Origin of the sequence: Citrobacter youngae (assembly GCF_003818115.1) — a bacterium.
In the GTDB taxonomy this organism is placed as follows: domain Bacteria; phylum Pseudomonadota; class Gammaproteobacteria; order Enterobacterales; family Enterobacteriaceae; genus Citrobacter; species Citrobacter youngae.
Window position 1 is genome coordinate 57672 of the sequence record NZ_RPOI01000024.1, and the last position, 57671, is coordinate 115342.

Sequence of the window (57671 nt, forward strand, 5' to 3'; positions counted from 1 at the left end):
AGCGCCTACCCGGCTTAATTTCTTTACTTCTTCTTCGCCGCGGCTTTTCGCCGCTTATCCAAATCCTTAATCAGCTTGTTCACGCCCTCATCGGCAAACATCTGCTCCAGCGTGGCGGTGAGCTTACGCCGCCAGTTTTTGTACTGGTCGCTGGTCCCCGGAATGTTGACCGGTTCAGCCATATCCAGCCAGTCTTCCGGTTGCAGGCCCAGCAACGCGCTGTTGCTGTCAGCGATGTAGCGTTGCATGCCGCGATTAAGAATCGGCGTCATCGACATCAGTGACGCCTTGTGACCAGCACGTTTTGGCAGGCAGCCGTATTTGTGCAGCGCGTCCAACAGCCCCTGTTTCGCCAGCTCCCGATCCTGATACAACCCCCGCAGCACGACTTCATCCGGGTACAGGCCCAGCGCCTTACCCAACGTCAAATCGCCGCTATCCCAATAACCTTTAAGCGTAGGAAGGTCATGCGTCGCCGCGACTGCCATTGATTGTTCCGGGTACGCTTTCGGCGCACGGAAGTTTTTCTCATGGTCATTCTCGAAATAAAGCACTTTGTAGGAGTACACGCCGCTGTCGCGCAGCTTGCTGACGATCTCCACGGGAACGGTACCCAGATCCTCACCAATTACCATGCAGTGGTGACGTTTACTTTCCAGCGCCAGAATTGAAAGCAGATCGTCGACCGGATAGTGCACGTAAGCGCCGTGATCGGCAGTTTCACCGTAGGGGAACCACCACAGACGCAGCATCGACATAACATGGTCGATACGCAGCGCGCCGCAGTTCTGCATATTGGCGCGCAGCAGTTCGATAAACGGTTCGTAGGCGCGTGCCGTAATGATGTGCGGATCCATCGGCGGCAGCCCCCAGTTTTGCCCAAGCGGCCCAAGAATATCCGGCGGCGCGCCAACTGAGGCTTTCAGACAATACAGTTCACGGTCACACCAGGTCTCTGACCCACCTTCTGCCACACCAACCGCCAGGTCGCGATACAGTCCAATCGGCATCGCAAAACTCTGGCTGGTTTTCCAGCAGTCAGCAAACTGGGTATACGCCAGCCACTGTAACCACAGGTAGAAATCCACATCGTCACGATGTTCTTCGCAAAAGCGTTTTACCTCTGGCGAGTCCACTGACTGGAAAGCTTCCGGCCACACCGGCCATCCCCAGCGCAATGCGTCCTCTTTCACCTGATGCGCATGCAGCGCATCAAAGGCTGCCTGCCAGTAGAGGCTAACTCCTTCCTGAGCCACAAACTGGCGAAATGCCGCCATCTGCTCATCGTCACGTGCAGAGAAATTTTTCCACGCCATGCGCAGCGCCGTCATCTTCAGTGCGGTAACAGCAGAATAATCAACCCACTCACTATCGCGCGCACGTTGCAGGGTTTGCTGAGTTGTGGGCTTCAGCCACCAGCTTTGCGCCTCTTTGCTCAGATGAAAATCTTCCACTGCGTTGACGTCGATATATATGACGTTCAACCAGCGACGTGATGACGGGCTGTACGGGCTGGCGCTTTCCGGGTTCGCCGGATACAGCGCGTGAATAGGATTAAGCCCGATAAACGCGCCGCCGCGTTGCGCCACATCTACCAGCATGGCGCGGAGATCGCCAAAGTCGCCAATCCCCCAGTTTTTCTCTGAACGCAGGGTGTAGAGCTGAACGCATGCGCCCCACAGTTTTTGCCCCTCCAGCAGCGCCTGCGGTTCATAGCAGCGCTTTGGCGCCACAATGACACGACAGTGGGTGCGCAGCTCGCCCTGCGTCAATGTCAGCGTGTGATAGCCCTCCGACAGTTTCGTCGGAAGGTGAAAAGATTTGCCGCCGATGGCATGCCCTTTGTGCTGTACGCCATCTTCAGTGGTCAGCAGCCAGCTAAACTCTCCGCTTCCCTCAACCGCCAGCGACATTTTCTTACCGGCGGTATAAACCATGACATTCGGCACCGGAGTTACCGCCACCTGAGTGGCAGCGGTGGTGCGATGCATGGCGTCAAGCAAACGCCGCTTGGTTTCGGCGCCAATAGACTGCGGTTTGCCGTGAGCGTTAATGTAATTGGGGCTGATCCCCGCCGCCAGCGCGGCATTATCCAGACGTTTGCTTTCCATCGCGATTCCTTAGCGTTTCGCCTGCCAGATACGCGCCTGATAATCGCGGATGGAGCGGTCTGAACTGAACATGCCGCAACGGGCAGTATTCAGAATCGCTGCCCGGGTCCAGGCTTCCTGGTCACGATACAACACGTCAACCTGCTTCTGCGCTTCAACGTAAGCCGCAAAGTCCGCCATCACCAGATACGGGTCGCCGCCCTGCTTGCCGATACTGTGCAGCATCTGGTCAAAGGCATGCTTGTCTCCGTCGCTGTATTTCCCGCTTTCCAGCTCTTTTAGGACAGCATCCAGCACTTTGTCTTTTTTACGCCATTTCACCGGGTCGTAGCCTTTGGCTTTGAGCACCTTCACCTCTTCCACGGTATGACCAAAGATAAAGATATTCTCGTCGCCCACTTTTTCGGCGATTTCGACGTTTGCGCCATCCAGCGTACCGACGGTTAACGCACCGTTCAGCGCCAGCTTCATGTTACCGGTGCCGGAAGCCTCTTTCCCTGCGGTTGAAATCTGCTCAGAGATATCTGCCGCCGGGATCAGCATTTCCGCCGCCGAGACGCAGTAATCCGGCAGGAACACGACCTTCAGCTTGTCGCCAACTTTCGGGTCGTTATTGATAGTTTGTGCAACCTGGTTGATGGCGAAGATGATATTTTTCGCCAGGTAGTAACCTGGAGCCGCTTTCGCACCAAACAGGAATACGCGCGGCACACGATCTGCCTGCGGGTTCTCACGGATTTCTTTGTACAACGCCAGAATATGCAGCAGGTTGAGGTGCTGACGCTTGTACTCATGCAGACGTTTAATCTGAATATCAAAGATAGCGTTAGTCGTTATTTCAATACCGGTACGCGCTTTAATAAACTTCACCAGGCGCTCTTTGTTCGCCAGCTTGATGTCACGATACTGCTGACGGAACTTCGCGTCGTCAGCGTATTTTTCCAGATTAATCAGCTGGTCGAGATCGTTGGCCCACTCTTTTTTCAGCGATTTATCCAGCAGCGCAGCCAGCGCCGGGTTGCACTGCTTAATCCAGCGACGTGGGGTAATCCCATTGGTGACGTTGTGGAATTTGTTCGGCCACAGTTGGTGATATTCCGGGAACAGATCTTTCACCACCAGATCGGAGTGCAGCGCCGCCACACCATTAACCGCAAAGCCGCTGACCACGCACATGTTGGCCATGCGCACCTGTTTGTTGTGCACCACCGCCAGCTTCGCCCAGACTTCAGCATCACCCGGCCAGGTTTTATCGACCAGCGTCTTAAAGCGGTCGTTAATCTCTTTGATGATTTGCATATGGCGCGGTAATAGCGCTTTCACCAGCTTCTCATCCCAGCACTCCAGCGCCTCTGGCATCAAAGTGTGGTTGGTATACGCAAACGTCTTGCTGGTGATCGTCCACGCATCGTCCCAGCTCATCTGGTGCTTATCGATCAGCACGCGCAGCAGTTCAGGGATCGCAATAGTCGGGTGGGTGTCGTTCAGTTGAATAACTTCGTAGTCGGCCAGTTCGTGCAGTTTACGTCCCGCCAGATGATGGCGGCGCAGAATATCGGCTACGGAGCAGGCGCACTGGAAGTACTGCTGCATCAGGCGCAGCTTTTTACCCGCCGTGTGGTTGTCGTTCGGGTACAGCACTTTGGTCAGTTTTTCAGCGTCGATACCCTGCTGCTCGGCGCGCAGGAAATCACCGTCGTTAAATTTGGTCAGGTTAAACGGATGCGCATGGCTGGCCTGCCACAGACGCAGCGGCTGCGCCACGCCGTTGCGGTAGCCGAGAACCGGTAGATCCCAGGCCTGACCGGTGATGATGAATCCCGGCTCCCAGTGGCCTTGTTTGCTGACCTTGCCGCCAATCCCTACCTGCACATCCAGCGCTTCGTTGTGGCGGAACCACGGGTAGCTGCCGCGATGCCAGTCATCCGGAGCTTCCATCTGTTGCCCATCAGCAAATGACTGACGGAATAAGCCGTACTGATAGTTGAGGCCATAGCCCGTCGCCGACTGGTCAACCGTTGCCATCGAGTCGAGGAAACACGCAGCCAGACGGCCCAGCCCCCCGTTCCCCAACGCCGGATCGGTTTCTTCTTCCAGCAAGTCGGTCAGGTTAATGTCGTGTGCTTTCAGCTCGTCGCTCACCGCCTGATACCAGCCCAGGTTGAGCAAGTTGTTCCCCGTCAGACGGCCAATCAAAAACTCCATTGAGATATAGTTAACATGGCGCTGATTTTTTGCCGGTTTCACCGCAGGCTGGGCGCTGAGTAACTCAGCCAACGCCCCACTCACGGCCTGCCACCACTGGCGCGACGTCATTTCGTGAGCCGACGATAAACCGAAGCGCTGCCACTGACGCGTCAGGGCAGCCTGAAATTGATCTTTGTTGAAAGTAGGCTGTGACATAGGGATTCCAGGTCCTTAGGTAATAAACAACGTTATCGCTAGTTTGCCAGGCTCGTTGTTGACCTTCCTCATCCTGCCAGGGATTAGGTAGGGAGGAGGAGCGGGGATGAGCGTTAAAATGTGATCGCCGCCACTTTACGAGGGGTATTATGGCTGATAAATACGCAGGCTCTGCGCATACCCCTGAAATGCATCGCGGTTTTCGCATTAATCAAAAGGGATTATCCAGACAATATCAAACAGGAAGATGACATTTAGAAAAAATATGTAAACGGAGAAATAGTTTCTAACCTGAAATACACATTCTGCTTGAGATATTTCACATGAAAGTTTTAAGTCGAGCACAAAATTCATCGACTTTTATTCATCACCACAGTAACCATATAAAAGAAGAGGAGTTATTCCGCCCCGTAAAAATAACGCTGGATCCAGTCACCATGCCTGTTGCGACTCTTTAAAACAATTATTGCAATAGATGTATAGATTTGTGACATAGTGCAAAATCAGACACACAAAAAGTCCGCTTAGCTTGCAATAAATCCCGTTCTGGCCGACCTTATATCTATTAATTACGAAGCGCAAAAAAAATCGTTTTCCCCCATATTCACACAGTGAAGTGACTAACTTATGTTGATTCCGTCTAAATTAAGTCGTCCGGTTCGACTCGACCATACGGTGGTTCGTGAGCGCCTGTTGGCTAAACTTTCCGGCGCGAACAATTTCAGGCTTGCCCTGATAACAAGTCCTGCTGGTTATGGAAAAACAACGCTTGTTTCACAATGGGCGGCGGGGAAGAACGAATTAGGCTGGTATTCCCTGGATGAAGGCGATAACCAGCAAGAGCGCTTCGCCAGCTATTTGATTGCGGCAATCCAACAGGCGACCGGTGGGCACTGCACCACCAGCGAAGCCATGGTGCAAAAACGCCAGTATGCCAGCCTGACTTCACTGTTTGCCCAGTTGTTCATTGAACTGGCAGAGTGGCATCGTCCACTCTATCTGGTCGTGGATGATTATCATCTGATCTCCAATCCAGCCATCCACGAAGCGATGCGTTTTTTCCTGCGCCATCAGCCGGAGAATCTGACGTTAGTCGTGCTGTCGCGAAACCTACCGCAACTGGGCATTGCCAACCTGCGCGTACGCGATCAACTGCTGGAAATCGGCAGTCAGCAGTTGGCGTTTAACCACCAGGAAGCCAAACAATTCTTTGACCGTCGCCTGTCCTCCCCGATTGAGGCTGCGGAAAGTAGCCGCATGTGCGATGACGTTGCAGGCTGGGCCACGGCGTTACAGCTGATCGCCTTATCTGCCCGTCAGAACAACCATTCCGCCCACCAGTCGGCACGACGTCTGGCCGGTATCAACGCCAGCCATTTATCCGATTATCTGGTCGATGAAGTCCTGGACAGCGTCGATATCGGAACCCGCCATTTCCTGCTAAAAAGCGCCATCCTGCGCTCGATGAACGATGCGCTGATTGTTCGGGTCACGGGCGAAGAAAACGGCCAAATGCGGCTGGAGGAAATTGAGCGCCAGGGATTATTCCTGCAGCGGATGGATGATGTCGGCGAATGGTTTAGCTATCACCCGCTATTTGGCAGCTTTTTACGCCAGCGTTGCCAGTGGGAGTTAGCTACCGAACTTCCCGAAATACACCGCGCCGCCGCTGAAAGCTGGATGGCGCAAGGTTTTCCGACCGAAGCCATCCACCACGCGCTGGCGGCAGGCGACGCCCATATGCTGCGCGACATTCTGCTCAATCATGCGTGGGGGCTGTTTAACCACAGCGAACTGGCATTACTTGAAGAATCATTGAAAGCTCTGCCGTGGGAAAGCCTGCTGGAAAATCCGCGTCTGGTTCTGCTGCAAGCCTGGCTGATGCAAAGCCAGCACCGCTACGGCGAGGTGAATACCCTGCTGGCGCGCGCTGAGCAGGAAATGAAAGGCGATATGGAACAGACGCTACATGCTGAATTTAACGCCCTGCGAGCGCAGGTCGCGATTAACGACGGAAATCCTGATGAAGCCGAGCGTCTGGCGAAACTGGCGCTGGATGAATTACCCATCGCCTGGTTCTATAGCCGAATTGTCGCCACCTCGGTACACGGCGAAGTTCTGCACTGTAAGGGCGACCTCACGCGTTCTCTGGCGTTGATGCAGCAAACCGAACAAATGGCGCGCCATCATGACGTCTGGCATTACGCCCTGTGGAGTCTTATTCAGCAAAGTGAAATCTTGTTTGCCCAGGGCTTTTTGCAGGCCGCCTGGGAAATCCAGGAAAAAGCGTTCCAACTGATCAAAGAGCAGCACCTCGAACAGCTGCCGATGCACGAGTTCCTGGTGCGCATTCGTGCGCAGCTCCTGTGGGCATGGGCGCGCCTGGACGAAGCGGAAGCGTCTGCTCGCTCGGGTATTGAACTACTTTCCACCTTCCAGCCGCAGCAGCAGCTACAGTGTCTGGCGCTGCAGGTTCAGTGTTCGCTGGCGCGTGGCGATCTGGACAACGCGCGTAGCCTGCTCAACCGTCTGGAAAACCTGCTGGGTAATGGCCACTATCACAGCGACTGGATCTCGAACGCTGATAAAGTCCGGGTGATTTACTGGCAAATGGTCGGCGACAAAAATTCAGCCGCCAACTGGCTGCGCCACACGCCGAAACCGGAATTCGCCAATAACCACTTCCTGCAAGGACAGTGGCGCAACATCGCCCGTGCGCAGATCCTGCTGGGCGAGTTTGAACCGGCTGAGATTGTGCTGGAAGAGTTGAATGAAAATGCGCGCAATCTGCGCCTGATGAGCGATCTGAACCGTAACCTGCTGCTGCTTAATCAATTGTACTGGCAGGCGGGGCGCAAAAATGACGCACAGCGGGTGTTGCTCGACGCCCTGCAACTGGCGAACCGCACCGGGTTCATCAGCCACTTTGTGATCGAAGGCGAGGCCATGGCGCAGCAGTTACGCCAGCTGATTCAGCTCAACACATTACCGGAACTTGAACAGCATCGTGCGCAGCGTATTTTGCGCGAGATTAACCAGCATCACCGCCACAAATTCGCCCACTTTGATGAAGGATTCGTTGAACGCCTGCTCACCCACCCGGACGTCCCGGAGCTGATCCGTACCAGCCCGCTGACCCAGCGTGAATGGCAGGTTCTCGGTCTGATTTATTCTGGCTACAGCAACGAGCAGATTGCCGGTGAGCTGGCTGTTGCCGCGACGACCATTAAGACGCACATCCGCAATTTGTACCAAAAGCTCGGCGTGGCGCACCGCCAGGATGCGGTGCAACATGCGCAGAAACTGCTGAAGATGATGGGGTATGGCGTTTAGTTAACGCCTGATGCGCTATGCGTATCAGGCCTGGAACCCGCTTAGCACAACTCTAACTGGATATGATGGTCAGCAATGACCTGCATCACGCCAGCAGGCGGTAGCGTGTCGGTATATACTGCATCCACCATGCTGATACTGCCCATGTTCACCATCGCATTACGCCCAAACTTCGAATGATCCACCACCAGCATCACATGACGTGAATTCTCAATAATGGCGCGTTTGGTGCGAACTTCGTGATAATCAAATTCCAGCAGCGAACCATCGCTGTCGATACCGCTTATCCCTAAGATGCCAAAGTCCAGACGGAACTGTGAAATAAAGTCGAGGGTCGCTTCGCCCATAATACCGCCGTCACGGCTACGCAGTTCGCCACCGGCCAGAATAATGCGGAAATCCTCTTTTGCCATCAGCGTATTCGCCACATTGAGGTTGTTGGTCACAATGCGCAGGTTGCTGTGATTAAGCAGCGCATGAGCGACCGCTTCCGGCGTGGTGCCGATATCAATAAACAGCGTGGAGCCATTCGGGATCTGCGTGGCGACTTTGCGGGCAATGCGCTCTTTTTCCGCCGTCTGCGTCGCTTTACGGTCATGCCATGGCGTGTTGACCGAGCTGGAGGGCAGCGCCGCGCCGCCGTGATGGCGCAAAATCATGTTCTGATCGGCCAGATCGTTGAGATCGCGGCGAATCGTCTGTGGGCTGACGGAGAAATGCTCCACCAGCTCCTCGGTGCTGACGTATCCCTGTTTTTTTACCAGTTCGATGATCGCGTCATGTCGTTGTGTTTGCTTCATTATGGTTCCCTGAAATTACGTTCGTTTTCGCACATGAATAGTATCAGCAAATGCCATTGCCAGACCGACGGCCAGCCCGGCGATATGCGCGCCGTTCGCCATCGACATGCCGAACAAATCAAACCAGCCGGCAACAATCCACATCAACGCAAAGATAATCAAACCACGCTGCAGGAAAATACCGCTCTGCGGATCGCGCTCGCCGCGCAACCACACGTAGCCCATCAGCGCATATACCACGCCAGACAATCCACCAAACCACGGGCCGCTAAATTTCTGCTGAACATAACCGCTCAACAGGGCGCTGATCACGGTAATAACAATCAGTTTTCCACTGCCCAGACGCTTTTCAACCGCACCGCCGAGATACCACCACCACAGCAGGTTGAACAGAATGTGCATCAGTGAGAAGTGCATAAACGCGTGGGTGAAATAACGCCAGAATTCAAATTTCAGCGTAGGATCAAACGGCCATGCCAGCCAGAGCATAACCGCCTGGTCACCCATCACATTCATTGCGATAAACACCAGCACACACGCGGCCATCACCGCCCAGGTCACCGGACCCGCACGTTCGCGCAACGTGGCAAGAAACGGATAGCGTTGATAGCGCAAACCGCTGTCGGTCTGCCCTGACTGCCAGCTTGCCGCCAGATAGCGCGGATCGCCCGGGTTCTCCAGAAATCGCGCCAGTTCAGCATGCACGCGCTCAGCCTGGGACTCATCCGCCAACCAGACATCCGTTTGCTGATGTTGTTGAATCGTCAGGATAACGCCCTGTGTCGCCATATAATCAACAAATGCCTGCGCCACGCGGGGGTTAGCAAAAGAGGTAATCATCAACATGGTTGCTGTCGCTTCATCCACACAAAAGAGGACAGTATATATATCCTGCCCGTTTCAGGCTGCATCTTTGTTAGCTTACGAACCGTATGCCACTTCTGCCGGAAAATGTCGATGCCAGGCATCGAAGCCGCCGTCAACGCTGTAAACCGCGTCATAACCCTGCTGCAGAAGATATTGCGCCGCGCCTTTACTGCTGTTGCCGTGATAACACATCACCAACACGGTGGTGTCGAAATCATGCTCACGCATAAATGACCCCAGCGTGTCGTTCGTCAGATGAAACGCCTGCGGGGCGTGCCCCATGGCATAGCTTTGCGGATCGCGGATATCCACTAACACCGCAGCTCCCTGATGCAGCTTCTGATGCGCTTCTTCGACATTAATACATTCAAACTGATCCATTGCTCTCTCTTCTTTATTAGCAGGTGACGCTTTTCGAACATGTTACTTCTTAGTGTACGTCCCGACGGCAGTTAAACACCATAATGTTATATGTATCACTGTAAATTGTTTATCCGATGTTACCAATGGCGCGATTCTTTGCTATTATGCTCGATAACGAACATTAATGAGCTATAACGAAAGTGCGAGAGGCCAGCATGGAAACCAAAGATCTGATTGTGATAGGTGGAGGCATCAACGGTGCCGGTATCGCGGCAGATGCCGCTGGACGCGGATTATCCGTACTGATGCTGGAAGCACAGGATTTAGCCTGCGCGACCTCCTCCGCCAGCTCCAAACTCATCCACGGTGGCCTGCGCTACCTGGAACACTACGAATTTCGTCTGGTGAGCGAAGCGCTGGCCGAACGTGAAGTGCTGTTGAAAATGGCACCACATATCGCCTTCCCAATGCGCTTTCGTCTGCCCCATCGCCCGCACCTGCGTCCGGCGTGGATGATCCGTATTGGTCTGTTTATGTACGATCATCTGGGCAAACGCACCAGTTTGCCAGGTTCTACCGGTTTGCGTTTTGGCGCGGATTCCGTAATGAAACCCGAGATTGTGCGCGGTTTCGAATATTCTGACTGCTGGGTAGACGATGCACGACTGGTTTTGGCAAATGCCCAAATGGTCGTACGCAAAGGCGGAGAAGTGTTAACCCGCACGCGCGCCACCTCCGCTCGCCGTGAAAACGGTTTGTGGATTGTTGAAGCCGAAGATATCGATACCGGCAAAAAGCACACCTGGCAGGCGCGCGGTCTGGTCAACGCCACCGGCCCGTGGGTGAAAGAGTTCTTCGACGACGGCATGCACCTGCCATCGCCGTACGGTATTCGCCTGATTAAAGGCAGCCACATCGTGGTGCCGCGCGTCCATACCCAGAAACAGGCTTACATCCTGCAAAACGAAGATAAACGTATTGTGTTTGTCATCCCATGGATGGACGAATTCTCGATCATCGGGACGACCGACGTCGAATACAAAGGCGACCCAAAAGCGGTGAAAATTGATGAGAGTGAAATCAATTACCTGCTGAAGGTCTACAACGCGCACTTTAAGAAACAGCTGGGCCGTGATGATATCGTCTGGACTTACTCAGGCGTGCGCCCGCTGTGCGACGACGAGTCCGACTCGCCGCAGGCTATCACCCGTGATTACACGCTGGATATCCATGATGAAAACGGCAAAGCGCCGCTGCTGTCGGTCTTTGGCGGCAAGCTGACGACCTACCGTAAGCTGGCTGAACATGCGATGGAAAAACTGGCGTCGTACTATCAGGGCATTGGGCCTGCATGGACCAAAGAGTGCATTCTGCCAGGCGGTGACATTGGCGGCGATCGCGAAGACTACGCGGCCAAACTGCGCCGTCGCTACCCGTTCCTGACCGAGTCGCTGGCGCGCCATTATTCTCGCACCTACGGCAGCAACACCGAATGGGTCATCGGCGAAGCCACCTCGCTTGCCGAGTTAGGTGAAGACTTTGGCCATGAGTTTTATGAGGCCGAGCTGAAATATCTGGTCGATCACGAATGGGTTCGTCGTGCGGAAGATGCGTTGTGGCGTCGCACGAAAGAAGGTATGTGGCTGAACGCTGAGCAGCAGTCACGCATGACCCAGTGGCTGGCTGAATACATTGAGAAGCACCAGCTGTCGCTGGCGTCCTGATAAAAATGCCGGATGGCGGCGACGCCTTATCCGGCCTACAAAAGTGCATAAACGTAGGCCGGGCAAGCGAAGCGCCCCCGGCCTCGTGTTTTACAACCGCACCGAATCAATATGCCAGATGTTTTCGGCGTACTCTTTGATCGTCCTGTCCGACGAGAAGTAGCCCATGTTGGCGATATTAATCATCGACTTGGTGGTCCACTCTTCCGGATGACGATACAGTTCATCAACCTTATCCTGGCAATCAACATAGCTGCGATAATCCGCCAGCACCTGATAGTGGTCGCCAAAGTTGATCAATGAGTCCACCAGGTCGCGATAGCGTCCCGGCTCCTCAGGACTAAATACGCCGCTGCCAATCTGCGTCAGCACCTGGTGCAGCTCTTCGTCTTTCTCATAATACTCACGCGGCTTGTAGCCCTGACTACGTAAGGCTTCAACCTCTTCCGCCGTATTACCAAAGATAAAGATATTTTCTGCGCCCACATGTTCCAGCATCTCGACGTTGGCACCATCCAGCGTACCGATGGTCAACGCGCCATTCAGCGCAAATTTCATGTTACTGGTCCCGGAGGCTTCGGTCCCGGCCAGTGAAATCTGCTCAGACAGATCGGCAGCAGGAATAATCACCTGCGCCAGGCTAACGCTGTAATTAGGGATAAACACCACTTTCAGTTTATCGCCAATTTGCGGATCGTTGTTGATCACTTTCGCGACGTCGTTGATCAGATGAATGATGTGCTTCGCCATGTAATAGGCCGAAGCCGCTTTACCGGCGAAGATATTCACACGCGGCACCCACTCAGCGTCAGGATCGGCCTTAATGCGGTTGTAGCGAGTGATCACATGCAGCACGTTCATCAACTGACGTTTGTATTCGTGAATACGCTTGATCTGCACATCAAACAGCGATTTCGGATTCACTACCACGTTAAGCTGCTGGGCAATGAGCGTGGCCAGACGTTTTTTGTTCTCCAGCTTCGCTCGGCGTACCGCCTGGTTCACCAACGGGAAATCACAGTGCTGTTCAAGCTCGCTCAACTGGCTGAGATCGGTACGCCAGGTGCGGCCAATATTCTCATCCAGCACCTCAGAGAGCGGCGGGTTAGCCAGCGCCAGCCAGCGACGCGGCGTCACGCCGTTGGTAACGTTGCAGAAGCGGGTCGGGAAGATCTTCGCAAAGTCAGCAAACAGCGACTGTACCATCAGGTTGGAGTGCAGTTCCGACACGCCGTTAACCTTGTGGCTCACCACCACCGCCAGCCATGCCATACGCACCCGGCGGCCGTTGGATTCATCGATGATCGACGTCCGCCCCAACAGACCCGTATCGCTCGGATACTGCTCCTGCAGCGTTTTCAGGAAGTAATCGTTAATCTCAAAGATGATTTGCAGGTGGCGCGGCAGAATTTTACCCAGCATATCCACCGGCCAGGTTTCCAGCGCCTCGCTCATCAGCGTATGGTTGGTATACGAGAAGACCTGACAGCACACCTCAAAGGCATCGTCCCAGCTAAACTTGTGCTCATCAATCAGCAGACGCATCAGCTCAGGGATCGACAGCACCGGATGGGTGTCATTGAGGTGAATAGCAATTTTGTCCGCCAGGTTGTCGTAGGTTTTGTGCAGTTGGTAATGACGACTCAGGATATCCTGCACCGTGGCGGAGACCAGGAAATACTCCTGACGCAAGCGCAGCTCGCGTCCCGAATAGGTGGAGTCATCCGGATACAGCACGCGGGAAACGTTCTCGGAGTGGTTTTTATCTTCCACCGCCGCAAAGTAATCGCCCTGATTGAATTTACCAAGGTTGATTTCGCTACTGGCCTGTGCATTCCACAGGCGCAGCGTGTTGGTGGCATCAGTGTCGTAACCGGGGATAATCTGGTCGTAGGCAACCGCGAGGATCTCTTCAGTTTCTATCCAGCGCGTTTTCTTGCCTTCCTGCTGAATACGCCCGCCAAAACGCACTTTGTAGCGCGTATTGTGGCGTTTGAACTCCCATGGGTTACCGTATTCCAGCCAGTAGTCCGGCGACTCTTTCTGTCGGCCATCAACAATGTTTTGCTTGAACATGCCGTAGTCATAGCGAATACCGTAGCCACGTCCCGGCAGTCCCAGCGTTGCCAGCGAGTCCAGGAAGCAGGCCGCCAGGCGCCCGAGGCCACCGTTGCCAAGACCCGGGTCGTTTTCTTCGTCGATCAGATCTTCAAGATCCAGCCCCATGCCTTCCAGCGCATTTTTGACATCGTCATAAATCCCCAACGATAACAGTGCATTGGAAAGCGTGCGGCCAATCAGGAACTCCATAGACAGGTAATAGACCTGACGAGTTTCCTGGGATAATTGCGCACGATTAGAACGCAGCCAGCGCTCCACGAGACGATCGCGCACCGCGAACAATGTGGCGTTCAGCCACTCATGTTTATTGGCAATGACCGGGTCTTTACCAATCGTGAACATCAGCTTGTAGGCAATAGAATGCTTAAGTGCCTCTACGCTGAGTGTGGGCGATGCATAAGTAAATGGAGCATTCATATAGGTGATTCCTGGATAACTATTTCAAGCGATAGTAAAGCTCACGGTATGACTTCGCCGCGACTTGCCAGCTAAAATCCATGGTCATGGCCTGACGTTGTACAAACCGCCACAGCGAAGGCCGGGACCACAATACGAAAGCACGCCGGATCGCCCGTAGCAGCGACCAGGCATTACTATCTTCAAATACAAACCCACTGGCGATACCGTCCGCCAGGTTCTCCAGCGAACTATCAGACACCGTATCAGCCAGCCCACCGGTACGTCGCACCAGCGGCAACGTGCCGTATTTCAGTCCATACAACTGCGTTAAGCCACACGGTTCAAAACGGCTGGGAACCAAAATGACATCGGCCCCACCCATGATGCGGTGCGAGAAGGCTTCGTGATAGCCGATCTGCACACCCACCTGCCCCGGATGTTCCGCCGCCGCGGCGAGGAAACCTTCCTGTAAAACCGGATCGCCCGCGCCAAGCAATGCCAACTGTCCACCCTGCTCTAACAGTCCCGGCAGCGCTTCCAGCACCAGATCCAGCCCTTTCTGACTGGTCAGACGGCTGACGACGGCAAACAGCGGCACTTTATCGTTAACCTTAAGTCCCATCGCGATCTGTAACTGCCGTTTGTTCTCCGCCTTCTCTTCCAGCGTGTCGCGCGTATAGCGCGACGCCAGCAGCAGATCGGTTTCCGGGCTCCAGATTTTTTCATCCACGCCGTTCAGTACGCCGGAAAGACGCCCTTCGCGATGACGCTGCTGCAACAACCCTTCCATGCCGTAGGCGAACTGCGCCTCGGTAATTTCCCGCGCGTAGGTCGGACTGACCGCCGTAATGTGGTCGGCGTAGTACAACCCGGCCTTCAGGAACGAAATCTGGCCGTTAAACTCCAACCCGTGCACATTAAAGAACGACCATGGCAATTGGATGTCATCCATATGCTTTGCATAAAACATGCCTTGATACGCCAGGTTGTGTACGGTGAACACCGATTTCGCCGGATGGCCACGCGCCGCCAGATATGCCGGTGCCAGGCCAGCGTGCCAGTCGTGCGCATGCACCACATCCGGGCGCCAGAATGGATCAAGGCCGCAGGCCATTTCACAGCCGACCCAACCCAACAGCGCAAAACGCAGGACGTTATCGGTATAAGCGAACAGGTTGGTGTCGTGATACGGGCTACCGGGACGGTCATAGAGATGTGGCGCATCAATCAGATAAATGCCGACGCCGTTGTAATGTCCGAACAACAGCGTTATCCGTCCGGCGAAGGTATCCCGACGCGTCACGACCTGCGCATCGGGAATGCCGCGACGAATATCAGGAAACGCCGGAAGCAATACGCGGGCATCCACACCGTCCGCAATTTGTGCCGCAGGTAACGCCCCAATAACATCCGCCAGCCCCCCGGTTTTTAACAGGGGGAACATCTCTGAACAAACGTGTAAAACCTGCATTATCGCTCCTGTTTGATTTGCAGTTTGCGTAGCATTTCACGCGTGACCAGCACAATGCCTTCCTCTGAGCGGTAGAAGCGACGAGCATCTTCTTCCGCATTTTCGCCAATCACCATGCCCTCAGGAATGATGCAGGCGCGATCGATAATGCAACGACGTAAGCGGCACGAACGTCCAACCCACACTTCAGGTAACAACACTGCCGAATCAATGTTACAGAAAGAATTCACCCGCACGCGCGGAAACAGTACGGACTGCACCACCACCGAACCCGAAATAATACAGCCACCGGAAACCAGCGAGTTCAGCGTCATGCCGTGGCTGCCGGAACGGTCCTGAACAAATTTCGCCGGTGGCAGCGATTCCATGTGCGTTCGGATTGGCCAGTCCTGGTCGTACATATCCAGTTCAGGCGTCACCGAAGCCAAATCGAGGTTCGCCTTCCAGTAGGCCTCCAGCGTTCCCACATCGCGCCAGTACGGCTCGGATTCCGGGTCAGACTGCACGCAGGACAACGGGAATGGATGTGCATACGCCATGCCAGCTTCGGTGATTTTTGGGATGATGTCTTTGCCAAAATCGTGACTGGAGTTTTCATCGAGATCATCTTCCGCCAGCAGTTCATACAGATAATCGGCGTTGAAGATGTAGATCCCCATACTGGCAAGCGATTTGGTCGGATCGCCTGGCATAGCTGGCGGGTTGGCGGGTTTTTCAACGAATTCGATAATTTTGTCGTTTTCATCAACATCCATTACGCCAAACGCGCTGGCTTCTTCGATCGGCACAGGCATACAGGCCACGGTGCAGCGCGCGCCTTTCTCGACGTGGTCGATCAGCATGCGTGAGTAGTCCTGCTTATAAATATGATCGCCCGCGAGGATCACCACATATTCCGCTTTATAGCGTCGAATGATATCCAGGTTTTGGGTCACCGCGTCCGCCGTGCCGCGATACCAGTTTTCACCCTGCATTCTCTGCTGGGCAGGCAGCAGATCGACGAACTCGTTCATCTCTTCGCTAAAGAACGACCAGCCGCGCTGAATATGCTGCACCAGCGTGTGGGACTGGTACTGAGTGATTACGCCGATGCGGCGGATCCCGGAGTTAATACAGTTGGATAAAGCAAAATCGATAATGCGGAACTTACCGCCGAAGTGCACGGCAGGCTTGGCTCGTTTGTTGGTTAAATCTTTCAGACGGGTTCCGCGGCCACCGGCCAGGATCAGGGCAACAGATTTTAATGGCAGCTGGCGCGCCAACATTACACGATCGTTCTTCTCTAAACTCACCATGACTAACTCCTTTTTATCTTCTCTGGAACACACACAGTCCGTGCGCAGGTCCCTGCCAGACAGCCGTAAGCACCGGATTATCCTCTCCGGCAAATGGGGGAATGGCGTGCCATTCCCCTTCAGGTAAAACGATATCTGTCACCTCAAGCGTGGCGTTTATTGCAATCAGAAAACGGTCTGAAAGCTGGATTTGCATCTGCCTCGGGCCGTTTTGCCACTCATCCGCACTTAAGGGTTGTGCGTACTTATTCAGCCAACGAACATTGCCATCGCCCTCTTCCCACCAGCAATCCCCCGTTAATGCAGGTATTTGCCGGCGCAGATGAATCAGCGCGGCGGTAAATGTGGTTAGCCCACTGTTTGCCTGCTGCCAGTCCAGCCACGTTAAGGCGTTATCCTGACAGTAAGCGTTATTGTTGCCGTGCTGGCTATGACCATGCTCATCGCCCGCCAGCAACATCGGCGTCCCCTGGGAGAGCAACAGCGTGGTTAACAGCGCATGAATGCTGTCGCGCCGCCGTTCAATCAGGTCCAGCGTGCCGCCTAATCCTTCTTTACCATGATTGTCGCTGTAGTTATTGCTAGTGCCGTCGCGATTTTCCTCACCATTCGCTTCATTGTGCTTATTTGTGAAGCACACACAGTCGCGTAGCGTAAAACCGTCGTGCGCGGTCACCAGATTGACCGTGGCGCTGGGTTTGCGGCCATTGCGTTTAAACACATCGCTGGATGCAGCGAAACGTCCGGCAAACTCACCTAAAGACAGATTACGCTGAAGCCAGAAGCGTCGACTTGCGTCGCGAAAATGGTCATTCCACTCGGCAAACGGTGGTGGGAAATTCCCCACCTGATACCCGCCTTCACCAATATCCCACGGTTCCGCAATCAGTTTGACGCGAGAGAGCAGCGGACAGTTTTGGATCGCGGTAAACAGCGGCGCATCCTGACGAAACGCAGGCGTACGCCCCATGACGGATGCTAAATCAAAACGAAAGCCGTCCACGTGGCAGGTTTCCACCCAATAACGCAGGCATTCACATGCGTATTCCACAACGCCAGGATGGCTCAGGTTGAGGGTGTTCCCGCAGCCGGTCCAGTTGTAGTAATCACCATCGTCCCTGATCCAATAATAGCTACGGTTATCAATTCCGCGCAGGGAGAAGACCGGTCCTTCAAGATCCAGCTCGGCGCTATGGTTCAAAACGATATCGAGAATGACCTCAATCCCCGCTTTGTGCAGCGCTTTCACCGCATCACGAAACTCATCCAGCGCACTCTCTGGCGAGCAGGCATAGGCCGGATGCAGCGCGAACATCGCCACCGGGTTGTATCCCCAGTAGTTCGACAGGCCCAGCCGCTGAAGTCGCGGTTCGCTGGCAAAATGCGCCACCGGCAGCAGCTCCAGCGCGGTAATGCCGAGACGCTTGAAGTAATCGATCATCACTGGATGCCCCAGCGCTTTGTAGGTTCCGCGAATTTCTTCCGGCAGGTCAGGATGCAAATACGTCAGCCCTTTGACATGCGCTTCGTAAATCACGGTATTGCCCCACGGCGTGCGCGGCGGGGCATCATCCTCCCAGTCATAATGGTCGGACACCACCACGCCCTTCAGCGCGATGGCGGCGTTATCACGGTGATCCGGTTCATTTAGCCCGCCGTGCAGCAGCGGGTTATCTTTTAACTCGCCCTCGACCCGACGGGCGCAAGGGTCGAGCAGCAGCTTGGCTGGGTTAAACCGGTGGCCCTGCTGCGGTTGCCATGGGCCATGGACGCGATAGCCATAGCGCAGACCGGGCCGGGCGTTGGCCAGATAGCCGTGCCAGACATCACCGCTACGCCCCGGCAGGTCGTAGCGGAGTTCGCAACCGTCCTCGTCAAATACGCATAATTCAACGCGTTCAGCGTGGGCTGAGAAGAGTGTGAAATTGACACCATGGCCGTCATACGTTGCACCATGGGGGGTGGCGTTGCCGGTTGCCAGTTGCGTCATTCCCCCTCCCGAACCAGCCAGATCGTTGCCAACGGCGGCAATGTGAGGCTCAGTGAATGCTGACGACCATGACTGGCGATTTCATCACTGTGCACCGCACCGCCATTGCCGGTATTGCTGCCGTGGTAATGCATCGAGTCGGTGTTGAGGATCTCACGCCATTTCCCCGGCTGATTGATACCGAAGCGATAGCCGTGGCGGGGCACAGGCGTAAAGTTACTGACCACGATGATTTCATTGCCGACCTTGTCACGACGCACGAAAGCCAGCACCGAACGTTCGTTGTCATCCACCACCAGCCACTCAAAGCCATAGGCGTCAAAGTCGAGCTCGTGCAGCGCTTTGTGATGACGGTAGGTGTGGTTCAGATCGCGCACCAGACGCTGTACGCCGTGGTGCCAGTTGTCGCCGCCTTCCAGCAGGTGCCAGTCGAGGCTGGCGTCGTGGTTCCATTCACGTCCCTGCGCAAACTCGTTGCCCATAAACAGCAGTTTCTTGCCTGGGAAGGCCCACATCCAGCCGTAGTAGGCGCGCAGGTTGGCAAACTTCTGCCATGCGTCTCCCGGCATGCGATCGAGAATGGATTTTTTACCGTGTACCACTTCGTCATGCGACAGCGGCAGAACAAAGTTTTCGGTGTAGTTGTACAGCATACCGAAGGTCAGCTTGTCGTGATGGTACTGACGATGAACCGGGTCCAGTTTCATGTAGTCCAGCGTGTCGTGCATCCAGCCGAGGTTCCACTTATACCAGAACCCTAAACCGCCCATGTCCTGCGGTCTTGAAACGCCAGCAAAATCAGTGGACTCTTCCGCCATGCTCACCGCACCAGGCACCTGTTCGCCAAGAATACGGTTGGTATTGCGTAAAAACTCAATGGCTTCGAGGTTTTCACGACCGCCAAATTCATTTGGGATCCATTCCCCTTCTTTACGGCTGTAGTCGCGATAAATCATCGATGCCACGGCATCCACGCGCAGCGCGTCGATACCAAAGCGCTCAATCCAGTACAGGGCGTTGCCCACCAGATAGTTGCTGACTTCACGGCGACCGTAGTTGTAGATCAGCGTGTTCCAGTCCTGGTGATACCCTTCTCGCGGGTCGCTGTGCTCATACAGCCTGGTGCCATCAAACTCTGCCAGACCAAAGTCGTCCGACGGGAAATGGCCCGGCACCCAGTCAAGAATGACGTTCAGCCCCGCCTGATGCGCGGCATTCACAAAATAGCGGAAGTCATCGCGCGTACCAAATCGACGGGTCGGCGCATACATGCCGGTAGGTTGGTAACCCCAGCTACCGTCGAACGGATGCTCGTTAATCGGCAACAGTTCAAGGTGGGTAAAGCCCATCCACTTGGCGTAAGGCACCAGTTGATCCGCCAGCTCGCGGTAGCTCAGCCAGAAGTTGTTATCGGTATGACGACGCCATGACCCCAGGTGCACTTCATAGATAGAGATTGGCGCATCAAACTGGTTGGCTTTTTTACGCTCCTCGCTTTGCACCACTTTTTCCGGCAGACCACAGATAAGCGACGCGGTTTCCGGGCGCATTTGCGCTTCAAAGGCGTAAGGGTCCGCTTTGATTCGCAGCTTACCGTTGGCATCGATCATCTCATATTTATACAGCTGACCATGCTGCGCACCGGGGATAAACAGCTCCCAGATACCGCTTTCTTTGCGCAGGCGCATCGGGTGGCGACGGCCATCCCAGTAGTTGAACTGCCCAACCACTGACACGCGTTGAGCGTTAGGTGCCCAGACAGAGAAGCGCGTGCCGGTTACGCCATCCATGGTATCCGCATGCGCGCCCAGCGTTTCGTAAGGTCGCAGGTGCGTACCTTCAGATAACAGCCAGGCATCCATATCCTGGATCAGCGGGCCAAAACGATAAGGGTCATCAATCAGATTCTGCTGTCCATGCCAGACAACGGCCAACTGATAGCGAAAGAAATTTTTACGGCGGGGAAGTACTGCACAGAAAAAACCGCGAGAGTCGAGGCAGTCCAGCTTGCCGACTTTACGTCCGGTTTTGGGTTCGATCACCCACACTTCGGTGGCGTCAGGTAATAGGGCGCGGACTTCAAGTCCAGCGTCAGTTTGGTGCATACCGAGTACGGAAAAAGGATCCGCAAAATGGCCTGCAATTAGCGCATTAATCACGTCTCTATCGATACGAACGGACATGGTTGTCATCCTGTTTTATGGTGTCACCCCTTCCAACTGATTTTCGACATCAGGTAGCGACACTTTTTTTGACCTGAACGGCGCAGCACAATTGTGCATCCTCTCTGCGTCGTCCCACCTTCAGGCAACAACTTAATACCTCCGGTACTAAGTCACCCTTAAAGAATAGCCAATGCTTTATCTTACTCCTGGTAAAAAATGAAACATCTGCGCTTACTCCTGTATTACGCAAAAAAAAGGGTGACTCAGCACCCTTTGATCATTAACAAACCATTACGCCAGTTGACGTAACATGCGGCGCAATGGCTCCGCAGCACCCCAAAGCAGCTGGTCACCTACGGTAAAGGCTGACAGGAACTCCGGTCCCATATTCAGCTTACGCAGACGACCTACTGGCGTGGTCAACGTGCCGGTAACGGCCGCCGGGGTTAACTCACGCATGGTGATTTCACGATCGTTTGGTACTACTTTCGCCCACGGGTTGTGCGCCGCCAGCAGTTCTTCCACGGTCGGAATAGACACATCTTTTTTCAGTTTGATGGTGAACGCCTGGCTGTGGCAGCGCAGCGCGCCGACGCGCACGCACAGACCATCAACCGGGATCACGGAAGACGTGTTGAGAATTTTGTTGGTTTCCGCCTGTCCCTTCCACTCTTCACGGCTCTGACCGTTATCGAGCTGTTTGTCGATCCACGGAATCAGGCTACCGGCCAGCGGTACGCCAAAGTTATCAACCGGCAGTTCACCGCTACGGGACAGGGTCGTCACTTTACGTTCGATGTCGAGAATAGCAGAGGATGGGGTCGCCAGCTCCTCGGCCACATGGCCATACAGATGGCCCATCTGAGACAACAGCTCGCGCATATGACGCGCGCCGCCGCCGGAAGCCGCCTGATAGGTCGCCACGGAGACCCAGTCGACCAGGTCATTGGCAAACAGGCCACCAAGGGACATCAGCATCAGGCTAACGGTACAGTTACCGCCGACAAAGGTCTTAATACCTTTATTCAGGCCATCGGTGATGACATCCTGGTTAACCGGATCGAGAATAATGATGGCGTCGTCTTTCATACGCAGCGAAGAGGCCGCGTCAATCCAGTAACCCTGCCAACCGCTTTCACGAAGCTTTGGATAGATTTCGTTGGTATAATCGCCGCCCTGACAGGTCACGATGATATCGAGCGCCTTCAGCGCATCCAGACCAAAAGCGTCCTGAAGCGTGCCGGTCGCGGTTCCACCGAATGTCGGTGCCGCCTGCCCGAGCTGGGAAGTAGAAAAGAAAACAGGGCGAATGGCGTCGAAGTCACGCTCCTCAACCATGCGTTGCATGAGAACAGAGCCGACCATACCGCGCCAGCCGATAAAACCAACATTTTTCATAGCGTTTTTTTCCTGCAGAGATGTGTGCTGTGTTTATACGTAAAATCATTCAAAATGCATCGAGGCGGCAAGCGAAGAAATCCCCATGAGCATAGAAAACTATGCGATTGGGGTTTCTGAGTGAAGCCAACAAAGAGGCAGTTTGAAGGATGATGCGTATATGTATGCCAGTGTCCTGGTGGCATATCCTTCACCATACAAAATGCAGCCAAAGTCGCAAGTGAAATTAATCAATGATAGCGAAGCCATCAGTAATGCGACTTATCCCGCTGCGCAAGCAAGCAGAAAGTCCGTGGTAATTATCAGGGAATTTGAGTTATGAATGAAATCATTTCAGCGGCAGTTTTATTGATCCTGATTATGGATCCACTCGGAAATCTGCCCATTTTCATGTCCGTATTGAAACATACCGAACCAAAACGCCGCCGCGCGATTATGATTCGCGAGCTGTTCATTGCGCTGTTGGTGATGCTGATATTCCTGTTTGCGGGCGAGAAAATTCTGGCATTTCTTAACCTGCGCGCGGAAACCGTTTCTATCTCCGGGGGCATCATTTTGTTCCTGATCGCCATTAAGATGATTTTCCCCAGCGCCACCGGGAATAGCACCGGGCTTCCGGCGGGTGAAGAGCCGTTTATCGTTCCGCTGGCGATCCCGCTGGTAGCGGGTCCAACAATCCTGGCTTCACTAATGCTGTTGTCGCATCAGTATCCTAATCAGATGGGGCATCTGGTAATCGCCCTGCTGATCGCCTGGGGCGGTACGTTTGTGATTCTGTTGCAGTCGTCGCTGTTTTTGCGTCTGCTGGGGGAGAAAGGGGTGAACGCGCTGGAGCGCCTGATGGGGCTGATTCTGGTGATGATGGCCACCCAGATGTTCCTCGATGGTGTACGGATGTGGATGAAGGGGTGACCGTTTTGAAGCTGGAGAGCATGGCATTTCAGAGAACGATTCCGTTCACGTTATGTTCATTGCTTCTCTGAGATCTCGTCACCAGTGAACGTGTTAAGGGGGCTACGCAGCCCCCTTAACAATCCCGGCTCCCGGCAGGAAAATTGCCACTTCGTGGTTCCCTCCACTTATTCCTCCAGGCTACCGGGCCGGGCGCGAGGAAACGTCCCTGTAAAACGCGCCCTGAGCCAGCATCCATGCTGACTCCCCCGGCCTTACGGAAACACGTCGGCAATTTTCAGCCGGACCAGCCCACACCTGACCATCTGCGTTTTTATTTGAACAGGTTTGGACAGCAAAACAAATTTAACTGGAAGTCAGAGCGTTGAAGCGATGACACCGGTCCGGCTGAAAATCGATGAGGCGTTGACGGCTGACCGGGTCTGCCCGCAAGGATGCGGGCAAAGGGGACGGCCTGCAGGGACGCAGGCTCGGCCCCGACCCGACAGGCAGACGGAATAAGACGAATAACTCGCGCAGCGACGATTTTCCCGCCGGGAGCCTGGGTTGCAAGGGAGGCGGCGGTGAGCCTCCCTTGCACGTTCACGGGTATCAGCGCTTCAAAGAAATGACACCACTGAGGTGAACGGAAACCTGAGCAATAATCACATGTTCACCCTACATGCTTAACTGAACGGCATTGCGCTGTAATTTCAGGTATTCCTTATGCTTTTAAGTCGCTGATATAACGTATTTTCATTTCTGCGAAGCGCCTTCCGGAATGCCCTCTTGTCAGCATCGTGGATTAGCCTTATCTTCTCGCTGCACCTGCAAAATCAGGTGTCAGAATTAGCCTTCTGAAAATCATACTGGCGACATATACTTCTATGTCGTGCGACCGATTTCGTCTCAATGGCGGGTCGAGCGGGGGCGTCGCAAGACGCGCCGGTATCCAGTATGACCGGTAAGGCTAACTCCGCTCGATTCTGCCACCCGCGAGATTAGCCTCTCCGGTGGTGGTTTAAATAAAACATACTGGAGGCTGCCCTATGGCGACTACCCCTCTCTTTTCACACTCTTTATTTACCCTGCCCTTTAGCCATGCCACGGATTTCACCGAACTGGCGGATAACTGCGAGCGTTTTGTCGAAGGACTGGTTGAATGCCATGACCCGGTTGAAAAACTGGCGATTTGTGCACGTTTGTCGGCCTGTCTCGCATTATTGCAACCGACCTTAACGGAGCCTGTACCGCAGCATCTGCAGGCCAGTCTGACGGTAGATACATTCCCGACCCGTTTTCCCCTTTTCGAGCCTGAGCCAGACCAGATGGGGCGTTACTGCCAGCTTTTGACGCATTTGCTGATGAGCAAAACGCTTTCTGATGATATGGAGCGAGTAGCGGGTGATTTGCTGCAGGATTTGGTGGGCTATTTCGCCGACACGCTGAAAGCGCCGCGTTGGTTGAAAACCGAGGATGGCGTGATGGTGCTGTAAAAAAGCCGGGTGACGCTTGCGCTTACCCGGCCTACGATGTGGATGTGTGCTCATTTCCAGGCCCGGTAAGCGCAAGCGCCACCGGGCAACAAGACTCAGCTCAACAGCTGGAAGGCAATCATACCAACAATTGCGCCGACCGTACCGAGGATGGTTTCCATCATCGTCCAGGTCTTCAACGTTTGTGCTTCCGTTGCGCCGGTAAATTTACCGAACAACCAGAAACCGGCGTCGTTAACGTGGCTGACCACGATCGAGCCGCCTGCGATACAAATAGACAGTGCCGCCATCTGTGCGCCGGAGAAGTTTAGCTGTTCAATCACCGGCATCACCAGACCGACCGCCGTTAAGCACGCCACGGTCGCAGAACCCTGAATGATACGCACCGCTGCCGCCAGCACGAAGCAGGTAATGGCAATCGGCAGGCCCATTCCGGTTAACGCTTCGCCCAGCGCCGGACCGACGCCGGAATCAACCAGCACTTGTTTAAACACGCCACCTGCACCAATCACCAGCAGGATAATCCCCGCCGGTTGCAGCGCATGACCGCAGATCTCCATCACTTTGTCTTTTGGCATACCCTGGCGAATCGCCAGACCGTAAATCGCCACCAGACAAGCAACCAGAATCGCGGTAAACGGGTGACCGATAAACTCAAACCATTCGTAAGTTGAAGAACCAACCGGCACAAAGCGCGCGGCGATGGTTTTCAGACCAACCAATACCAGCGGCAGCAGGATCAGCGACAAGCTAAAGCCGAAGGACGGCATTTTACCTTCGCCCAGATGCGGCTCGGTAATGTCATCAGGAATGTTCAGCTCAACGTAACGGCTGATGAAATTACCCCACAGTGGTCCGGCGATAATCATGCCCGGAATCGCGGCACACAGGCCAATCAGGATCATCCAGCCAAAGTCAGCGTGCATCTGCGAAGCCAGCAACATCGGCGCTGGCCCCGGCAGTAAAAACGCCGCAGCCGCCGCTACGCCTGCAAACAACGGAATGACTAATTTAACCAGGTTGGTACCGGTGTGACGCGCCATCGAGAACGCCACGCTGATCAGCAGCACAATCGCCACCTCAAAGAACAGCGGTAGCGCACAGATAAGCCCGGCCAGGCCAATCGCGTAATGTGCGCGGCTGTGGCCGAAGGATTTCAGCATTTTGACGGCAATTTGATCGACTGCGCCGGTCTCATGCAAAATCTTGCCGAACATCGCCCCCAACGCCACAACAATCGCCAGGAAACCGAGCGTGCCTCCCATCCCTTTTTCCATAGTCGCGGCGATTTTATCGAGCGGCATACCGGAAAAGAGACCTGCACCAATAGACACCACCATCAAAGCAAGGAAGGCGTGCATACGCGCCTTCATCACTAAAAACAGCAGTAATAAAACGGACCCTACTGCTGTTAAAACAAGCGTTAATGTACTCACTACTTACTGCCCTGGTTAATAACCTCAATGGTGCTGGCGACCACACCGTCCAGTGGTTGATCGATATCGACCACCAGTACATCGTTTTCATTCGCACCTGGTTCTTCCAGCGCTTCAAACTGGGTCACCAGCATCTGCGTTTTGAAGAAGTGGCCTTTACGCGCTTTTAGACGGCTTTCGATAACGTCAAAATCCCCTTTCAGATAGATGAAAGAGAGGTTCGGGTTACCGTCGCGTAGCTGGTCGCGATAGACTTTTTTCAGAGCGGAACAGACGATCAGCGAAACCTTGTTGGTACGCTGCATCGCAAAAGCGGCGTCATTCAGCGCCTGTAACCACGGTTTACGGTCATCATCGTTGAGTGGCTCACCAGAAGCCATTTTCATGATGTTGCTGCGCGGATGGAGAAAATCGCCATCAAGAAACGCGGCCTGCAGTTGATGCGCCACTTCGCTGGCGACAGCAGATTTACCGCTGCCCGATACGCCCATCAGAACGTAAACGTGGTGATCATGATTAGTCGTGCTCAAAGCGTTGCCCCCACTGGTACAAGAATCTGGAAATTGTTACGGGTAACTGTTATCGGTAACATTGTCCAGCCGGATAAATAGAGAAGCAATATCCATTCGTGCTCGAAGTGTATAAGTGTGAGCTACTTCAAACTTGTTGGCTTAAATAGATCCGCCCGGTGACAAGGTGAAACCTAAATCTAACATTTTAGGTGTGACTGCTTCACCACGGATGCGCGCCAGCAGGCGTTCAGCACCAATGCTGCCCATGCGTTCACGCGGCGTGAGCACGCTCGCCAGACGCGGCTCCATCACCTGCCCGATGTCGTGACCGTGGAATCCGGCAATCGCCATGTCATCCGGGATTTTCAGCCCTAAACGCTGGCATTCGAAGGCCGCCCCTACCGCCAGGTCATCGTTGGTACAGAAAATGCCGTCGAGCTGCGGGTATTCGCGCCGCGCCTGACGGATGAGTTCAATACCGGAGGAGTAGGAAGAAGACTGTTCCATCATCACGCTGTACGGCACCAGGTTGGCATCGCGCATTGCCTGCTCGTAGCCCCTCTGTTTGATGATAGTACGTTCATCAAGACGTGCGCCAAGATAGGCAACATGACGGTGCCCTCGGGCGATGATAGCGGCAGTCATCTGGCGCGCGGCTTCGAAGTTGTCGAAACCGACGGCGATATCCAGACACGGGGACTGGCTGTCCATCAGCTCAACCACCGGGATACCGGCGACCTCAATCATTTTCAGCGTACGAGGCGTATGGCTACGTTCGGTGAGGATCAGGCCATCGATATTCCACGACAGCATCGATTCCAGGCGCTCTTGTTCCATCTCTGGCTTATAGCCGTAGTGCGCAAGCATAGTTTGATAACCATGGGCGTCGGTGACGGCCTCAATGCCGCGTAACACTTCAGCAAAAACCTGGTTAGTGAGAGACGGTAACAACACGCCGATAGCGCGGCTGGTAGCGTTAGAAAGGATATCAGGAGCGCGATTGGGAATATAACCCAGCTCATCAAGTGCAGCGGCAATTTTGCCCCGCAGCGCCACGGAGACCTGCTCCGGATTACGCAAAAAGCGACTGACCGTCATTTTAGTCACGCCCACGCGGTCGGCTACATCCTGAAGTACGGGTCTTTTCTTTTTCATCGTCCTGAAGCGTTAAAAGGGATAGATTCCCCCAGTTTACCACGGACGTGCATGAACCTTTGCAGAGAAAAAAAGGAGTTTTTATTGTGAGAAATACACAAAATCATTCGAGTTGCATCAAGGCGGCGACGTAGTGAATCCCCGGGAGCGTACATTAAGTACGCGACCGGGGTGAGCGAGGAAAGCCAACACAGATGCGGCTTGAAGGATGCCGTGTATTTTTATACAGGCGGCAGGTCAAACAACAACACTTCGCTGTCGCTGTCGGCATGAATAGAAATTGCCTGTTCATCCCAGATTGCCAGACCATCGCTGGTGGTCGCTTTGGTTCCGTTAATGGTGACGTTGCCTTTAACGACCTGGATCCAGACGCGACGTTCAGCGGCAATCTGATGTACCGACTGCTCATCTTTGACCAGCGCCCAACGGTACAGCTCCATATCCTGGTACACTTTCAGCGAGCCATCGCGGGCATCAGGCGACAGCACCAGTTGTTTACCCTGAGCGGCATCGAAACGGCGCTGTTCATAGCGCGGCGTAATACCGTTTTCCTGCGGCATGATCCAGATCTGATACAGATGCAGCTTCTCAGTATTGCTCGGGTTGTACTCCGAGTGACGGATCCCCGTCCCGGCGCTCATAATCTGGAACTCACCGGCAGGAACCTGCTCTTTGTTGCCCATGCTGTCCTGATGTTCTACTGCGCCTTCCAGCACGTAGGTCAGGATTTCCATGTCTTTATGGGGGTGAGTGCCAAAGCCCTGACCTGCGTCGATCACGTCATCATTAATCACGCGCAGTGCCGAGAACCCCATAAAGTTCGGGTCATAGTAGTTGGCAAAAGAGAAGGTATGCCAGGAATCGAGCCAGCCATGATTCGCATGACCGCGGTCGTTAGCTTTGCGTAAATAGATCATTGTGTTCACCCCCAGATGTTTTCGATGGAGTAAGTGTGGACTCAATCCGCCTGGGATCATAGAGGGTGAAAATTGACTCCTCTGTTCAAAAAATATGAATAAACCCAGAGGAGTCTGTGCAGGCTATTTGGCGAGGGTTATCGTCGCAGGCGTTGCCTGTTCGAAGGCGCGTTCGAGGATCTCCAGGTTGGTTAGAACTTCAGATTCCTTGACGTAATTAGGCGTACCGGCGGTCAGCGTCTGGTACAGCGCATCATAGACGCGACCGTAATCCCCCACCTCCGGCTTCACCTCTTCTTTTACTGTGATGCCGTCATCGTTGACATACTCCAGCATTCCGATGGAATCATCAGCAGCAAAACCGGGCTCACCCGGCATGATATTGGCCTTCAGGCTGGTTTCCTGCTGGTCGATGCCGTACTTCACAAACGAGCCTTTGGTGCCATGGACGATAAACTTCGGATAGTCGATTTTCACCAGATGACTGGTTTTAACAATGGCTTTCAGGTCGCCGTAAAACAACTGCGCTTCAAAGGTATCGTCCGGGTTCGCTTTATTACGCAGGCTGCGGATGTCATAGGTCACGTGTTCAGGGCGACCGAACAGCGAGATAATCTGATCCATGGTGTGTACGCCCAGGCCATAAAACGCGCCGTCCTGTGGCAGTCCCGGCTTAGTTTCCGCCTCGGGACGGTAGTAATCGAAATGGCTTTCAACCTCAACAATCTTGCCGAGTTTGCCGCTCTCAATCGCCTTTTTGGCGGTAAGGAAGCAGGAGTCAAAACGGCGATTCTGGTACGGCGTAACGGTCAGCCCTTTGCTTTGCGCCAGTTCGAACAGCACTTTTGCTTCTGCCAGCGTCGGCGTGAACGGTTTCTCAACCAGCACGTTTTTACCCGCCTCCAGCGCACGTTTGGCGTAGTCAAAATGGCTGTCAGCATGGGTACAGACGATCACTAACTTCACCTGCGGATCGTTTAAGATCTCGTCGAGGTCGCTGGTGAAGTGAATATGTGAATACTGCGGCGCCTGCTCTTCCGGCCTGGTGTTACGGCGGAAAATGTGCGCGACATGCCAGCTATTTTTGCGGTTGAGGACGTACGGCAAATGGTAGCGAGTGGTACTTTTACCAAAACCAATAAATGCGCAGTGTAAGGTCATGAGACAGTCCTTTTGAAGGTGATTGTCTACACCATAGCGCAAAGCGGCTGGAGACTGAATCTATCCTGTCATCGTGCCGGATGCGGCGTTGCCTTATCCGGGCTACAAAAGCAGATGCCACAAGCTCGGGCGTCAGTGGCACAGGCAGATTATTCACGGCAAGCGCGCAGGGCCCGGAGCGTACTAAATGTACGTGAGGAGCACGAGCACTTCCCGGGGACAAAATGGCAAGTAAGCCAGGCTGAAAAAAAACCAAAAAAAAAGCCAGCAAAAGCTGGCTAAAGTAATACTGGAAGCAATGTGAGCAATGTCGTGCTTTCAGGTTCTCCGTAGGGGTTCCCCTGAACGCAGAGCAATAATAATCATTCTCATTCGCACTTGTCTACTTCTTTTTGCAAAAAAATGCAGTTGACGGAATTTTCTTTCTCAGCGAGGGTAAAGACTCAATTAACCCTGAAGGAGATAAGGAATGAGTGAGATAGTGATACGCCACGCTGAACCGAAAGATTACGACGCAATTCGTCAGATCCACGCCCAGCCAGAGGTGTATCACAACACGCTACAAGTTCCTCATCCTTCCCTCGAAATGTGGCAAGCGCGGCTAACCGAGCAAGCCGGGGTTAAACAACTGGTTGCCTGCATTGACGATATCGTCGTGGGACATCTCTGCATCGACGTTGCTCAGCGCCCCCGCCGCAGCCACGTGGCCGATTTTGGTATCTGCGTGGATGCCCGGTGGCACAATCGCGGCGTTGCCAGCGCGCTGATCCGCACGATGATCGACATGTGCGACAACTGGCTGCGCGTCGAGCGTATCGAGTTAACAGTGTTTGTGGATAACGAACCTGCTGTTGCGGTCTATAAAAAGCATGGCTTTGAGATCGAAGGCACCGGTAAGAAATACGGCCTGCGCAACGGCGAGTACGTGGATGCGTACTTTATGGCGCGCGTGAAATAACGGGTAAGAAACCGTCAGGAAGCACTCGCCGGGCCTGCATCAACGGCAGACCCGGCAATACCATCAGTATCCCGCCGTTAAATCATCCACGGAACGCGGGTCGGACGCGCCATACAGTGCGCCATCCGGTCCTACCATAATGCTCTGCGTGCTGCCCATCGCCTCTTTCAGCGCGACTTTCTGCCCTTTCTGCTCCAGCAGCTTAATGGTGTCCGGGCTAAACCCTTTCTCAACGCGCAGTTCATCGGGCAACCACTGATGGTGGAAACGCGGCGCGTTGGTCGCTTCGGCGACGTTCATTCCAAAATCAATGCTGTTGACTACCATTTGCAGCACGGTAGTGATAATTCGGCTCCCACCAGGGCTGCCGGTAACCAGCCAGGTTTTCCCGTCTTTTACCACGATAGTCGGCGACATTGATGACAGCGGACGCTTCTTAGGCCCAACCGCGTTGGCATCACCGCCCACCAGTCCATAAACGTTTGGTACGCCCGGCTTAGCGGAGAAATCGTCCATTTCGTTATTAAGCAGAATGCCGGTGTTACCCGCCACAATCCCGGTGCCGAAGGTGGTGTTCAGCGTATACGTCACCGCCACGGCATTACCGTCTTTATCCACCACCGAGAAATGGGTGGTCTGATTGCTTTCATACGGCGCGAGCTTGCCAGGTTTGATCTGGCTGGAAGGCTTCGCCTTGTTGATATCAATCTGATCGGCAAGCGATTTGGCATAGGCTTTATTGGTCAGCGCCTGCCACGGCACCTTCACAAAATCCGGGTCGCCCAGATACTCCGAGCGGTCGGCGTAGGCATATTTCTCCGCTTCAGCCATTACCTGCATGGCATCAGCGCTGCCAAACCCGTACTTCTTCATATCGAAGTTTTCGAGAATATTGAGGATCTGCACGATGTGAATACCGCCAGAGGACGGCGGTGGCATGGAGAATACCTGATACCCGCGATAGTCGCCGCTAATCGGCGTACGCTCCACGGCTTTATAGCTGGCTAAATCCTCTTTGGTCATCAACCCGCCGTTTTTCTGCATTTCCTCCGCAATCTGATCGGCAATTGCCCCTTTATAAAACGCATCCGGACCGTTCTCGGCAATCATCTCCAGGCTTTTCGCCAGGTTCGTTTGCACCAGCTTGTCACCCTTTTTCAGCGGCTCGCCGTCTTTCCAGAAAATGGCTTTGCTGTTCTCGTGATTAGGGAGCACTTCGCTGCCATAGGTTTTCAGATCGTCAGCCAGCGCGTCGTTAACCACAAAGCCTTCTTCCGCCAGCTTCATTGCCGGGCGCACAACTTTGTTCAGCGGCATCGTGCCGTATTTCTCCAGCGCCAGCGAGAAACCCGCCACGGTACCCGGCGTACCGGATGCCAGATGCGACGTCAGCGACTTTTTCGCATCGGCGTTGCCCTGTTCATCAAGGAACATATCACGGGTCGCGCCAGCGGGAGCCATTTCACGAAAATCGATCGCCGTGGTGTTACCGTCTTTGGTACGCAGCAGCATAAACCCACCGCCGCCCAGATTGCCCGCCTGCGGATGCGTCACCGCCAGCGCGTAACCAACGGCAACGGCGGCATCAACGGCATTCCCGCCCTGTTTAAGAATATCCACCCCAACCTGGGTGGCTAAAGCATCCACGGAAGCCACCATCCCCTGCTGAGCACGAACGGGATGGAACACATCTTCCTCAACGCCGTAGGATACCGGCGGTGGCGCAGCCGGTGCGGCAGCCACGCTAAAACAACTTCCTGAGAGCAGAGCAGCAATGGCTACCCGGCGTAAAAACGTCGGTTTTATCATCGTTATTCTCCAGATGTACGGGGTCGGCCCCCAATAAGCCTGGTGCATAACTCTGAAATAATCATCGTAACGGCGAGAAAGGAGTAAACTTAAACGATCCCCGAGAGGAGAAAAGCGATGAAACGACTCTTACTTTTAGCCATGCTCTTGCCGTTTGCTGGCTTTGCACAGCCCATCAACACCATGAATAACCCGAATCAACCCGGTTATCAGATCCCGAGTCAGCAGCGTATGCAAACCCAAATGCAATCACAGCAGATTCAGCAGAAAGGGATGCTCAACCAGCAGTTGCAAACGCAGACGCGCATGCAGCAACAGCATATGGAAAACCAAATCAACACGAACACCCAGCGCGTGCTGCAGTCTCAGCCGGGCGAGTTGAATCCTGGACAGCAGCAAATGCTGCCTAACAGTAACGGTGGGATGTTGAGTGGAACCCGTAATCCGGACAGCTCGCTCAATAAGCAACATATGCTGTCGGAGAAAAAGAACGGCGACATGCTGAAGCCCTCCAGCACGCCGCAGCCTAACGTTCCGTTAAAAACGATTGGGCCTTAACAGGGCTGGAAATCCGGGCCAATCGTATCAATGGCATCGGTACAGATGCAGTCCACACCCCAGCGCAGCAGTTCCGCCGCGCGCTGGGGTCGGTTGACGGTATACACCAGAATACGTAGCCCCGCATCGCGCAGCGCATCCACGCGCGCCTCATCCAGCAGCTTATGATTAAGATGAATAGAGACGCAGCCAAGCCGCGTGGTCAGCTCGCGCCAGTCTTCGCGCCATTCATCCAGCAGCAAACCTCTCGGCAGTTCAGGCACCGCCTGCTGCGCCGCTTCTAGCGCATCAATTTCAAAGGATGACAACAGTGGTGGCGTCATTCCCGCCCACAGTTCCCGCGCGGCCAGCGCCACGACCTTCCCGGTGAGCGCCCCCGTCCCGGTGGTGGGTTTGATCTCAATATTTGCCATCATGCCGTGCTGGCGACAGCGCTCAGCAACTTGCGAGAGCAGCGGCAACGGTTCGCCTTTAAACTCACCGCTAAACCAGCCGCCGGCGTCCACGCGCAATAGATCCTGCCAGTTCAATTCGCCAGCCACGCCCCAGCCGTTGCTGGTGCGTTCCAGGTTGTCGTCATGCAGTAAGAAGATCTCACCGTCTTTCGACAATTTAGCGTCAAACTCAATCATGGTATGCCCGTATCGCGCCCCCACGTCGATCGCCGCCAGGGTATTTTCCGGTGCCAGCTTACCGCCGCCACGATGGGCGACAATATGGGGGTAAGGCCAGTTACTCATACACGTTGTCCTGTTTCGCCATCAAAAAGATGCAGATGATTTTCTGGCAGATGCAGCCACAGCGTGCTACCTGCCGTCGGGCGATGCTGATGCGCCAACCGCACCACCAGCTTTTGCTCACCCCAACGTCCATGTGCCAGATTATCCGCACCCAGCATTTCCAGCGTGTCGACAACCAGCGGCACGCCGCCTTCAGCCTGCGAGCTTAGCGCAATATGCTCCGGGCGGATACCCAGCGTCATGTTACGCCCAATACACTCCCTGGCGCTTCTTCCGATGGGCAACGTCATGCCGCCCTCCAGCTCAAAATGGGTACCCGCAGCGCTGATGCGCCCGTCGAGCAGATTCATCGCCGGGCTGCCGATAAAGCTCGCCACAAAGCGGCTGGCAGGCTTTTCATACACCTCAACCGGCGTCCCTACCTGCTCGGCAATGCCTTTGTTCATCACCATCACCCGTTGGGCGAGGGTCATCGCTTCAACCTGGTCGTGCGTCACGTACAGCGAGGTGGTTTTCAGTCGGCGATGCAGATGTTGTAACTCCAGACGCATCTGTACGCGCAGCTTGGCATCAAGGTTAGAAAGCGGCTCATCGAACAGGAATACCGCCGGGTCACGCACAATCGCTCGTCCCATCGCTACGCGCTGGCGCTGGCCGCCGGAAAGTTCGCGCGGACGACGTTTGAGCAGCTCACCCAGCTCGAGAATACGTGCCGCCTCTTTTACCCGCTCAGCAATATGCTCCTTGCCCATCCCGCGGATTTTCAGCCCCCAGGCCATGTTTTCTTCCACGCTCATATGCGGGTAGAGAGCATAGTTTTGAAAGACCATCGCAATGCCGCGATCCTTCGGCTCCATCTCGGTGACGCGTTTATTATCAATCCAGATATCGCCGCCGCTTACCCGTTCAAGCCCGGCCACCATCCGCAGCAGCGTAGACTTACCGCAGCCGGATGGCCCAACCATCACAATAAATTCCCCGTCCGCGACGTCCAGCGTCAACGGTTTAATCACCTGGGTTTTGCCGTCCCAGCTTTTGGTTACTGCCTGTAGTTTTAAACCAGCCATTTTTATTTCTCACTATCGACCAGGCCACGTACGAAGGCACGCTGCATGGCTAACACGATGATTACCGGAGGGATGAGCGTCAGCAGCATGGCTGCCATTACCTGGTTCCACTGCGTTGTGCCTTCACCGGTGGCAATCATGCCTTTGATACCCGCCACCGCAGTGCCCAAATTGACGTCGGTAATAATTAACAACGGCCACAGATACTGGTTCCAGCCGTAGATAAAGGTAATAACGAACAGCGCCGCCAGATTGGTTTTTGACAACGGTAGTACGATATCGCGGAAAAAACGCATTGGTGACGCGCCGTCAATACGCGCCGCCTCAACCAGTTCATCCGGCAGGGTCATAAAGAACTGACGGAACAGGAAAGTCGCTGTCGCAGATGCCATCAACGGCAGTGTCAGACCCGCATAGCTGTCGAGCATCTTCAGATTGGCGATCACTTCTACCGTCGGGAAAATACGCACCTCAACCGGTAGCATCAGGGTGATAAAAATCATCCAGAAGAACAGGTTGCGCAGCGGAAAGCGAAACCAGACGATGGCGAATGCGGAGAGCATAGAGACGGTAATTTTCCCTACCGTAATGCTGAACGCCATGATGAAACTGTTGAGCATCATCAGCCAGAACGGCGCGCTGTTGACGCCCACGCCGTTGACCCAGATGTATTTCATGTTTTCCAGCAGTTGCGAGCCGGGAACCAGTGTCATCGGCGTCTCAAACACCGCTTTGTTGTCCAGCGTCGCCGCGACAAACGCGACGTACAACGGAAACAGGATCACCATGATCCCCATAATCAACATGGCATGGCTGAATATTGTCAGCCCACGACGGTTCTCAATCATTGGTAACGCACCTTACTTTCCACATAGCGGAACTGCACCACCGTCAAAATAATGACCAGGAACATCAGCACCACCGATTGTGCAGCGGAAGAAGCCAGATCCAGCCCGACAAAACCTTCGCGATAGATCTTATAAATCAGCGTCGTGGTCGCCTGTACCGGCCCGCCTGCAGTGGCAGCATCAATCACCGGGAAGGTGTCAAAGAAGGCATACACCAGATTCACCACCAGCAGGAAGAAGCTCACCGGGGCAATGAGCGGCAGCGCCAGTTTAAAGAAGCGGCGAACCGGCCCCGCACCGTCAATCGCGGCGGCTTCGATCAGCGAGCGAGGAATAGACTGCAGTGCGGCAAAGAAGAACAGGAAGTTGTAACTAATCTGCTTCCAGACCGACGCAAACACCACCAGGAACATTGCCTGACCGCTGTTTTGCGCATGGTTCCAGTCATAGCCAAACTCACCGAGAAAATGGGTAATCAACCCGCGCCCGGGGTTAAACAGGAAGATCCACAATACGGCAGCAACGGCGGGCGCAACGGCGTAAGGCAACAGCATCAGCGTTTGGTAAAAACGGCTGCCGCGCACCACGTAATTCACCAACGCCGCAAAAAATAACGACACCAGCAGACCGCTTACCGTGACTAACGTACTGAACTTAATGGTGGTCCAGAATGAGTCGAGGTAGTACGGGTCATGAAACAGCGCGACAAAGTTTTCCAGTCCGACAAACTGGCTGGAAAGACCAAACGGATCAACGGATTGTAGCGAGTACCACAGCGCTTCACCGGCAGGCCAGATAAAGAAAATAACGGTGATAACCAGCTGCGGAGCCACCAGTAAATAGGGAAGCCAGCGCGAACGGAACACCGGACGGGATGAAGACATGGAAGTTTGATTCCTGAACAGCGCCGGATGGCGCTACGCTTATCCGGCCTACGCGCATTTGTAGGCCGGGTAAGGCGCAGCCGTCACCCGGCATTTCACATTACGATTTGGTCGATTGCTCAAAGCGACGCAGTAACTGATTGCCACGCTCAACGGCGGCATCCAGCGCCTGCTGCGGGGTTTTCTTCCCGGTCCAGACGCTTTCCAGCTCTTCATCCACGATGGTGCGGATCTGCGGCATGTTGCCCAGACGCAGCCCTTTGGTGTACGGCAACGGCGGCTTGTTGAGCATTTGACGCGTAGCGATATCCGCCCCCGGATTCTTCTCATAGAAGCCCTGCTCACGGGTCAAATCGTAGGCCGCGGTGGTGATCGGCAGATAGCCAGTCTTCTGGTGCCATTCGGCAGCAATTTCAGGCTTCGCCAGGAAGTTGAGGAACTTCGCCACGCCTTCGTAGGTGGGTTTGTCTTTACCCTGCATCACCCACAGGCTGGCTCCACCGATAATGGCGTTCTGCGGCGCGCCCTTCACATCGGCATCGTACGGCATCATCCCGACGCCATAGTTGAATTTCGCGTAATGGCGGATGTCAGCCAGAGAACCGGAAGACGCGGTGGTAATGGCGCAATCCCCGTTATAGAACTTCTCAGTGGATTCGTCCTTACGCCCGAAGTAGCTGAAATCGCCTTTTTTGTTCAGCTCTTCCAGCAGAGCGATATGTTTTACCTGTTCCGGTTTATTGAACTCCAGCACTGCGTCAGTACCGTCAAAACCGTTGTTTTTGGTTGCTACCGGCAGACCGTTCCAGGCGCTGAAGTTTTCAATCTGAATCCATCCCTGCCAGCCGCTGGCGTAACCGCACTTCATGCCTGCCGCTTTCAGCTTCGCGGTGTACTCCGCCAGGTCCTGCCAGGTTTTCGGCGGCTGCTCAGGGTCTAAACCAGCTTTTTTAAAGGCATCTTTGTTGTAGTACAGCACCGGAGTGGAGCTGTTAAACGGTTGAGAAAGCAAATGTCCGCTTTTAGAGTCGGTGTAATAACCGGATACCGTCGGTACGAACTGAGACTCATCGAAGTTAATACCAGCCTCTTTGAATACTTCATAGACCGGTTTAATGGCTTTCGAAGCCATCATCGTTGCTGTACCCACTTCATAAACCTGTAGCAGCGCGGGCGCGTTTCCGGTACGGAAAGCGGCAATTCCTGCACTCAGGCTCTGCTCGTAGTTGCCTTTGTACTGCGGAACAATTTTGTAGTCGGGATTGGCGGCATTAAAACGTTGCGCCAGAGAATCAACTTCTTTACCCAGTTCGCCTTCCATTGAGTGCCAGAATGGGATGGTGGTGACCGCCAGTGCCTGACCTGCAAACGCCAGGCTAAGTGCCAGTCCTAAAGCTGTATGTCGTAACGATATCATCGGTTATCTCTCTTGTTGTGCCGGATGCGCGATATCACGCGTTTTATGCTCGCGGGGGTAACATGACATGCTCGAATGACAGAAAAATAACTTTTTTATTACAAAAAAAAGATAGTAAGGCGACAAACAGATGGCAAGGCGGTGAAAGCGTAGTGACAGGAAAATGCGGAGTGGTGCACAACAAAGCCGGGTAGCGGTATGCTTTACCCGGTGAATAAAGAAGGTTTTGTCACCCTGGTAAGATCAGGCAGGCTGTGCAAACGTGAATTCCAGCGCCAGACCCAGGATCTGCATACCATGAATGTTATCTTCCGGAGATATCGCCACCAGGCTTTCCAGAAACTTGAGTCGCCGTGACTGGGCGTTGATGATGAGTTTTCCCCGTAATGCAGGAAGCTTCAGCGAAGAGATGGGATAAACCACGCGCCCACAGACTTCCACCGGCAGCTTGCGCAAATCGACTTGCTGAAGCACGCCCACAGAGGAATACAGCAGCGCTACAGGCGTTACGGCGAGCAATGGTGATGGACTAATACTGACAAAATCCAGCAGGAGTTCTGGACGCAGATAGTTCAGCCCATTAAAGGAAACCGTGACGCCATCAATTGCGGGCATGGGCTGCACATTAGTTTGATGCGGTGAATCATTCATGCAATTACCATTGATATAAAATATAAATCAAGCTATTGATTATACAGAATATAGTGCACAAATGCTGGGACAGAACTCGCAATCCTTGCAGGTATGAATGATTGCCTTTCCAGTCTTACTCTCTTCGCCAGCGGCGTTCATATTCGTTCTGTAAACGCTGCTGTTCCCGCCGCTCACGGTCACGCTGGATATCCGATTTTTCATCTTCCCAGCCCGGACACACAGAACTGCTGAATACCTCGCAGGGTGAATTGGATTGTGCTGACGGGTTGACCGGCTTTTCTTGCCAGATTGCAGGATCGCGCGGATCGAAAGTTTGCTCTTTCACTGCCTGCGCACTGAATGAGCCGGCCAATAGTAGACTTCCAATAGCCATACAGGCACCTGAACGTGTCATCCTTTCTCCATGTTCATTTTTATTATTGATAATCATTATCAATAATAACATAGCGCAATAAAAAAGGGGCCTGATGAGCCCCTTGTCTATTTAGATAACTGTTAACCGCCCAAATAAGCGCTACGCACCGCTTCGTTAGCCAGCAATGCATCACCGGTATCTTCCAGCACCACGTGGCCGTTTTCCAGCACGTACCCACGGTCGGCGAGTTTCAGTGCCTGGTTGGCGTTTTGTTCGACGAGGAAAATCGTCATCCCCTGCTCGCGCAGTTGCTCAATGGTGTTAAAGATCTGCTGGATGATAATCGGCGCCAGACCCAGCGACGGTTCATCAAGCAGTAGCAGCCTCGGCTGGCTCATCAGCGCACGGCCTATCGCCAGCATCTGCTGTTCGCCGCCGGACATCGTTCCCGCACGTTGAATACGGCGCTCATGCAGGCGAGGAAACAGGTCATACACCCACTTGATACGTTCCTGAAACTGGCCTTTCTCGGCAAAGAAACCACCCATCGCCAGGTTCTCTTCCACCGTCATACGGGAAAACACGCGACGCCCTTCCGGGACAATCGCCACCGCTTCACGCATGATTTTTGCCGTCTGCCAGTCGGTAATATCTTTACCATCAAAGACAATACGCCCACTTGTTGCCCGAGGATCGCCGCACAGCGTTCCGAGCAGCGTGGTTTTCCCCGCACCGTTGGCACCGATAAGCGTCACGATTTCACCCTGGTTGATATACAAGCTGACATCGTGCAGAGCCTGGATCTTGCCGTAGTGGGCGTTGACGTTGTCAAAAGACAACATGACTTTTTCCATCTTATGCCTCACCACCATTATGCTTCGCCTAAATAGGCGCGGATCACGTCCGGGTTGTTACGAATCTGCTCAGGTGTCCCGTTCGCCAGCGGCGTCCCCTGGTTCACCACGTAAATACGGTCTGAAATGCCCATCACCAGCTTCATGTCGTGCTCAATGAGCAGGATGGTGGTGTCGTGATGGTCGCGCAGCTCAGCAATCAGCTCATCCAGCTCTTTGGTTTCTTTCGGGTTAAGACCCGCAGCAGGTTCATCGAGCATCAGAATTTCCGGCTGAGTGACCATGCAACGGATAATCTCAAGACGGCGCTGGTCGCCATAGGCCAGGTTGCTCGCCTGTCGGTTAGCATGCTGCAGCAGGCCGATACGATCAAGCCAGGTGGCGGCGCGCTCCAGCGCTTCATCCTGCGCGCGGCGAAAAGCAGGGGTTTTTAGCAGCCCGGAGAAAACCCCAGCTTTCAGTTGCTGATGCTGCGCCACCAGCAGATTTTCAATCACCGTCATTTCGCGAAACAGACGCACGTGCTGGAAGGTACGCACCACGCCCATACGCGCAATTTGCTGGCCCGGCAGCCCTTCAAGGTGCTGGTCGCGCAGCTTAATCGTCCCGCCGGTCGGCTTATAGAACCCGGTCAGGCAGTTGAAGACCGTGGTTTTCCCCGCGCCGTTCGGGCCAATCAGGGAGACTATCTCTTTTTTATGCAAATCCAGAGACACATTGTTGACTGCCAGCAGGCCGCCAAAACGCATCATCAGGCCGCTAACCGATAATAATGGCTGACTCATGCCTGCTCTCCTTTTGCTTCCCCGTTTTTCAGCTTCAACTGTGGACGGGTCATCGGCAACAAGCCCTGCGGACGCCAGATCATCATCAGTACCATTAAACCACCCAGCATTAACATGCTGTATTCGTTGAAATCACGCATCAGCTCGCGTGACACTACCAGCAGGATGGCCGCGAGGATCACCGCAAACTGTGAGCCCATTCCGCCCAGTACCACAATCGCCAGCACAAAGGCTGACTCGGCAAAGGTGAAGGATTCCGGGCTGACAAAGCCCTGGCGCGCGGCAAACAGCGTACCGGCAAAACCGGCAAACGCGGCGCTGATGGTAAAAGCTGTCAGTTTGATGCGCGTAGGGTTTAAGCCCAGCGAGCGACAGGCTATTTCATCTTCACGCAGCGCTTCCCACGCACGGCCCAACGGCATACGCAGCAGACGGTTAATCACAAACAGCGAGAAGACCACCAGCAGCAGCGCCACCAGATAGAGGAAAATGACGCGGTCAGAGGGATCGTACTTGACGTTAAAGAAGTTGCTGAAGGTATCCCAGCCGCCCTCACGGGCGCTACGGCTGAATTCAAGACCGAAAAAGGTCGGTTTCGGGATCTGGCTGATACCGTTCGGGCCACCGGTGACTTCAGTATTATTGAGCAACAGGATACGCACGATTTCGCCAAAGCCTAAGGTCACTATTGCCAGGTAGTCGCCGCGCAGACGCAGAACCGGGAAGCCAAGCAGGAATCCTGCCGCCGCCGATACCAGTCCCGCCAGCGGCAAACAGGTCCAGAAACCAAGACCGTAATAGTGGTTCAGCAGCGCAAAGGTGTACGCACCAATGGCATAGAAGCCGCCGTAGCCCAGCACCAGCAGGCCGGAAAGGCCGACCACCACGTTTAAACCGAGGCCAAGGATGATATAAATCATCGTCAGCGTGGCGATATCCACCGTACCGCGCGAGACCATAAACGGCCACGCCACGGCAATCACCAGCAGCGCCACCAGGAACAGCTTCTGTTTAACGGTGGAGCCGTCAATCGCCGGCAGAATAAACTTCGGCCCGGAGACGCTCTTCAGGCTCTTCTGGAAAACGGGACGCAGCAGTTGGAAAAGAAAGACCACGCCAGTGCCGATAAACACCCACTGCCAACGGATATCCGAGGCGGTATCGACCACCAGCTTGGTACCGTCCAACTCTAACTGAACGCCCATAAAGACGCCCGCCAGGACGAAGAACATGGCGGCAGAGAGCAGCGCCATTGCAAAATGCATCGGTTTCATACTTTCTCTACCTCCGGGCGACCCAGAATACCGGTCGGCATCACCAGCAGCACCAGAATCAGCAGCGCGAATGAAACGACGTCTTTGTATTCAGTACTCAGATAAGCAGAGGAGAGCGCTTCCGCGACGCCCAGAATCAGGCCGCCGATCATCGCCCCTGGAATGCTGCCGATGCCGCCAAGCACCGCCGCAGTAAAGGCCTTCATCCCGGCCATAAAGCCAATATAGGGGTTAATTACGCCGTAGAACTGTCCAAGCAACACACCTGCTACCGCCGCCATTGCTGCGCCAATCACAAAAGTCAGCGCAATCACGCGATCGGTGTTGATGCCGAGCAGGCTGGCCATTTTCAGGTCTTCCGCGCAGGCACGACAGGCGCGCCCCATACGGGAATAACGGATAAACAGCGTCAGCGCCAGCATCGCCAGGAAGGTTACAATCCAGATAACCAGCTGCATGGTGGTGATGGAAGCAGAGAAGTTTTCGCTACTGCCAACGGTCCACTGGCCATTAAACAGGCTGGGCAGTGCCACATCGCGCGAACCTTCCGTCAGGCTGACGTAGTTTTGCAGGAAGATAGACATCCCGATAGCGGAAATCAGCGCAATCAGGCGCTTGGAGCTGCGCACGGGCCGATACGCCACGCGTTCAATGCTCCAGCCGTAGGCGCTGGCAATCACAATCGCGCCGACGAAGCCCGCCGCGACCAGTAGCCAACTGGAATCAATGCCCATCATCATTAGCGCGGCGATGATCATAAAGGAGACATAACTGCCGATCATATACACCTCGCCGTGGGCGAAGTTGATCATGCCGATAATGCCGTACACCATCGTGTAGCCAATGGCGATCAGCGCGTAGGTGCTTCCCAGCGTGACGCCGTTAAACATCTGCTGCAAGAAATAGAGGAACTGCTCGGACATAAGGTAACCTTTCTTAACCCGCCCGTTTGACACGGGCGGTGGGATAACTCGTCTTCAGGTATTACTTCGCGACGGTCGATGAACCATCCGCGTGCCACTGGAAGACACCAAACTCAAATCCCTTCAAATCGCCTTTTTCGTCCCATTTCAGCGGCCCAATCACGGTATCAGCCCCGTGTGCTTTCAGATCTTTCACCAGGTCCAGCGGCTCTTTGCTACCGCTACGATCCATTGCGGTCGCCAATGACTGGACTGCTGCATAAGTGATCCACACGTACGGTCCAGTTGGATCTTTCTTGTCAGCTTTGAGCGCATCGACGATAGCTTTATTCGCCGGATCCTGGTCATAGCGTTTTGGCATGGTCACCAGCATGCCTTCAGCGGCATCACCGGCAATGTTAGACAGCGACGCATTGCCGACGCCCTCTGGTCCCATAAACTGGGTTTTCAGGCCAACTGAACGTGCCTGACGCAGCATTTGCCCCATTTCCGGGTAGTAGCCACCGTAATAAACGAAGTCGATATTTTCTTTTTTCAGGCGAGCGATCAGCGCAGAGAAATCTTTTTCCCCGGCGGTGATACCGTCAAAGAAAACGATGTTGGCTTTACCTGCTTTCAGGCTGTCCTGCACCGAACGCGCCAGGCCTTCACCGTACTGCTGTTTGTCATGAATGATGGCGATACGCTGCGGCTTCACCTTCTCCAGGATGTATTTCGCGGCAGTCGGCCCCTGAGAGGAGTCCAGACCCGCGGTACGCATGATGTGCGCGTAACCACGCTGCGTCAGCTCCGGGTTAGTCGCTCCCGGAGAAATCATCAGAATGCCTTCGTCTTCGTAAATATCTGATGCCGGTTGAGTCGATGAAGAACACAGGTGGCCAATTACGTACTGAATGCCGTCGTTGACGATTTTGTTCGCTACCGCAACAGCCTGTTTCGGATCGCAGGCATCGTCATATTCCACGGCGACCAGCTTGTCGCCTTTGATCCCACCTTTGGCATTGATATCTTTAATCGCCTGACGTGCGCCATTAAATTCCATATCGCCCCACTGCGCGACCGGACCTGACATCGCGCCAACAACAGCGACCTTGATATCCTCCGCCATGACAGCGTGCGACATTGCCAGTGCTATCACCCCTGCGATGATTGTTTTCGCATTCCGTTTCATTACCTGAATCCCCATTCGTGACGTAATTAATATTTTGTATTTATGTGGTTAAAAAGCAGTCTGTGCTTTTTTTGAACTGCACTATTTTTACCAGTCTCATTAATGGTTTAGCGCAGTCATTTAAGCAAAATCAGGCTAAAATCTCTATTTTTCAGTCGATTAAGAAAAGATAATATTCTGCTTTTCACTATAGATAAACAAAAAAAAGCACGTTTGTCAGCATAAAATAACGGTACAAAGAGCCGAATAAAATGCTGCATTCCAGGGTATTATCCTGCCTGTTTTTCAATCTCTACGGTTTCAAACTGTCATTACTGTTGTTACAAAATTATTAATCTGGTTATTCACATAAAAAAGAGAAAGCATCCGGACGAATTATTTCGGTACACTGATTCCATCTTTTGTGATTTGGACATGCTGTTAATGAAGCTGACCATCGTTCGTTTAGATAACTTTAGCGACCAGGACCAGATTGATCTGGGCAAAATCTGGCCGGAATATTCCCCCTCATCGTTAAGCGTAGATGAAACGCACCGGATCTACGCCGCGCGCTTTAACGAGCGCCTGCTTGGCGCAGTACGTGTCACCCTGAGCGGTACGCAAGGTGCACTGGATTCCTTACGTGTACGCGATATCACCCGTCGTCGTGGTGTGGGCCAGTATTTGATCGAAGAAGTGATCCGGGAAAACCCTGACGTGAGTTCATGGTGGATGGCCGACGTCGGCGTTGAAGACCGCAGCGTGATGGCCGCGTTTATGCAGGCGTTAGGGTTTACGGCCCAGGAAAATGGCTGGGAGAAGCGCTAAAAAACAGTCCCCAGCCAGTTGTATTACTCGCATTTTCCCAAGAATTTTGTGTTGCAGGAAGGCGGCAAGTTATGAAATCCCCGGGAGCTTACATAAGTAAGTGACCGGGGTTGAATAACACAGCCAACGCACCTGCTGCGCAAAAGGCGCCGGGAAAATTACTTGGCGTCTGTCGCCGTCCCGTTGGCATGCCAGTCAAACACGCCAAATTCGAAGCCTTTCAGGTCGCCCTTCGCATCCCATGACAGAGGCCCCATTACGGTTTCCACTGAGTTTGCTTTCAGGTATTTGGCAATTTCAGCCGGGTCGTCAGACTGGTTCAGACCAGCCTGCAAGGATTGCAGCGCGGCGTAGGTGGTCCATACGAATGCACCGCTCGGATCCTGTTTCTTGGCTTTGATCGCATCCACAATCGGTTTGTTTGCCGGAACCTGATCGTAGTTCTTCGGTTTCGTTACCAGTAAGCCTTCTGCAGACTCACCCGCGATGTTAGACAGCGACACGTTCGCTACCCCTTCAGGTCCCATAAACTGAGTTTTCAGACCCGCGGCACGAGACTGGCGCAGAATCTGCCCCATTTCCGGATGGTAACCGCCGTAGTAAACGAAATCGATGTTCTCTTTCTTCAAACGCGCCACCAGCGTAGAGAAATCTTTCTCACCGGCGGTGATCCCGTCAAAGAACACCACGTCAGCGTTAGCTTTCTTGAGGTTGTCCTGCACGGAACGCGCCAGGCCTTCACCGTACTGCTGTTTGTCATGCACGATCGCAATGCGCTTCGGCTTCACTTTTTCAACGATATATTTGGCGGCCGTTGGGCCCTGATCGGAATCCAGACCAGTGGTACGTAACACCAGGTTATAGCCGCGTGCGGTCAGCTCTGGCGCCGTTGCCGCTGGGGTAATCATCAGAATGCCTTCGTCTTCATAGATATCTGACGCAGGCTGAGTGGAGGAAGAACACAGGTGGCCGATAACGTATTTAATCCCGTCGTTGACCACTTTGTTAGCAACCGCTACCGCTTGTTTCGGGTCACAGGCATCGTCATATTTCACCATGACCAGTTTGTCGCCTTTCACGCCGCCTTTGGCATTGATATCTGCAATCGCCTGCTCTGCGCCAGTAAATTCCTGATCGCCATACTGCGCTACCGGACCGGACATCGCGCCGACGACAGCAACTTTAATATCCTTAGCAAACGCCATATTGCTCAAAGACAGGGCGATACATCCTGCCAATAACGCTTTACCCTTCATATTCATCCTGACAATCCCCATTATTGTGGTTATTACGTGTGTTGTGATGTTGTTGTTCAGCACTTTATTTCGATTATTGGATAGCCACCCGTGCTTTAGCAGCATACTCTGCTAAAACATACCCGATTTTTATTATTTTGGAATAGCTAAATTTGACATGCAGATAACAACTTGATGACAAAAAGCATAGAACGTCAGGAGAGAGCAGGAGAGATAAAAACAAAAAACCCCGGATTTTCATCCAGGGTTTATCAGCATTTTCAGTTTGGCAGAAAGTTTACGCTTCGATCGCCGCACGCAGTTTTTTCATGGCGTTCTTTTCAAGCTGACGAACACGTTCAGCGGAAACGCCGTAGCGATCGGCCAGTTCCTGCAACGTCGACTTGTTGTCTTCGTCCAGCCAGCGGGCACGAATGATGTCCTGGCTACGCTCGTCCAGACCTTCCATTGCGTGGGTCAGTTTGTTCGCGGCCTGATCTTCCCAGTTGTCTTCTTCAATGCCGTCGGCAAAGTTAGAAGATTTATCCTGCAGATACAGCACCGGGGCCATCGGCTGGCTGTCAGACTCATCGTCTGAAGACATGTCAAACGTCATGTCTTGTGCCGCCATACGGGATTCCATTTCGCGCACGTCTTTGCTGGAAACACCCAGCTCGCGAGCAACCATTTCAACTTCGTCCTGGTTAAACCAGCCCAGACGCTGCTTGGTTTTGCGCAGGTTAAAGAACAGCTTACGCTGCGCTTTAGTGGTCGCGACTTTCACGATACGCCAGTTACGCAGAACGTATTCGTGGATCTCGGCTTTGATCCAATGCACGGCGAAGGAAACCAGGCGCACACCCACTTCCGGGTTGAAACGGCGCACGGCTTTCATCAGGCCGATATTACCTTCCTGAATCAGATCCGCCTGCGGCAGGCCATAGCCCGCGTAGTTACGAGCAACATGAACAACAAAGCGCAGGTGAGACAGGATCAGCGTTTTAGCTGCTTCCAGATCGCCCTGGTAATGCAGCTTTTCAGCCAGCGCCCGCTCCTCGTCAGCCGACAACATCGGCCACGCGTTCGCAGCCCGGATGTAAGACTCCAGGTTACCAACAGGGGCTAAAGCTAAATTTTGCATTTCTTTGGTCATTCAAATCCTCTCAATCTTTGTCATCTGGCGTTGGTAAAAACCAATAGCAACAACCATGCCAGAGCTTATGAGCAACGAGAATATCATTCAATCTTTTATCAGACAGTGATTTTATCCACAAGTTCCATGTCGTAATGTGTATAAATTACGCACAAAATGTGACATCACGATGAATGCGCCGGGAAGAGAAAACAGGGCTCTTTCCCTGCAGAGCGAACTACTCAGTGCAGGGAAAGATTATACCAGAGATTTTTTAATCGGGGGTAAAGTGGCGTAAATGTTGAACCGTGGCAAGCCAGGCTGCCACCCAGCCAATCATTGAGCATACCAGCAGGAGTAGCAAGCACTCATCAAATGATAAGCCGTTGATATCAAACTTCGTTCCGAAAACCTGTGCCACTTCAGTCACCGCTGATGACAGTCGCATCACCAAAATTTCTGACAAAATCAGTGAAAGAAATGCGCCGGAAAAACCCAGCAGCGCGCCGCCGTAAAGGAACGGACGCAGGATAAATCCATCCGTCGCACCAATCAGTTTCTGTACGTTAATGGTATCGCGACGCGCAAAAATACTCAGACGCACGCTGTTACCGATGACGAGGAAGACCGCCGCCACCATCAACACGCCAATCATCGCGGAAACGCGTCCGACCAGGCCCGTTAACGCCGCCAGTCGTGCAAACCAGCTGTCATCCATGCGTACTTCATCGATACCGTTGATTTGTGCAATACGGTCACGCAGCGTGTTTAGCGACTCCGTACCCTGGAAATCCAGTTTCGGGATCACCACCGCCACGGCGGGCAGCGGGTTCTCTTCCAGCATATCCAGCGCGCCGCCAAAGCCAGACCAGTTACGGAATTCGCCCAGCGCATCGTCACGGGAGAGGTAATTCACTTTCTCCACGCCCTGTTCGGCCTGTAACTGCCCCACCACACGTGCCGCCGCATCATCATCCAGCGTTTTTTGCAGATATACGGTGATCTGCGGGGACGGGTAATACTGGCTTGCCGCCTGGTTCACGTTCTTGTAGACCATGTAACAAACACTTGGCAACGTCAGTGAGATAGCGATAACCATCACCGTCAGAAATGTCGCCAACGGTTTACTTTTCAGGTCCTGTAACGCCCCCTGAAACGCATAACGTACCTGCTCGTTAAAGACGTTGGTTTTACGCGAGTTCGGTTTTGGCGACGCTTTCGCACGTTTTGGCGCGTTGCGACCGCCATCACCCGGCGCGCCGCCCGATTTACGAAAGCGATCCAGTCGTCCACCGAACTGTTTGATTTGATTGATAGCGTCACGCCTATTCATGCGCCAGGCCTCCATGCAGGTGTCCGTCACTCAGGACAAGCTGGCGATAAGAACGACGGGAGATCAGCCCAATATCGTGCGTCGCCATTAATACCGTTACCCCGACGCGATTAAACTCTTCGAACAGACGCAGGATCCCTTCTGACAGCGCGTCATCCAGGTTCCCCGTCGGTTCATCCGCCAGCAGTACCGCAGGCTTGTTCACCACCGCGCGGGCGATGCCCACACGCTGCTGTTCACCGCCGGAGAGTTGAATCGGGAAGTTCTTCGCTTTGTCCAACAGCCCGACCTTATCCAGCGCCGCTGACACGCGACGACGAATATCGTCCCCGCTGGCACCCGCAATGATCAGTGGGATTGCCACGTTGTCGAAGACGGTTCTGTCCATCAACAGGTGGTGATCCTGAAAAATCATGCCGATCTGGCGACGCAGAAACGGCACTTCACGGTTTTTCAAACGGCTGATGTCGTGCCCGCTAAAGTAGATCTTCCCGGCACTGGGCCGTTCAATTCCACAGATCAGCTTCAGCAGGGTACTTTTACCCGCGCCGGAGTGGCCGGTCAGAAACGCCATCTCGCCAGGCTGCATATGGAATGTGACTCCCTGCAGCGCTTGTCTCCCACCGAGATAGGCCTTGCTGACATGTTCAAAGCGAATCATTGTTAATCCTCTCGGGCAAAAAGTGCCTCTATAAAATCGCCCGCTTTAAACGGACGTAAATCCTCGATACGTTCGCCCACACCGATATAGCGGATAGGGATGCCAAACTGATCGGCAACCGAGAAAATGACCCCGCCCTTCGCCGTACCATCCAGCTTGGTCAGAGTGATACCGGTTAAGCCCACCGCTTCATGGAACAGTTTGGCCTGGCTTATCGCATTCTGCCCGGTGCTGGCGTCGATAGTCAGCATAACTTCATGCGGCGCATCTTCGTCCAGCTTCTTCATGACGCGAACGATTTTTTTCAATTCTTCCATCAGGTGCGATTTGTTCTGCAAACGCCCTGCGGTATCAGCGATCAGCACGTCTACGTTACGCGCTTTCGCCGCCTGGATGGCGTCAAAGATAACGGACGCAGAATCTGCGCCGGTATGCTGAGCAATCACCGGGATATTATTACGCTGACCCCAGACCTGCAGCTGTTCTACCGCCGCCGCACGGAAAGTATCGCCCGCCGCCAGCATCACCGATTTACCCTGCTGCTCAAACTGACGCGCCAGCTTACCGATAGTGGTGGTTTTACCCACGCCGTTAACGCCAACCATTAAGATAACAAATGGCGTCTTACCCTCAACATTCAGTGGTTCGTCAACCTTCGCCAGAATCTCACCCATCTCATCTTTCAGCAGGCCGTACAACGCTTCTGCATCTTTGAGCTGCTTGCGGCTGGCGCCTTCTGTCAGATTTGCAATGATCTTGCGGGTTGTTTCTACGCCCACATCGGCGATCAGCAGCTGCTCTTCCAGCTCTTCAAACAGATCATCGTCGATCTTTTTACCACGGAACAGACTGATAAATCCGGAACCGAGGTTTTCTTTTGTTTTCAGCAGGCTACGCTTCAGGCGCGCAAAGAAACCTTCTTTGGTTGGTTTTTCCTGCTCCTGAACCACCTCTTCTTCTGCCGATTCTTCTACAGCAGGTTCTTCTGGCGGCTCCACTATGACGGCTTCTTCAGCGGCCTCAGCGGCCAGCGCCTGCGCTTCCAGCTCTTCGTCGGTCAGTTGCGGTTCGTTTTCGGCTTCTTCTTCAACCGCCTCAACGATTTCTACGGTTTCCGCTTCGGCCTGCCACTCTTCGGCAGAAACGTCTTCGGCTTTCACCTCTTCCGGCAGCGGTAATTCTTCGCGTTCGATAACTACCGCTGCTGGCGTTTCCATTACAGTTTCAGCAACGGGTTCAACAACCGGCTCAATTTCCGGCTGCGCTTGTTCGGCAACAGGTTCTTCTTCCGGCTGCAGTTTCTCAATTTCCGCAACCTGTTCAGTGACTTCAACGACTTCAGCAGCAAAGGCTTGCGTTTCCGCCTCGCTACGGGTTTCCTCGACGTGCGGCTGTTCGTCAACGACGGTAGTTTCTTCAGCAACCGGTTGTTGTTCTTCGTTTTTTACTTCTGTCTCGTTTTCCGGTGCCTGCTCTTTTTGACCAAAGCCCAGCCAGGAAAAAAAGCCACGTTTTTTCTCTTTCGCCATTTGCGACTACACTCCCCCGCTGTTGCTTCATGGCACAGCGTCAACGCTATGTACATAGCAGCTAAAAAAATGATGAAATAGTCTATCACTTAACTTAACTCACATCACCGCCTGGAATGACATGCTATAGGCGGATTGAGCAATAATAGAAATGAAAAAACCGAATCACTCTGGTAGCGGCCAGATCCGCATTATTGGCGGGCAATGGCGTGGCCGTAAACTCCCGGTTCCGGACAACCCCGGCCTGCGTCCGACCACCGATCGTGTGCGCGAAACGTTGTTTAACTGGCTGGCGCCGGTAATGGTCGATGCCCGTTGCCTTGATTGCTTTGCCGGCAGCGGCGCGTTGGGTCTGGAAGCACTCTCCCGCTATGCGGCAGATGCCACGCTGCTGGAGATGGATCGCGCGGTATCTCAGCAGTTGCAAAAGAATCTCTCCACACTGAAAGCACCCCATGCCCGCGTGGTCAACACCAATACCCTGACATTTTTGGCCCAGGCCGGTACGCCGCATAACGTGGTGTTTGTGGATCCGCCGTTTCGTAAAGGATTACTGGAAGAAACATTAACTCTTCTGGAAACTCGCGGCTGGCTGGCAAATGAAGCGTATATTTACGTGGAAAGCGAAGTCGAAAACGGCCTGCCGCCGGTTCCGGTTAACTGGTCGTTATACCGCGAAAAAGTGGCTGGGCAGGTTGCTTATCGTCTGTATCAACGTGAAGCACAAGGAGAGCAACATGCTGATTAATCTGGGACGTCTGTTGATGCTGTGTGTCTGGGCATTCCTGCTACTGAATATTTTTCAACCGTTCCCACGTCCGCTCAATATCTTCGTAAATGTGGCTCTGGTGTTTATGGTGCTGATGCACGGCATGCAGTTGGCGCTGCTGAAATCAACCATGCCGAAAGATGGCCCGCAAATGACCAGCGGCGAGAAAGTGCGTATTTTTCTGTTCGGCGTATTTGAACTGCTGGTATGGCAGAAGAAGATTAAAGACCAGTTGAAGAAGTAATGGTGCTCACTTTGCCTGGTATCGCATAGCGAGCCGGGACGACAAAACCAGGAGGCCGGATAAGGCGTAAACCGCCATCCGGCATCAGCCAAATGAAACCTTAGCGTTCAGCCGTAAAATCAACAAAACGCGAACCTTTGTAGCTCAGCGTGCCTTTATCCCCGACCGTTAGCGCATGGTACTGCTGAGCATCCAGACGAAACGTCTGCTCCAGGCCGCCGCTTTGCGGTTTGAAGCTGGCTTCATAGCGCATGCTGGTGCCCGCTGGGCTCACTTCCTGTTGACGGGAGCGTCGGTCGTTTAGCGGCTTTTCCCGCTTATTCGTCACCACCACCTGCTTTTGCACCAGCGGCGCGGCATCATTATCCGCTTTTTCACGTCGCTGCTGAACAAAGCGAAACGACGCGGCGACAACGATTAAGACAATGATAACAATGAAAAAAAGTGGTGGTTTGCTCATATTATTAACCCATCAGAAAATGCGGAAATAAGCATACATTGCCCGTTATGGTGTTGTCATCTGGCAGTATCGACCTCTACACTGGACAGTAGAGCCGTGAGCACCCCGCTTACGAAAAAATAACGAATTCAAGGAACTAAGATGCTTTGGTCGTTTATCGCTGTCTGCCTTTCCGCATGGTTGTTCGTGGATGCTTCCTATCGTGGGCCCGCCTGGCAACGCTGGGTCTTTAAACCCCTGACGTTACTCCTGCTGGCGCTGCTGGCCTGGCAGGCGCCAATGTTTAACGCTATCAGTTACCTGGTACTGGCCGGCTTGCTGGCTTCGCTGCTGGGCGACGCGCTGACGCTATTGCCGCGCCAACGCCTGCTGTACGCAGTGGGGGCATTCTTCCTGTCACACCTGCTGTATACCATTTACTTCGCCAGCCAAATGACGCTGTCGTTCTTCTGGCCTTTACCGCTGGTGCTGCTGGTGTTAGGTGCGTTGCTGATTGCTGTGATTTGGACGCGCCTGGAAGAGTTGCGTGTCGCTATCTGCACCTTTATTGGCATCACGCTGATGATGGTCTGGATGGCTGGCGAACTGTGGTTCTTCCGCCCGACCGCTCCGGCGCTGTCGGCATTTATGGGCGCATCGCTCCTGTTCATCGGCAATATTGTCTGGCTGGGTAGCCATTACCGTCGCCGCTTCCGCGCCGATAATGCCATTGCCGCCGCCTGCTACTTCGCCGGACATTTCCTGATTGTTCGTTCGTTGTATCTTTAAAATGCTTGACTCTGGAGTCGACTCCAGAGTGTATCCTCCGGTTAATACGAAATGATTATCAACCGGAGGATGCCATGTCGACACCTGATACCAGTGGCAAAAAAGCCCCACAATTCTCTTCTTTCAAGCCAGCGCCTGCGCCAAAGAAGGCTGATGACTGCTGCTGCGAAGGAACTTGCTCCACTACGCCACCCGTATCCGATACCGTACTAGGTACCCGTTATTCCTGGAAAGTGGCAGGCATGGACTGCGCGGCCTGCGCCCGAAAAGTAGAGAATGCGGTCCGCCAGGTCAGCGGCGTCAACCAGGTCCAGGTGCTGTTTGCCACCGAAAAACTGGTGGTCGACGCCGGTTCCGATATCCGCCAGCAAGTTGAAAACGCGGTGCAGAAAGCAGGCTATACCCTGCGTGATGAGCAGGCACCAGAAGAAGCCCCCGAATCGCGGTTTAAAGAAAATCTGCCACTGATTTCGCTGATTATCATGATGGCGATTAGCTGGGGGCTGGAGCAGTTCAATCATCCCTTCGGTCAGATAGCGTTTATCGCCACCACCCTGGTCGGTCTGTACCCCATTGCCCGTCAGGCTCTGCGTCTGATGAAAACCGGCAGCTACTTTGCCATTGAAACATTAATGAGCGTGGCCGCCATCGGCGCACTGTTTATCGGCGCGACAGCGGAAGCCGCCATGGTACTGCTGCTGTTTTTAATCGGCGAGCGTCTGGAAGGATGGGCTGCCAGCCGTGCCCGTAAAGGGGTTAGCGCGCTGATGGCGCTCAAACCGGAAACCGCCACGCGCCTGCGTAACGGCGAGCGCGAAGAGGTGGCTATTAATAGCCTCCGCCCTGGCGATGTTATCGAAGTGGCCGCGGGTGGGCGTTTACCTGCCGACGGCAAACTGGTCTCCGGCTTTGCCAGTTTTGATGAAAGCGCCCTGACCGGCGAATCGATCCCGGTTGAACGCGCCACCGGCGAGAAAGTCCCGGCAGGCGCCACCAGCGTGGATCGTCTGGTTACGCTGGAAGTGCTCTCCGAACCGGGCGCCAGCGCCATTGACCGTATTTTGAAGTTGATTGAAGAAGCGGATGAACGTCGCGCCCCCATTGAGCGTTTTATTGACCGTTTCAGCCGGATTTACACCCCAGCCATTATGGCGGTTGCGCTGCTGGTTACCCTTGTACCACCGCTACTGTTTGCCGCATCCTGGCAGGAGTGGATTTATAAAGGGCTGACGCTGCTGCTGATTGGCTGCCCATGTGCACTGGTAATTTCAACCCCCGCAGCCATTACCTCTGGTCTTGCCGCCGCGGCGCGTCGTGGCGCGCTAATCAAAGGCGGGGCCGCGCTGGAACAGTTGGGAAGAGTCACGCAGGTCGCGTTTGATAAAACGGGTACTCTGACCGTGGGTAAACCGCGCGTCACAGCGATTCACCCGGCAAGCGGTATTGGCGAGGCTGAACTGCTGGCACTGGCGGCAGCAGTAGAGCAAGGTGCGACACACCCGCTGGCACAAGCGATTGTCCGGGAAGCACAAACACGCGAACTGACTATTCCTGTCGCAAGAGAGCAACGGGCTCTGGTTGGCTCTGGAATTGAAGCGCTGGTCGACGGCGAGCGCGTGCTGATTTGCGCCGCCGGTAAGCAGCCTGCTGATGCCTTTGCCGGGCAGATAAGCGAGCTGGAAAGCGCGGGCCAAACGGTGGTGCTGGTGCTGCGTAACGATACTGTACTCGGCGTGCTGGCCCTACAGGACACGCTGCGCGACGACGCTCGCAGCGCTATCGCCGAGCTTGATCAGATTGGCGTGAAAGGCGTGATCCTGACCGGTGATAACCCACGTGCGGCCGCCGCCATTGCCGGCGAACTGGGCCTTGAATTCAAAGCGGGGCTATTGCCGGAAGATAAAGTGCAGGCCGTTTCCCATCTTAACCAACAGTCGCCGCTGGCGATGGTTGGCGACGGCATCAACGACGCTCCGGCGATGAAAGCAGCCACCATCGGTATTGCCATGGGGAGCGGAACCGACGTCGCGCTGGAGACCGCTGATGCCGCCCTGACCCACAACCGCCTGCGCGGTCTGGTACAAATGATTCAACTGGCGCGGGCCACCCACGCCAATATTCGCCAGAACATTGCGATTGCGTTGGGCCTGAAGGGGATTTTCCTCGTCACCACGCTGCTCGGGATAACCGGATTGTGGCTGGCAGTGCTGGCGGATACAGGGGCAACGGTACTGGTGACCGCTAACGCGCTGCGGTTGTTACGTAAAGGATAGTTTTTTGCCGGATGACGGCGTTGCCTTATCCGGCCTACGGGTTACACGTTCTTTGTTTGCCGGATAAGCGTTAGCGCCATCCGGCAAACAAAACTAGTGACCTTTACGCAGCAGATAGCGGTACGGCAGCGAGTCGGTCTCTTTAGCCACCAGCTCATGCTCCATAAAGGTACAGAAGCCAGGAATATCGCGGGTTGTTGCCGGATCGTCGGCGACAATCAGCAGTGTTTCACCGGCCTGCATGCCACGTACGGTTTTACGCACCATCATCACCGGTTCCGGGCAGCGCAGTCCCTGGGCATCAAGAGTATGGTCGGGGGAAGTAAACAGGTCGCTCATCGTCGTCTCATTCATACAAAAACGGCGTTATTTTACGCTCTGTTGTGGCGTAAGCCAATCAGGTTAACGATTGCGTGAAAAACAACCATTGCAATGTGCTCTTAAAGCAGTATCATGCGACGGTTTTTTATTGGGTTCCCTCACCCCATCCAACAAAAAGGTCACAATATGACTCCGTTTACACAAACTCAGCGCGTAAAAGCGTTGTTCTGGCTATCGCTATTTCATCTGCTGGTGATCACCTCCAGCAACTATCTGGTGCAGCTTCCAATCTCCATTTTTGGTTTCCATACCACATGGGGCGCGTTTAGCTTTCCGTTTATTTTCCTCGCCACCGACCTGACCGTGCGTATTTTTGGCGCGCCGTTGGCACGACGCATCATCTTTGCGGTGATGATCCCCGCGCTGCTGATCTCCTATGTCGTTTCATCCCTGTTTTATATGGGATCATGGCAGGGATTTGGCGCACTGCTGCACTTTAACCTGTTTGTCGCCCGTATCGCCGCCGCCAGCTTTATGGCTTACGCGCTGGGACAAATTCTGGATGTGCATGTCTTTAACCGCCTGCGTCAGAACCGTCGCTGGTGGCTGGCGCCAACGGCTTCCACGCTGTTTGGCAACATCAGCGATACGTTAGCCTTCTTCTTTATCGCCTTCTGGCGCAGCCCGGATGCCTTTATGGCCGAGCACTGGATGGAAATCGCACTGGTCGATTACTGTTTCAAGGTGCTGATCAGCATTATTTTCTTCCTGCCGATGTACGGCGTGCTGCTGAATATGTTGCTGAAAAGGCTGGCAGATAAATCCGAAATCGCTGCATTGCAGACGAGTTAAAGGTTCATTTTCCGAGTTGTGATAAGATGGACGAATGAGCCGTTATGGCCGTTTATCGAAAGGAAGAAGTCAATGCGCAATCTGGTTAAATATGTCGGTATTGGCCTGCTGGTTATGGGGCTTGCAGCCTGTGATAATAGCGATACAAAAGCGCCAGCCGAGGGTGCTGCCGCAGAAAGTAGCGCCAGCGGACAACCGGTCAGCCTGCTGGACGGCAAACTCAGTTTTTCCCTGCCAGCGGATATGACCGATCAGAGCGGCAAGCTGGGCACCCAGGCGAACAATATGCACGTCTATTCTGACGCAACCGGCCAGAAAGCGGTGATTGTGATTGTTGGCGACAACACCAACGAAGACCTGGCCGTGCTGGCAAAACGTCTGGAAGATCAGCAGCGTAGCCGTGACCCGCAGCTGCAGGTCGTCACCAATAAATCCATTGAGCTGAAAGGCCACACGCTGCAGCAGTTAGACAGCATCATCTCGGCTAAAGGCCAGACCGCTTACTCTTCTGTGGTGTTGGGCAAAGTGGATAACCAACTGCTGACCCTGCAAATCACGCTGCCTGCTGACGATCAGCAAAAGGCGCAGACTACCGCAGAAAACATCATTAACACGCTGGTTATCCAGTAACGGTTAAGACGATGACGCGGCCTCCGGTGACACCACCTGAGGCCGTTTTTTTAACCGCCAGGTCAGCAATAACGCCACCGCCACCAGCCCTGCCGCCGCCAGATAGATAACCGGCACGCCCGCCCACGTCATTACCAACCCAGCCAGCGGCCCGGTAACCCCCAGCGATAAATCCATAAACACCGTGTAGGTCGCCAGCGCAGCGCCCTGATTTTGCTGCGGGACGGCTTTTACCGCTACCACGCCCAGCGCCGGGAAAACCAGTGAAAACCCAGCCCCGGCCAGCAGAACGCCGATTTTCGCCATCCACGGCATGGAAGCCATCCCGACCAGTAGCAGCCCGACAATCTCG

50 protein-coding genes (1 of these 50 only partly in view) are annotated in these 57671 nt (G+C 54.0%); 13 read left to right on the plus strand and 37 right to left on the minus strand.

Annotated features, from left to right (window positions below):
• Positions 1-23: 23 nt before the first annotated feature.
• Both malQ and malP read right to left on the minus strand, forming a co-directional pair.
• Positions 24-2111: a 4-alpha-glucanotransferase gene (malQ, locus tag EHN13_RS19910; protein WP_124021958.1), complete on the minus strand. Its 2088-nt coding sequence runs from the start codon at positions 2109-2111 to the stop codon at positions 24-26.
• 9 nt (positions 2112-2120) lie between these two features.
• Entirely contained in the window at positions 2121-4514 is a 2394-nt protein-coding gene (malP, locus tag EHN13_RS19915) for a maltodextrin phosphorylase (protein WP_124021959.1), read from the minus strand.
• Positions 4515-5141: 627 nt separating this feature from the next.
• Here malP and malT point away from each other — a divergent pair.
• Complete coding sequence (gene malT / locus EHN13_RS19920; protein ID WP_048213563.1) at positions 5142-7847, plus strand: HTH-type transcriptional regulator MalT; 2706 nt, start codon at positions 5142-5144, stop codon at positions 7845-7847.
• A 41-nt stretch (positions 7848-7888) separates the two neighbouring features.
• On the opposite strand, the gene EHN13_RS19925 is transcribed toward malT, so the two are convergent.
• The 3 genes from EHN13_RS19925 to glpE all read right to left on the minus strand — a co-directional run bounded on the left by EHN13_RS19925 (position 7889) and on the right by glpE (position 9895).
• Complete coding sequence (locus EHN13_RS19925; RefSeq protein ID WP_003023499.1) at positions 7889-8647, minus strand: DeoR/GlpR family transcriptional regulator; 759 nt, start codon at positions 8645-8647, stop codon at positions 7889-7891.
• A 15-nt stretch (positions 8648-8662) separates the two neighbouring features.
• Positions 8663-9493: a rhomboid family intramembrane serine protease GlpG gene (gene glpG / locus EHN13_RS19930; protein WP_048213800.1), complete on the minus strand. Its 831-nt coding sequence runs from the start codon at positions 9491-9493 to the stop codon at positions 8663-8665.
• A gap of 75 nt (positions 9494-9568) precedes the next feature.
• Positions 9569-9895 carry a thiosulfate sulfurtransferase GlpE gene (glpE, locus tag EHN13_RS19935; RefSeq protein ID WP_048213564.1) on the minus strand — a complete coding sequence of 109 codons (327 nt, stop codon included), beginning with the start codon at positions 9893-9895 and terminating at the stop codon, positions 9569-9571.
• Positions 9896-10092: 197 nt separating this feature from the next.
• Here glpE and glpD point away from each other — a divergent pair, with 197 nt between their 5' ends.
• Positions 10093-11601: a glycerol-3-phosphate dehydrogenase gene (glpD, locus tag EHN13_RS19940; RefSeq protein ID WP_048213565.1), complete on the plus strand. Its 1509-nt coding sequence runs from the start codon at positions 10093-10095 to the stop codon at positions 11599-11601.
• 90 nt (positions 11602-11691) lie between these two features.
• Here glpD and glgP read toward each other — a convergent pair whose 3' ends face one another.
• The 6 genes from glgP to asd form a co-directional block, all read right to left on the minus strand.
• On the minus strand, positions 11692-14139 hold the full coding sequence (gene glgP / locus EHN13_RS19945) for a glycogen phosphorylase (protein WP_124021960.1): 2448 nt from the start codon (positions 14137-14139) through the stop codon (positions 11692-11694).
• 19 nt (positions 14140-14158) lie between these two features.
• The gene (gene glgA / locus EHN13_RS19950; protein ID WP_048213567.1) at positions 14159-15592 is read right to left on the minus strand and encodes a glycogen synthase GlgA; all 1434 of its coding nucleotides are present in this window, start codon (positions 15590-15592) and stop codon (positions 14159-14161) included.
• Positions 15592-16887, minus strand: a complete 1296-nt coding sequence (gene glgC / locus EHN13_RS19955; RefSeq protein WP_124021961.1) for a glucose-1-phosphate adenylyltransferase — start codon at positions 16885-16887, stop codon at positions 15592-15594. The genes glgA and glgC overlap by 1 nt, the downstream gene beginning before the upstream one ends.
• A 13-nt stretch (positions 16888-16900) precedes the next feature.
• Positions 16901-18877, minus strand: coding sequence for a glycogen debranching protein GlgX (glgX, locus tag EHN13_RS19960; protein WP_124021962.1), 1977 nt, complete (start codon positions 18875-18877; stop codon positions 16901-16903).
• Positions 18874-21060 carry a 1,4-alpha-glucan branching enzyme gene (gene glgB / locus EHN13_RS19965; RefSeq protein WP_124021963.1) on the minus strand — a complete coding sequence of 729 codons (2187 nt, stop codon included), beginning with the start codon at positions 21058-21060 and terminating at the stop codon, positions 18874-18876. The genes glgX and glgB overlap by 4 nt, the downstream gene beginning before the upstream one ends.
• 273 nt (positions 21061-21333) lie before the next feature.
• Positions 21334-22440, minus strand: a complete 1107-nt coding sequence (gene asd, locus EHN13_RS19970; RefSeq protein WP_124021964.1) for an aspartate-semialdehyde dehydrogenase — start codon at positions 22438-22440, stop codon at positions 21334-21336.
• A gap of 318 nt (positions 22441-22758) precedes the next feature.
• Here asd and yhgN point away from each other — a divergent pair, with 318 nt between their 5' ends.
• Positions 22759-23352 carry an NAAT family transporter YhgN gene (yhgN, locus tag EHN13_RS19975; RefSeq protein WP_003023480.1) on the plus strand — a complete coding sequence of 198 codons (594 nt, stop codon included), beginning with the start codon at positions 22759-22761 and terminating at the stop codon, positions 23350-23352.
• A gap of 1028 nt (positions 23353-24380) precedes the next feature.
• A complete protein-coding gene (locus tag EHN13_RS19985; RefSeq protein ID WP_003837860.1) occupies positions 24381-24827 on the plus strand; it encodes a lipoate--protein ligase family protein in 447 nt (148 codons plus the stop codon).
• 95 nt (positions 24828-24922) lie between these two features.
• On the opposite strand, the gene gntU is transcribed toward EHN13_RS19985, so the two are convergent.
• From gntU to EHN13_RS20010, 5 genes are all read right to left on the minus strand, one after another.
• Positions 24923-26263, minus strand: coding sequence for a gluconate transporter (gene gntU, locus EHN13_RS19990; RefSeq protein ID WP_003023477.1), 1341 nt, complete (start codon positions 26261-26263; stop codon positions 24923-24925).
• Positions 26263-26793, minus strand: coding sequence for a gluconokinase (gntK, locus tag EHN13_RS19995; RefSeq protein WP_003023475.1), 531 nt, complete (start codon positions 26791-26793; stop codon positions 26263-26265). The genes gntU and gntK overlap by 1 nt, the downstream gene beginning before the upstream one ends.
• Positions 26794-26934: 141 nt before the next feature.
• Positions 26935-27930, minus strand: a complete 996-nt coding sequence (gntR, locus tag EHN13_RS20000; protein WP_032937248.1) for a gluconate operon transcriptional repressor GntR — start codon at positions 27928-27930, stop codon at positions 26935-26937.
• 221 nt (positions 27931-28151) lie between these two features.
• Positions 28152-28847, minus strand: a complete 696-nt coding sequence (gene yhhW / locus EHN13_RS20005) for a quercetin 2,3-dioxygenase (protein WP_003023472.1) — start codon at positions 28845-28847, stop codon at positions 28152-28154.
• Between the two features lie 123 nt (positions 28848-28970).
• On the minus strand, positions 28971-30008 hold the full coding sequence (locus EHN13_RS20010; RefSeq protein ID WP_124021965.1) for an oxidoreductase: 1038 nt from the start codon (positions 30006-30008) through the stop codon (positions 28971-28973).
• Positions 30009-30477: 469 nt separating this feature from the next.
• Between EHN13_RS20010 and yhhY the strand changes: the two genes are divergently transcribed.
• On the plus strand, positions 30478-30966 hold the full coding sequence (gene yhhY / locus EHN13_RS20015; RefSeq protein ID WP_124021966.1) for an N-acetyltransferase: 489 nt from the start codon (positions 30478-30480) through the stop codon (positions 30964-30966).
• Between the two features lie 63 nt (positions 30967-31029).
• On the opposite strand, the gene ggt is transcribed toward yhhY, so the two are convergent.
• Complete coding sequence (gene ggt / locus EHN13_RS20020; protein WP_048218792.1) at positions 31030-32775, minus strand: gamma-glutamyltransferase; 1746 nt, start codon at positions 32773-32775, stop codon at positions 31030-31032.
• Between the two features lie 117 nt (positions 32776-32892).
• Between ggt and EHN13_RS20025 the strand changes: the two genes are divergently transcribed.
• On the plus strand, positions 32893-33333 hold the full coding sequence (locus tag EHN13_RS20025) for a DUF2756 family protein (protein WP_003023456.1): 441 nt from the start codon (positions 32893-32895) through the stop codon (positions 33331-33333).
• On the opposite strand, the gene ugpQ is transcribed toward EHN13_RS20025, so the two are convergent.
• The 12 genes from ugpQ to livK all read right to left on the minus strand — a co-directional run bounded on the left by ugpQ (position 33330) and on the right by livK (position 44305).
• Positions 33330-34073, minus strand: coding sequence for a glycerophosphodiester phosphodiesterase (gene ugpQ / locus EHN13_RS20030; protein WP_016151117.1), 744 nt, complete (start codon positions 34071-34073; stop codon positions 33330-33332). The two genes, EHN13_RS20025 and ugpQ, sit on opposite strands and share 4 nt — an antisense overlap.
• Positions 34070-35140, minus strand: a complete 1071-nt coding sequence (locus tag EHN13_RS20035) for a sn-glycerol-3-phosphate import ATP-binding protein UgpC (protein WP_016151118.1) — start codon at positions 35138-35140, stop codon at positions 34070-34072. The genes ugpQ and EHN13_RS20035 overlap by 4 nt, the downstream gene beginning before the upstream one ends.
• Positions 35141-35142: 2 nt before the next feature.
• Positions 35143-35988: a sn-glycerol-3-phosphate ABC transporter permease UgpE gene (ugpE, locus tag EHN13_RS20040; protein WP_003837843.1), complete on the minus strand. Its 846-nt coding sequence runs from the start codon at positions 35986-35988 to the stop codon at positions 35143-35145.
• Positions 35985-36872, minus strand: a complete 888-nt coding sequence (gene ugpA, locus EHN13_RS20045) for a sn-glycerol-3-phosphate ABC transporter permease UgpA (protein ID WP_003837841.1) — start codon at positions 36870-36872, stop codon at positions 35985-35987. The genes ugpE and ugpA overlap by 4 nt, the downstream gene beginning before the upstream one ends.
• 100 nt (positions 36873-36972) lie before the next feature.
• Positions 36973-38289, minus strand: coding sequence for a sn-glycerol-3-phosphate ABC transporter substrate-binding protein UgpB (gene ugpB / locus EHN13_RS20050; protein ID WP_016151119.1), 1317 nt, complete (start codon positions 38287-38289; stop codon positions 36973-36975).
• 243 nt (positions 38290-38532) lie between these two features.
• Positions 38533-38940: a hypothetical protein gene (locus tag EHN13_RS20055; protein ID WP_048213579.1), complete on the minus strand. Its 408-nt coding sequence runs from the start codon at positions 38938-38940 to the stop codon at positions 38533-38535.
• A gap of 115 nt (positions 38941-39055) precedes the next feature.
• On the minus strand, positions 39056-39337 hold the full coding sequence (locus EHN13_RS20060; RefSeq protein WP_061068753.1) for a hypothetical protein: 282 nt from the start codon (positions 39335-39337) through the stop codon (positions 39056-39058).
• Positions 39338-39438: 101 nt separating this feature from the next.
• A complete protein-coding gene (gene livF, locus EHN13_RS20065; RefSeq protein WP_086523486.1) occupies positions 39439-40152 on the minus strand; it encodes a high-affinity branched-chain amino acid ABC transporter ATP-binding protein LivF in 714 nt (237 codons plus the stop codon).
• Positions 40153-40169: 17 nt separating this feature from the next.
• The gene (gene livG, locus EHN13_RS20070; protein ID WP_061068754.1) at positions 40170-40937 is read right to left on the minus strand and encodes a high-affinity branched-chain amino acid ABC transporter ATP-binding protein LivG; all 768 of its coding nucleotides are present in this window, start codon (positions 40935-40937) and stop codon (positions 40170-40172) included.
• Positions 40934-42211 (minus strand): branched chain amino acid ABC transporter permease LivM, encoded by a 1278-nt coding sequence (gene livM / locus EHN13_RS20075; RefSeq protein ID WP_124021967.1) that lies wholly within the window; start codon positions 42209-42211, stop codon positions 40934-40936. Before livM ends, livG begins: the two co-directional genes overlap by 4 nt.
• Positions 42208-43134, minus strand: coding sequence for a high-affinity branched-chain amino acid ABC transporter permease LivH (gene livH / locus EHN13_RS20080; protein WP_003023435.1), 927 nt, complete (start codon positions 43132-43134; stop codon positions 42208-42210). The genes livM and livH overlap by 4 nt, the downstream gene beginning before the upstream one ends.
• 61 nt (positions 43135-43195) lie before the next feature.
• Complete coding sequence (gene livK / locus EHN13_RS20085; protein WP_061068756.1) at positions 43196-44305, minus strand: high-affinity branched-chain amino acid ABC transporter substrate-binding protein LivK; 1110 nt, start codon at positions 44303-44305, stop codon at positions 43196-43198.
• Between the two features lie 423 nt (positions 44306-44728).
• Here livK and panM point away from each other — a divergent pair, with 423 nt between their 5' ends.
• The gene (gene panM, locus EHN13_RS20090) at positions 44729-45112 is read left to right on the plus strand and encodes an aspartate 1-decarboxylase autocleavage activator PanM (RefSeq protein WP_124021978.1); all 384 of its coding nucleotides are present in this window, start codon (positions 44729-44731) and stop codon (positions 45110-45112) included.
• Between the two features lie 158 nt (positions 45113-45270).
• On the opposite strand, the gene livJ is transcribed toward panM, so the two are convergent.
• The 5 genes from livJ to ftsY all read right to left on the minus strand — a co-directional run bounded on the left by livJ (position 45271) and on the right by ftsY (position 51002).
• The gene (livJ, locus tag EHN13_RS20095) at positions 45271-46374 is read right to left on the minus strand and encodes a branched chain amino acid ABC transporter substrate-binding protein LivJ (protein WP_140168316.1); all 1104 of its coding nucleotides are present in this window, start codon (positions 46372-46374) and stop codon (positions 45271-45273) included.
• Between the two features lie 271 nt (positions 46375-46645).
• Entirely contained in the window at positions 46646-47500 is an 855-nt protein-coding gene (rpoH, locus tag EHN13_RS20100; protein WP_003023425.1) for an RNA polymerase sigma factor RpoH, read from the minus strand.
• A 253-nt stretch (positions 47501-47753) separates the two neighbouring features.
• Positions 47754-48812: a permease-like cell division protein FtsX gene (gene ftsX, locus EHN13_RS20105; protein WP_048213585.1), complete on the minus strand. Its 1059-nt coding sequence runs from the start codon at positions 48810-48812 to the stop codon at positions 47754-47756.
• Positions 48805-49473, minus strand: coding sequence for a cell division ATP-binding protein FtsE (ftsE, locus tag EHN13_RS20110; protein WP_006687468.1), 669 nt, complete (start codon positions 49471-49473; stop codon positions 48805-48807). The genes ftsX and ftsE overlap by 8 nt, the downstream gene beginning before the upstream one ends.
• A 2-nt stretch (positions 49474-49475) precedes the next feature.
• Positions 49476-51002 (minus strand): signal recognition particle-docking protein FtsY, encoded by a 1527-nt coding sequence (gene ftsY, locus EHN13_RS20115; protein ID WP_124021968.1) that lies wholly within the window; start codon positions 51000-51002, stop codon positions 49476-49478.
• A gap of 151 nt (positions 51003-51153) precedes the next feature.
• On the opposite strand from ftsY, the gene rsmD reads away from it, so the two are divergent.
• Together rsmD and EHN13_RS20125 are read left to right on the plus strand one after the other, a co-directional pair.
• Complete coding sequence (gene rsmD / locus EHN13_RS20120; protein ID WP_124021969.1) at positions 51154-51750, plus strand: 16S rRNA (guanine(966)-N(2))-methyltransferase; 597 nt, start codon at positions 51154-51156, stop codon at positions 51748-51750.
• Positions 51740-52015, plus strand: coding sequence for a DUF1145 family protein (locus EHN13_RS20125; RefSeq protein ID WP_048213588.1), 276 nt, complete (start codon positions 51740-51742; stop codon positions 52013-52015). The genes rsmD and EHN13_RS20125 overlap by 11 nt, the downstream gene beginning before the upstream one ends.
• A 100-nt stretch (positions 52016-52115) precedes the next feature.
• Here EHN13_RS20125 and EHN13_RS20130 read toward each other — a convergent pair whose 3' ends face one another.
• Positions 52116-52475, minus strand: a complete 360-nt coding sequence (locus EHN13_RS20130; protein ID WP_048213589.1) for a DUF2500 domain-containing protein — start codon at positions 52473-52475, stop codon at positions 52116-52118.
• Positions 52476-52616: 141 nt separating this feature from the next.
• Here EHN13_RS20130 and EHN13_RS20135 point away from each other — a divergent pair, with 141 nt between their 5' ends.
• Together EHN13_RS20135 and zntA are read left to right on the plus strand one after the other, a co-directional pair.
• A complete protein-coding gene (locus EHN13_RS20135) occupies positions 52617-53243 on the plus strand; it encodes a lysoplasmalogenase (protein WP_124021970.1) in 627 nt (208 codons plus the stop codon).
• Between the two features lie 74 nt (positions 53244-53317).
• Complete coding sequence (gene zntA / locus EHN13_RS20140; protein WP_124021971.1) at positions 53318-55516, plus strand: Zn(II)/Cd(II)/Pb(II) translocating P-type ATPase ZntA; 2199 nt, start codon at positions 53318-53320, stop codon at positions 55514-55516.
• Positions 55517-55609: 93 nt separating this feature from the next.
• On the opposite strand, the gene tusA is transcribed toward zntA, so the two are convergent.
• Positions 55610-55855, minus strand: a complete 246-nt coding sequence (tusA, locus tag EHN13_RS20145) for a sulfurtransferase TusA (protein ID WP_003023404.1) — start codon at positions 55853-55855, stop codon at positions 55610-55612.
• A 168-nt stretch (positions 55856-56023) separates the two neighbouring features.
• Between tusA and EHN13_RS20150 the strand changes: the two genes are divergently transcribed.
• Positions 56024-56689, plus strand: a complete 666-nt coding sequence (locus tag EHN13_RS20150) for a 7-cyano-7-deazaguanine/7-aminomethyl-7-deazaguanine transporter (RefSeq protein ID WP_003837818.1) — start codon at positions 56024-56026, stop codon at positions 56687-56689.
• Between the two features lie 72 nt (positions 56690-56761).
• Positions 56762-57319 carry a DcrB family lipoprotein gene (locus EHN13_RS20155; RefSeq protein ID WP_003837816.1) on the plus strand — a complete coding sequence of 186 codons (558 nt, stop codon included), beginning with the start codon at positions 56762-56764 and terminating at the stop codon, positions 57317-57319.
• Between the two features lie 3 nt (positions 57320-57322).
• Here EHN13_RS20155 and EHN13_RS20160 read toward each other — a convergent pair whose 3' ends face one another.
• A protein-coding gene (locus tag EHN13_RS20160; RefSeq protein WP_124021972.1) for an MFS transporter crosses the window boundary here: on the minus strand, positions 57323-57671 show its 3' portion. Its footprint extends 869 nt past the window's final position; only the last 349 of its 1218 coding nucleotides appear in the window; the start codon falls outside the window, past its right edge — the gene reads right to left on this strand; it ends in the stop codon at positions 57323-57325.

Excerpts from the sequence above, each read along its gene's own strand:
- livJ (WP_140168316.1), bottom strand. The coding sequence starts at position 46,374 with ATGAATATGAAGGGTAAAGCGTTATTGGCAGGATGTATCGCCCTGTCT.
- ugpB (WP_016151119.1), bottom strand. The coding sequence starts at position 38,289 with ATGATATCGTTACGACATACAGCTTTAGGACTGGCACTTAGCCTGGCG.
- yhhY (WP_124021966.1), top strand. The coding sequence starts at position 30,478 with ATGAGTGAGATAGTGATACGCCACGCTGAACCGAAAGATTACGACGCA.
- EHN13_RS19985 (WP_003837860.1), top strand. The coding sequence starts at position 24,381 with ATGGCGACTACCCCTCTCTTTTCACACTCTTTATTTACCCTGCCCTTT.
- malP (WP_124021959.1), bottom strand. The coding sequence starts at position 4,514 with ATGTCACAGCCTACTTTCAACAAAGATCAATTTCAGGCTGCCCTGACG.
- yhhW (WP_003023472.1), bottom strand. The coding sequence starts at position 28,847 with ATGATCTATTTACGCAAAGCTAACGACCGCGGTCATGCGAATCATGGC.
- glgA (WP_048213567.1), bottom strand. The coding sequence starts at position 15,592 with ATGCAGGTTTTACACGTTTGTTCAGAGATGTTCCCCCTGTTAAAAACC.
- rpoH (WP_003023425.1), bottom strand. The coding sequence starts at position 47,500 with ATGACCAAAGAAATGCAAAATTTAGCTTTAGCCCCTGTTGGTAACCTG.
- EHN13_RS20125 (WP_048213588.1), top strand. The coding sequence starts at position 51,740 with ATGCTGATTAATCTGGGACGTCTGTTGATGCTGTGTGTCTGGGCATTC.
- rsmD (WP_124021969.1), top strand. The coding sequence starts at position 51,154 with ATGAAAAAACCGAATCACTCTGGTAGCGGCCAGATCCGCATTATTGGC.
- glpE (WP_048213564.1), bottom strand. The coding sequence starts at position 9,895 with ATGGATCAGTTTGAATGTATTAATGTCGAAGAAGCGCATCAGAAGCTG.
- asd (WP_124021964.1), bottom strand. The coding sequence starts at position 22,440 with ATGAAAAATGTTGGTTTTATCGGCTGGCGCGGTATGGTCGGCTCTGTT.
- glgX (WP_124021962.1), bottom strand. The coding sequence starts at position 18,877 with ATGACGCAACTGGCAACCGGCAACGCCACCCCCCATGGTGCAACGTAT.
- glgC (WP_124021961.1), bottom strand. The coding sequence starts at position 16,887 with ATGGTGAGTTTAGAGAAGAACGATCGTGTAATGTTGGCGCGCCAGCTG.
- EHN13_RS20055 (WP_048213579.1), bottom strand. The coding sequence starts at position 38,940 with ATGAATGATTCACCGCATCAAACTAATGTGCAGCCCATGCCCGCAATT.
- livK (WP_061068756.1), bottom strand. The coding sequence starts at position 44,305 with ATGAAACGGAATGCGAAAACAATCATCGCAGGGGTGATAGCACTGGCA.
- ugpE (WP_003837843.1), bottom strand. The coding sequence starts at position 35,988 with ATGATTGAGAACCGTCGTGGGCTGACAATATTCAGCCATGCCATGTTG.
- panM (WP_124021978.1), top strand. The coding sequence starts at position 44,729 with ATGAAGCTGACCATCGTTCGTTTAGATAACTTTAGCGACCAGGACCAG.
- glgB (WP_124021963.1), bottom strand. The coding sequence starts at position 21,060 with ATGTCCGTTCGTATCGATAGAGACGTGATTAATGCGCTAATTGCAGGC.
- EHN13_RS20130 (WP_048213589.1), bottom strand. The coding sequence starts at position 52,475 with ATGAGCAAACCACCACTTTTTTTCATTGTTATCATTGTCTTAATCGTT.
- ggt (WP_048218792.1), bottom strand. The coding sequence starts at position 32,775 with ATGATAAAACCGACGTTTTTACGCCGGGTAGCCATTGCTGCTCTGCTC.
- EHN13_RS20135 (WP_124021970.1), top strand. The coding sequence starts at position 52,617 with ATGCTTTGGTCGTTTATCGCTGTCTGCCTTTCCGCATGGTTGTTCGTG.
- livH (WP_003023435.1), bottom strand. The coding sequence starts at position 43,134 with ATGTCCGAGCAGTTCCTCTATTTCTTGCAGCAGATGTTTAACGGCGTC.
- glgP (WP_124021960.1), bottom strand. The coding sequence starts at position 14,139 with ATGAATGCTCCATTTACTTATGCATCGCCCACACTCAGCGTAGAGGCA.
- EHN13_RS20155 (WP_003837816.1), top strand. The coding sequence starts at position 56,762 with ATGCGCAATCTGGTTAAATATGTCGGTATTGGCCTGCTGGTTATGGGG.
- ugpQ (WP_016151117.1), bottom strand. The coding sequence starts at position 34,073 with ATGAGTAACTGGCCTTACCCCCATATTGTCGCCCATCGTGGCGGCGGT.
- zntA (WP_124021971.1), top strand. The coding sequence starts at position 53,318 with ATGTCGACACCTGATACCAGTGGCAAAAAAGCCCCACAATTCTCTTCT.
- tusA (WP_003023404.1), bottom strand. The coding sequence starts at position 55,855 with ATGAGCGACCTGTTTACTTCCCCCGACCATACTCTTGATGCCCAGGGA.
- livG (WP_061068754.1), bottom strand. The coding sequence starts at position 40,937 with ATGAGTCAGCCATTATTATCGGTTAGCGGCCTGATGATGCGTTTTGGC.
- ftsY (WP_124021968.1), bottom strand. The coding sequence starts at position 51,002 with ATGGCGAAAGAGAAAAAACGTGGCTTTTTTTCCTGGCTGGGCTTTGGT.
- EHN13_RS20010 (WP_124021965.1), bottom strand. The coding sequence starts at position 30,008 with ATGACCTTACACTGCGCATTTATTGGTTTTGGTAAAAGTACCACTCGC.
- ftsX (WP_048213585.1), bottom strand. The coding sequence starts at position 48,812 with ATGAATAGGCGTGACGCTATCAATCAAATCAAACAGTTCGGTGGACGA.
- EHN13_RS20035 (WP_016151118.1), bottom strand. The coding sequence starts at position 35,140 with ATGGCTGGTTTAAAACTACAGGCAGTAACCAAAAGCTGGGACGGCAAA.
- glpD (WP_048213565.1), top strand. The coding sequence starts at position 10,093 with ATGGAAACCAAAGATCTGATTGTGATAGGTGGAGGCATCAACGGTGCC.
- ugpA (WP_003837841.1), bottom strand. The coding sequence starts at position 36,872 with ATGTCTTCATCCCGTCCGGTGTTCCGTTCGCGCTGGCTTCCCTATTTA.
- glpG (WP_048213800.1), bottom strand. The coding sequence starts at position 9,493 with ATGTTGATGATTACCTCTTTTGCTAACCCCCGCGTGGCGCAGGCATTT.
- livM (WP_124021967.1), bottom strand. The coding sequence starts at position 42,211 with ATGAAACCGATGCATTTTGCAATGGCGCTGCTCTCTGCCGCCATGTTC.
- EHN13_RS20060 (WP_061068753.1), bottom strand. The coding sequence starts at position 39,337 with ATGACACGTTCAGGTGCCTGTATGGCTATTGGAAGTCTACTATTGGCC.
- malT (WP_048213563.1), top strand. The coding sequence starts at position 5,142 with ATGTTGATTCCGTCTAAATTAAGTCGTCCGGTTCGACTCGACCATACG.
- livF (WP_086523486.1), bottom strand. The coding sequence starts at position 40,152 with ATGGAAAAAGTCATGTTGTCTTTTGACAACGTCAACGCCCACTACGGC.
- yhgN (WP_003023480.1), top strand. The coding sequence starts at position 22,759 with ATGAATGAAATCATTTCAGCGGCAGTTTTATTGATCCTGATTATGGAT.
- malQ (WP_124021958.1), bottom strand. The coding sequence starts at position 2,111 with ATGGAAAGCAAACGTCTGGATAATGCCGCGCTGGCGGCGGGGATCAGC.
- gntR (WP_032937248.1), bottom strand. The coding sequence starts at position 27,930 with ATGAAAAAGAAAAGACCCGTACTTCAGGATGTAGCCGACCGCGTGGGC.
- ftsE (WP_006687468.1), bottom strand. The coding sequence starts at position 49,473 with ATGATTCGCTTTGAACATGTCAGCAAGGCCTATCTCGGTGGGAGACAA.
- EHN13_RS20025 (WP_003023456.1), top strand. The coding sequence starts at position 32,893 with ATGAAACGACTCTTACTTTTAGCCATGCTCTTGCCGTTTGCTGGCTTT.
- EHN13_RS20150 (WP_003837818.1), top strand. The coding sequence starts at position 56,024 with ATGACTCCGTTTACACAAACTCAGCGCGTAAAAGCGTTGTTCTGGCTA.
- EHN13_RS19925 (WP_003023499.1), bottom strand. The coding sequence starts at position 8,647 with ATGAAGCAAACACAACGACATGACGCGATCATCGAACTGGTAAAAAAA.